This window comes from Ancylobacter sp. 3268, from assembly GCF_031456575.1.
In the GTDB taxonomy this organism is placed as follows: Bacteria; Pseudomonadota; Alphaproteobacteria; order Rhizobiales; family Xanthobacteraceae; genus Ancylobacter.
The window spans coordinates 272,527-327,530 of sequence record NZ_JAVDUX010000006.1 but is presented as its reverse complement, the minus strand read 5'-3'; the positions used below and the strand labels follow the sequence as shown (position 1 = coordinate 327,530).

Annotated in this window: 52 protein-coding genes and 1 riboswitch (1 of these 53 running past the window's edge); of the genes, 27 read left to right on the top strand and 25 right to left on the bottom strand. The window is 67.6% G+C overall.

Going from position 1 to position 55,004, the window contains the following annotated elements; translation table 11 throughout:
• The 10 genes from J2X65_RS11545 to J2X65_RS11500 all read left to right on the top strand — a co-directional run.
• Positions 1–255 (top strand): hypothetical protein (locus tag J2X65_RS11545; RefSeq protein ID WP_404977692.1); only part of this gene is annotated, 255 nt, incomplete at its 5' end.
• 190 nt (positions 256–445) lie between these two features.
• Positions 446–1,420, top strand: coding sequence for an SDR family oxidoreductase (locus tag J2X65_RS11540; RefSeq protein ID WP_310201056.1), 975 nt, complete (start codon positions 446–448; stop codon positions 1,418–1,420).
• Positions 1,421–1,441: 21 nt separating this feature from the next.
• A complete protein-coding gene (gene galE / locus J2X65_RS11535) occupies positions 1,442–2,485 on the top strand; it encodes a UDP-glucose 4-epimerase GalE (protein ID WP_404977691.1) in 1,044 nt (347 codons plus the stop codon).
• Positions 2,486–2,511: 26 nt separating this feature from the next.
• Positions 2,512–3,315 carry a hypothetical protein gene (locus tag J2X65_RS11530; protein ID WP_310201054.1) on the top strand — a complete coding sequence of 268 codons (804 nt, stop codon included), beginning with the start codon at positions 2,512–2,514 and terminating at the stop codon, positions 3,313–3,315.
• Between the two features lie 13 nt (positions 3,316–3,328).
• Positions 3,329–4,276: a hypothetical protein gene (locus tag J2X65_RS11525; RefSeq protein ID WP_310201053.1), complete on the top strand. Its 948-nt coding sequence runs from the start codon at positions 3,329–3,331 to the stop codon at positions 4,274–4,276.
• Positions 4,273–5,046, top strand: coding sequence for a glycosyltransferase family 2 protein (locus J2X65_RS11520; protein WP_310201052.1), 774 nt, complete (start codon positions 4,273–4,275; stop codon positions 5,044–5,046). Before J2X65_RS11525 ends, J2X65_RS11520 begins: the two co-directional genes overlap by 4 nt.
• Positions 5,047–5,133: 87 nt before the next feature.
• The gene (locus J2X65_RS11515) at positions 5,134–6,321 is read left to right on the top strand and encodes a PAS domain S-box protein (protein ID WP_310201051.1); all 1,188 of its coding nucleotides are present in this window, start codon (positions 5,134–5,136) and stop codon (positions 6,319–6,321) included.
• Positions 6,305–6,922, top strand: a complete 618-nt coding sequence (locus tag J2X65_RS11510; RefSeq protein ID WP_213364983.1) for a response regulator transcription factor — start codon at positions 6,305–6,307, stop codon at positions 6,920–6,922. Before J2X65_RS11515 ends, J2X65_RS11510 begins: the two co-directional genes overlap by 17 nt.
• Positions 6,923–7,079: 157 nt before the next feature.
• A complete protein-coding gene (locus tag J2X65_RS11505; protein ID WP_310201050.1) occupies positions 7,080–7,415 on the top strand; it encodes a response regulator in 336 nt (111 codons plus the stop codon).
• Positions 7,416–7,519: 104 nt separating this feature from the next.
• The gene (locus J2X65_RS11500) at positions 7,520–8,200 is read left to right on the top strand and encodes a helix-turn-helix domain-containing protein (RefSeq protein WP_310201049.1); all 681 of its coding nucleotides are present in this window, start codon (positions 7,520–7,522) and stop codon (positions 8,198–8,200) included.
• A gap of 169 nt (positions 8,201–8,369) precedes the next feature.
• On the opposite strand, the gene hemN is transcribed toward J2X65_RS11500, so the two are convergent.
• A complete protein-coding gene (gene hemN / locus J2X65_RS11495) occupies positions 8,370–9,689 on the bottom strand; it encodes an oxygen-independent coproporphyrinogen III oxidase (RefSeq protein WP_310201048.1) in 1,320 nt (439 codons plus the stop codon).
• A gap of 63 nt (positions 9,690–9,752) precedes the next feature.
• Here hemN and J2X65_RS11490 point away from each other — a divergent pair, with 63 nt between their 5' ends.
• Positions 9,753–10,868: an AbrB family transcriptional regulator gene (locus J2X65_RS11490; protein WP_310201047.1), complete on the top strand. Its 1,116-nt coding sequence runs from the start codon at positions 9,753–9,755 to the stop codon at positions 10,866–10,868.
• 27 nt (positions 10,869–10,895) lie between these two features.
• Here the strand turns inward: J2X65_RS11490 and hemA are convergent, their stop codons facing one another.
• From hemA to upp, 4 genes are all read right to left on the bottom strand, one after another.
• Positions 10,896–12,122: a 5-aminolevulinate synthase gene (gene hemA / locus J2X65_RS11485; RefSeq protein ID WP_310201046.1), complete on the bottom strand. Its 1,227-nt coding sequence runs from the start codon at positions 12,120–12,122 to the stop codon at positions 10,896–10,898.
• Between the two features lie 196 nt (positions 12,123–12,318).
• Positions 12,319–12,816: a hypothetical protein gene (locus tag J2X65_RS11480; protein WP_310201045.1), complete on the bottom strand. Its 498-nt coding sequence runs from the start codon at positions 12,814–12,816 to the stop codon at positions 12,319–12,321.
• A gap of 343 nt (positions 12,817–13,159) precedes the next feature.
• Positions 13,160–14,365: an agmatinase family protein gene (locus J2X65_RS11475; RefSeq protein WP_310201044.1), complete on the bottom strand. Its 1,206-nt coding sequence runs from the start codon at positions 14,363–14,365 to the stop codon at positions 13,160–13,162.
• Positions 14,366–14,459: 94 nt separating this feature from the next.
• Positions 14,460–14,594, bottom strand: a riboswitch (guanidine-I (ykkC/yxkD leader).
• A 149-nt stretch (positions 14,595–14,743) separates the two neighbouring features.
• Positions 14,744–15,406, bottom strand: a complete 663-nt coding sequence (gene upp, locus J2X65_RS11470; protein WP_310201043.1) for a uracil phosphoribosyltransferase — start codon at positions 15,404–15,406, stop codon at positions 14,744–14,746.
• Positions 15,407–15,623: 217 nt separating this feature from the next.
• Here upp and J2X65_RS11465 point away from each other — a divergent pair, with 217 nt between their 5' ends.
• The 3 genes from J2X65_RS11465 to J2X65_RS11455 all read left to right on the top strand — a co-directional run bounded on the left by J2X65_RS11465 (position 15,624) and on the right by J2X65_RS11455 (position 18,532).
• Positions 15,624–16,892, top strand: coding sequence for a GTP cyclohydrolase II (locus tag J2X65_RS11465; RefSeq protein ID WP_310201042.1), 1,269 nt, complete (start codon positions 15,624–15,626; stop codon positions 16,890–16,892).
• A gap of 64 nt (positions 16,893–16,956) precedes the next feature.
• Positions 16,957–17,259, top strand: a complete 303-nt coding sequence (locus J2X65_RS11460; RefSeq protein WP_310201041.1) for an alkylphosphonate utilization protein — start codon at positions 16,957–16,959, stop codon at positions 17,257–17,259.
• Between the two features lie 46 nt (positions 17,260–17,305).
• A complete protein-coding gene (locus J2X65_RS11455) occupies positions 17,306–18,532 on the top strand; it encodes a URC4/urg3 family protein (RefSeq protein WP_310201040.1) in 1,227 nt (408 codons plus the stop codon).
• A 187-nt stretch (positions 18,533–18,719) separates the two neighbouring features.
• On the opposite strand, the gene J2X65_RS11450 is transcribed toward J2X65_RS11455, so the two are convergent.
• Entirely contained in the window at positions 18,720–19,736 is a 1,017-nt protein-coding gene (locus J2X65_RS11450; RefSeq protein ID WP_310201039.1) for a tripartite tricarboxylate transporter substrate binding protein, read from the bottom strand.
• 330 nt (positions 19,737–20,066) lie between these two features.
• Here J2X65_RS11450 and J2X65_RS11445 point away from each other — a divergent pair, with 330 nt between their 5' ends.
• From J2X65_RS11445 to J2X65_RS11425, 5 genes are all read left to right on the top strand, one after another.
• A complete protein-coding gene (locus J2X65_RS11445) occupies positions 20,067–21,161 on the top strand; it encodes an ABC transporter ATP-binding protein (RefSeq protein WP_310201038.1) in 1,095 nt (364 codons plus the stop codon).
• Between the two features lie 65 nt (positions 21,162–21,226).
• Entirely contained in the window at positions 21,227–22,513 is a 1,287-nt protein-coding gene (locus J2X65_RS11440) for a PotD/PotF family extracellular solute-binding protein (RefSeq protein WP_310201037.1), read from the top strand.
• A 160-nt stretch (positions 22,514–22,673) separates the two neighbouring features.
• Positions 22,674–23,525 carry an ABC transporter permease gene (locus J2X65_RS11435; RefSeq protein WP_310201036.1) on the top strand — a complete coding sequence of 284 codons (852 nt, stop codon included), beginning with the start codon at positions 22,674–22,676 and terminating at the stop codon, positions 23,523–23,525.
• Positions 23,526–23,543: 18 nt separating this feature from the next.
• Positions 23,544–24,374: an ABC transporter permease gene (locus J2X65_RS11430; RefSeq protein WP_310201035.1), complete on the top strand. Its 831-nt coding sequence runs from the start codon at positions 23,544–23,546 to the stop codon at positions 24,372–24,374.
• 164 nt (positions 24,375–24,538) lie between these two features.
• Complete coding sequence (locus tag J2X65_RS11425) at positions 24,539–24,760, top strand: hypothetical protein (RefSeq protein ID WP_214011136.1); 222 nt, start codon at positions 24,539–24,541, stop codon at positions 24,758–24,760.
• A gap of 20 nt (positions 24,761–24,780) precedes the next feature.
• On the opposite strand, the gene J2X65_RS11420 is transcribed toward J2X65_RS11425, so the two are convergent.
• Positions 24,781–25,713, bottom strand: a complete 933-nt coding sequence (locus J2X65_RS11420) for an ornithine cyclodeaminase family protein (protein WP_310201034.1) — start codon at positions 25,711–25,713, stop codon at positions 24,781–24,783.
• 149 nt (positions 25,714–25,862) lie between these two features.
• Positions 25,863–26,534 (bottom strand): GntR family transcriptional regulator, encoded by a 672-nt coding sequence (locus tag J2X65_RS11415; protein WP_310201033.1) that lies wholly within the window; start codon positions 26,532–26,534, stop codon positions 25,863–25,865.
• 226 nt (positions 26,535–26,760) lie between these two features.
• Here J2X65_RS11415 and J2X65_RS11410 point away from each other — a divergent pair, with 226 nt between their 5' ends.
• The 6 genes from J2X65_RS11410 to J2X65_RS11385 all read left to right on the top strand — a co-directional run bounded on the left by J2X65_RS11410 (position 26,761) and on the right by J2X65_RS11385 (position 34,441).
• Positions 26,761–28,389: an ABC transporter substrate-binding protein gene (locus tag J2X65_RS11410; protein ID WP_310201032.1), complete on the top strand. Its 1,629-nt coding sequence runs from the start codon at positions 26,761–26,763 to the stop codon at positions 28,387–28,389.
• A gap of 331 nt (positions 28,390–28,720) precedes the next feature.
• On the top strand, positions 28,721–29,734 hold the full coding sequence (locus J2X65_RS11405) for an ABC transporter permease (RefSeq protein WP_310201031.1): 1,014 nt from the start codon (positions 28,721–28,723) through the stop codon (positions 29,732–29,734).
• A 31-nt stretch (positions 29,735–29,765) separates the two neighbouring features.
• Positions 29,766–30,623, top strand: coding sequence for an ABC transporter permease (locus J2X65_RS11400; RefSeq protein WP_404977695.1), 858 nt, complete (start codon positions 29,766–29,768; stop codon positions 30,621–30,623).
• Positions 30,624–30,633: 10 nt separating this feature from the next.
• The gene (locus tag J2X65_RS11395; RefSeq protein WP_310201029.1) at positions 30,634–32,367 is read left to right on the top strand and encodes an ABC transporter ATP-binding protein; all 1,734 of its coding nucleotides are present in this window, start codon (positions 30,634–30,636) and stop codon (positions 32,365–32,367) included.
• An 84-nt stretch (positions 32,368–32,451) separates the two neighbouring features.
• Positions 32,452–33,432 (top strand): HlyD family secretion protein, encoded by a 981-nt coding sequence (locus tag J2X65_RS11390; protein WP_310201028.1) that lies wholly within the window; start codon positions 32,452–32,454, stop codon positions 33,430–33,432.
• A 16-nt stretch (positions 33,433–33,448) separates the two neighbouring features.
• A complete protein-coding gene (locus J2X65_RS11385; RefSeq protein WP_310201027.1) occupies positions 33,449–34,441 on the top strand; it encodes an FUSC family protein in 993 nt (330 codons plus the stop codon).
• Between the two features lie 17 nt (positions 34,442–34,458).
• On the opposite strand, the gene J2X65_RS11380 is transcribed toward J2X65_RS11385, so the two are convergent.
• The 12 genes from J2X65_RS11380 to J2X65_RS11325 form a co-directional block, all read right to left on the bottom strand.
• Positions 34,459–34,791, bottom strand: coding sequence for a (2Fe-2S) ferredoxin domain-containing protein (locus J2X65_RS11380; RefSeq protein WP_310201026.1), 333 nt, complete (start codon positions 34,789–34,791; stop codon positions 34,459–34,461).
• A gap of 63 nt (positions 34,792–34,854) precedes the next feature.
• Positions 34,855–35,583, bottom strand: coding sequence for an amino acid ABC transporter ATP-binding protein (locus J2X65_RS11375; protein WP_310201025.1), 729 nt, complete (start codon positions 35,581–35,583; stop codon positions 34,855–34,857).
• Positions 35,561–36,220 (bottom strand): amino acid ABC transporter permease, encoded by a 660-nt coding sequence (locus J2X65_RS11370; RefSeq protein WP_310201024.1) that lies wholly within the window; start codon positions 36,218–36,220, stop codon positions 35,561–35,563. The genes J2X65_RS11375 and J2X65_RS11370 overlap by 23 nt, the downstream gene beginning before the upstream one ends.
• Before the next feature lie 10 nt (positions 36,221–36,230).
• Positions 36,231–36,902 carry an amino acid ABC transporter permease gene (locus J2X65_RS11365; RefSeq protein WP_310201023.1) on the bottom strand — a complete coding sequence of 224 codons (672 nt, stop codon included), beginning with the start codon at positions 36,900–36,902 and terminating at the stop codon, positions 36,231–36,233.
• A gap of 368 nt (positions 36,903–37,270) precedes the next feature.
• Positions 37,271–38,068 carry a transporter substrate-binding domain-containing protein gene (locus J2X65_RS11360; RefSeq protein WP_310201022.1) on the bottom strand — a complete coding sequence of 266 codons (798 nt, stop codon included), beginning with the start codon at positions 38,066–38,068 and terminating at the stop codon, positions 37,271–37,273.
• 3 nt (positions 38,069–38,071) lie between these two features.
• Positions 38,072–38,827, bottom strand: coding sequence for a GntR family transcriptional regulator (locus J2X65_RS11355; protein WP_310201021.1), 756 nt, complete (start codon positions 38,825–38,827; stop codon positions 38,072–38,074).
• Between the two features lie 362 nt (positions 38,828–39,189).
• Positions 39,190–39,729 carry an Hsp20/alpha crystallin family protein gene (locus J2X65_RS11350; protein WP_310201020.1) on the bottom strand — a complete coding sequence of 180 codons (540 nt, stop codon included), beginning with the start codon at positions 39,727–39,729 and terminating at the stop codon, positions 39,190–39,192.
• A 314-nt stretch (positions 39,730–40,043) separates the two neighbouring features.
• Entirely contained in the window at positions 40,044–42,215 is a 2,172-nt protein-coding gene (gene scpA, locus J2X65_RS11345; RefSeq protein ID WP_310201019.1) for a methylmalonyl-CoA mutase, read from the bottom strand.
• A 46-nt stretch (positions 42,216–42,261) separates the two neighbouring features.
• Entirely contained in the window at positions 42,262–42,645 is a 384-nt protein-coding gene (locus J2X65_RS11340; RefSeq protein WP_310201018.1) for a hypothetical protein, read from the bottom strand.
• 60 nt (positions 42,646–42,705) lie between these two features.
• Complete coding sequence (locus J2X65_RS11335) at positions 42,706–44,577, bottom strand: methylmalonyl-CoA mutase family protein (protein ID WP_310201017.1); 1,872 nt, start codon at positions 44,575–44,577, stop codon at positions 42,706–42,708.
• Between the two features lie 12 nt (positions 44,578–44,589).
• A complete protein-coding gene (locus tag J2X65_RS11330; protein WP_310201016.1) occupies positions 44,590–46,605 on the bottom strand; it encodes an acetyl/propionyl/methylcrotonyl-CoA carboxylase subunit alpha in 2,016 nt (671 codons plus the stop codon).
• A 10-nt stretch (positions 46,606–46,615) separates the two neighbouring features.
• Positions 46,616–48,148, bottom strand: coding sequence for an acyl-CoA carboxylase subunit beta (locus J2X65_RS11325; protein ID WP_310201015.1), 1,533 nt, complete (start codon positions 48,146–48,148; stop codon positions 46,616–46,618).
• Positions 48,149–48,456: 308 nt separating this feature from the next.
• Here J2X65_RS11325 and J2X65_RS11320 point away from each other — a divergent pair, with 308 nt between their 5' ends.
• Positions 48,457–49,908, top strand: a complete 1,452-nt coding sequence (locus tag J2X65_RS11320; RefSeq protein ID WP_310201014.1) for a short-chain fatty acyl-CoA regulator family protein — start codon at positions 48,457–48,459, stop codon at positions 49,906–49,908.
• A 9-nt stretch (positions 49,909–49,917) separates the two neighbouring features.
• Here the strand turns inward: J2X65_RS11320 and J2X65_RS11315 are convergent, their stop codons facing one another.
• Positions 49,918–50,169, bottom strand: a complete 252-nt coding sequence (locus J2X65_RS11315) for a helix-turn-helix domain-containing protein (protein WP_310201013.1) — start codon at positions 50,167–50,169, stop codon at positions 49,918–49,920.
• Here J2X65_RS11315 and J2X65_RS11310 point away from each other — a divergent pair.
• Positions 50,158–51,129, top strand: a complete 972-nt coding sequence (locus J2X65_RS11310; RefSeq protein ID WP_310201012.1) for a DUF1194 domain-containing protein — start codon at positions 50,158–50,160, stop codon at positions 51,127–51,129. The genes J2X65_RS11315 and J2X65_RS11310 overlap by 12 nt on opposite strands.
• A gap of 21 nt (positions 51,130–51,150) precedes the next feature.
• Here J2X65_RS11310 and glnT read toward each other — a convergent pair whose 3' ends face one another.
• The 4 genes from glnT to J2X65_RS11290 form a co-directional block, all read right to left on the bottom strand.
• Positions 51,151–52,452 carry a type III glutamate--ammonia ligase gene (gene glnT / locus J2X65_RS11305; protein ID WP_310201011.1) on the bottom strand — a complete coding sequence of 434 codons (1,302 nt, stop codon included), beginning with the start codon at positions 52,450–52,452 and terminating at the stop codon, positions 51,151–51,153.
• 94 nt (positions 52,453–52,546) lie between these two features.
• Positions 52,547–53,884 carry an FMN-binding glutamate synthase family protein gene (locus tag J2X65_RS11300; RefSeq protein ID WP_310201010.1) on the bottom strand — a complete coding sequence of 446 codons (1,338 nt, stop codon included), beginning with the start codon at positions 53,882–53,884 and terminating at the stop codon, positions 52,547–52,549.
• Positions 53,885–53,895: 11 nt separating this feature from the next.
• Positions 53,896–54,594, bottom strand: a complete 699-nt coding sequence (locus J2X65_RS11295) for a protein glxC (RefSeq protein WP_404977694.1) — start codon at positions 54,592–54,594, stop codon at positions 53,896–53,898.
• Between the two features lie 23 nt (positions 54,595–54,617).
• Positions 54,618–55,004: the 3' portion of a glutamine amidotransferase family protein gene (locus J2X65_RS11290; RefSeq protein WP_310201008.1), read on the bottom strand. 495 nt of this gene lie beyond the right edge of the window; only the last 387 of its 882 coding nucleotides appear in the window; its start codon lies off the right edge, out of view; it ends in the stop codon at positions 54,618–54,620.

Genomic DNA, 55,004 nt, shown 5'->3' with positions numbered 1-55,004 from the left:
GACGCCTATTATGGCGGGCTGGGCTACGACTACGCGATACTGGAGGAAGGCGGCGGGGTGGATTACTTCGTCGACTGGAACGTCACCCGCGACCGAGTGGTGTTCGACAGTGCCATCTTCTCCTCGATCGGCGCGGCAATGGACGCCGCGTTCCAGAACGGCACCGACGTGGTGATCTGGGACGGCAGCGACGGCATCGTCTTGCAGAACGCCAAGCTGGCCCAATTGACCACGAGCAATTTCCTGATCGTCTAGATCGATCCCGCGCCCGGCCGTGAGGCGCCATCGGCTTGCGGCCGGCCATGGCGCAACGGCGGACGATGTGCAGCCGGATGCCGCCATTCGGGGCGGGTGCCGGTATATTTCGTCGATTTTAGCGAAGCCTTCATTGCCCCTGCTGTAGGCGGGAACAGTGCCTCCGCGCCCTGGCAGCTGGAAGAGATTCATGCATCTGGAACGTCGCGTCCTCATCACCGGTGGAGCCGGATTCCTGGGGTCGCATCTGGCCGAACGCCTGTTGAAGCAGGGATGCCAGGTGCTGTGCGTCGACAACTTCTTCACCGGCACCCGCTACAACATCGAACATCTCATCGGCCATTCCGCCTTCGAGCTGCTGCGGCACGATATCGCCCATCCGCTCTATGTGGAGGTCGATGAAATCTACAACCTCGCCTGTCCGGCCTCGCCGATCCATTATCAGCGCGATCCGGTGCAGACGACCAAGACCAGCGTGCTCGGCGCCATCAACATGCTGGGCCTCGCCAAAAGGCTCAACGCCAAGATCCTGCAGGCCTCGACCAGCGAAATTTATGGCGATCCCCAGGTGCACCCTCAGGCGGAAGGCTATTGGGGAAACGTCAATCCCATTGGTCCGCGCTCCTGTTATGATGAAGGCAAGCGCTGCGCGGAGACCCTGTTCTTCGATTACTGGCGCCAGCACCGATTGCAGGTCAAGATCGCCCGCATTTTCAATACCTACGGGCCGCGAACCCACCCCAATGACGGACGGGTGGTATCGAGTTTCATCGTGCAGGCCCTGCTGAATCGGGATATTACAGTCCATGGCAGCGGGGAGCAGACGCGTTCTTTTTGTTATGTTGATGATATGATTGATGGTTTGGTCAAGCTTATGGAAAGTCCGGCGGAGGTGACGGGGCCGATCAATCTCGGCAATCCCACCGAGTTCACGATCCTGGAGCTCGCCCATCTCGTTGTCGATCTCGTCGGATCGCGGTCGAAGATCGTGTTCAAGCCCTTGCCGGAAGACGACCCGCGCCAGCGCCGGCCGCAGGTGGAGCGGGCGCGCGAATTGCTTGGCTGGCAGGCGTCGGTGTCATTGCGTGAAGGGGTGAAGCGGACGATTCCCTATTTCGAATCGCTCGTTTCGCAAGGATTGGTACAGCGTGTTATCGCTGTTTGAGCGAACGCAGGGATGGTCGCGGTGACGGCGGAACGAATCTTGGTGGTCGGTGGGGCCGGCTATATCGGTGCCCACACCTGCAAGGCGCTTGCGCAGGCAGGTTTCCTGCCGGTGACCTTCGATAATCTCTCCACCGGCCATCGTGACTTCGTGCGCTGGGGACCGCTGGTCGAGGGCGACATCCACGACACGGCGGCCGTCGCCGCGGCGGTGCGCGAGCATGGCATCGTGGCGGCCATCCATTTCGCCGGCTCGGCCTATGTCGGCGAGTCGATGGTCAACCCGGCGAAATACTACGAGAACAACGTCGCCGGCTCCCTGTCGCTGCTCAACGGGCTGCGCGAGGCCGGCTGCGACAAGCTGGTGTTCTCCTCGACCTGCGCGGTCTATGGCCAGCCCGCCCACATGCCGATCGACGAGAGCGTGCCCACCGTGCCGGTCAATCCTTACGGCCAGAGCAAGCGCATGGTCGAGCACATGCTGGCGGATTTCGGCATGGCCTATGGCCTCAAATCCGTGGTGCTGCGCTATTTCAATGCCTGCGGCGCCGATGCCGCCGGCGATCTCGGCGAACTGCGCGATCCCGAAACCCACATCATCCCGCGCGCCCTGATGACGCTGCAGGGCTATATCGACGATTTCACCGTGTTCGGTGCCGACTTCCCCACCCCGGACGGCACCGCGGTGCGCGACTACATCCATGTCGTCGACCTGGCGGACGCCCATGTGCTGGCGCTGCAGCGGCTGCTGCGCGGCGAGCCCGGCGGCACCTTCAATCTCGGCACCGGCGACGGCTACTCGATCAAGCAGGTGCTGAGCGTCATCGAGGACGTGACCGGGCTGAAGCTGCCGGAAGTCGTCGGCGGCCGGCGAGCCGGCGACCCGGCGATCCTGGTCGCCAATGCGGCGCGGGCCCGCGACGAGCTCGGCTTCGAGACCAGACATTCCGACCTGAGACAGATCATCGAGACCGCCTGGCGGTGGCATTTGCGTGCCCATCCCCGGCGCAACGCGCCCATCGATCCCCTGTCGGCCAATGCCGCGGGCCGGCGGGCGAGGCGGTGATCGCCTATCCCGCCAGAGGACCAGCCATGCGCAACCTCGCCGAACCCCGTCCGCAGGTATCGACGCCGCCGCAGCCGCTGCCGGCGCTGGCCAGCCAGCGCGAGCCGCGCCAGAGCTGGGTCGACCTGCTGGCGCTGCATCTCGACGCCCGCCGCAACTGGCGGGAACTGGCCGAGACCGCCGGCAGCGCCGGCGATGCCGATCTCAACGAGGTCGACGTGTTCCTCGTGGGGATCATCGCCCGCTTCGCCGGAGCCGCGCGCGTGCTGGTCGATTCCGCCGAGCTGGCGCGTCGGCTCGAACATTGCCGCGCCGATCCCGCCTTCAGCTTCGTCGCGGCACCCGGCGAATTGCCGGCGCCCGGCGACATGCTGCTCTACCCGCTGGCCGCCATCGAGCGGGCCGGCCGGGCCGCCGCCGGCGTCGCCGGGCCGGTGGTGCTGGTCCATGGCGGCGGGCGCGACTGGCAGGGCGGCGCGGCGGTGCATGTCGAGGGCGTCCGCCACCGGCCGCTGGCGGGCCTGTCGCCGGCATTGTGGAAGTCCTCGCTGCTCATGCTGGCGAGCGAGACCGCGTGCGGCGAGCGGGAGCGGCTGCTCGCGCAGGTGACGACGCTGCTGGCCGACCGCGCGCTCGATCCCTTCTTCCTGCTCGACCAGATCCAAGAACTGCGCGCCGCCGCGCGGCGGCCGGAAGCCGCACCCGACGAGGCCGAGGCGCTCAAGGCGCGCATCGCCGAACTGGAGCACGAGGTCGCCAGCCTTCGGCGCTATGCGGTGATCCAGCAGGAAAGCCTGACGCGCCTCGGCGGCGCGGCGGATCGGCCGTGATCGGGACCGGGTCATGATTCCCGTCATCGCTCCGTTCGGCATCAACTGGTTCTATGAGAGCCAGGCCGGCAATCTGGCGCAGGATCTGACGGCCTACGGCCTGCCGGCGGTAGCCGTGCCCTCCCGCGATGTCGCGGAGATCCGCGCTCATGCCGGCAGCCTGGCGCTGATCGTCAACCATTCCGAATGCCTGATCGCGGCGGAGCGGGAGAACCGGCGCGGCGAGCTGATCGCCGCTCTCGGCAGGTTCGAGCATCGCATCCTGATCAATTACGACAGCATCTACTCTCACTGGTTCGGCAACCAGTTCCCGGCGGATGCCAGCCCGATCACCGCGATCGTCGACCTCACCATGGCGCGGCAGGTGGATGTTCCGCTGGTGCGCGGCGTGCCCTATGTGTGGGCGCCGGAAGCGTTTTCCGCCCAAGAGCGGGCGAGCGTGCGTCGGTGGGAGGCCGGCCGGCCGCTGCCCTGGGCGGTTCTCGGCCATGCCACCGCCGACCGCGCCGCGTTCCTGTCCGCCGCGATGGAGACGTTGGGCAGCCATGGACTAGCATTCCTGCCGCCGCACCGGCCGTTCGAGCGGCGCTCCGGCTTCGAGGCGGCGGAGATCGCGCGCGTGCTCGGCCGCTCCGATCTCTATCTGTGGAGCAGCCATCACAGCTTTCCCTATCATGAGGGGTTCCGGGCGCTGCACGCCGTGGCGGCGGGGGCGGTGCCCGCCAAGGTGGACCCGCTCAACGCCGCCCATTTCGCCCATGTCCCCTGGGTCTATCCGCACCTGCAGGCGGTGCGGGAGGCGCGGGAAGAATTCGGGCTGGCGCGGCTGCATCAGGCGGCCTTCGACTTCATCGAGCGGCACGGCACGCTGGCCGGCAGCGTCGCCCGAGCGATCGCGCCCTGGTGTCCGGCGGCGCGGCCCATTGCCGAGCGGAACCGCGGACTGGAAGTCGTGCCATGAACGACGGGCGTAACCCCCACGGCGTGTCGATCTGTGTGCCCAACTGGAACCACCGCAACTATCTCGGCCGCTCCGTCGGCAGCGCGTTGCGGGCCGCCGAGAACCTGAACGCACGCGGGGTGGGCTGTCAGGTCATCGTGGCCGATGATTTTTCGCGCGACGGCTCGCAGCGCCTGCTGGCGTCGATGGCGCTGGCGGATCGCCTCGGGGTGATCGACCCGATTCTGGCGACCGGTAATGAGGGCCTCGCCGCGACCCGCAACCGGGCGATGCGGAATGCGCGCTACAAGCATGTCTGCTTCATGGACGCAGACAACGAACTGATCCCGGAAAATCTTTACCATTTTTGGCGCGCAGCGCGAGATACTGGCGCGGCAATCACTTATGGCAACCTGGTGATGCATAATGGAGAGCGTTCGATCGGGCTGCTGTCAAACGATTTCGTCGACGAACGCATCTATGACATGAACTATATCGACGCCTTCTCGCTGGTCGATGCGGATCAGGTGGAGGAGCTCGGGGGCTACTACGGCAAGCATGCCGCAGCACATGAAGATTGGGAGCTGCTGCTTCATCTCTGTGCCGAAGACAGGTTGCTGGTATTCGTTCCATTAGTCCTTGGTTATTACCATGTCGCTCCATTGTCGATGATACAGACGACACAGTTCGACCATTCGAAGATGCGGCGGGTCTATGCCCAGCGCAAAAGCGGTCTGCCCCTTGGCTTCGATGGGCGCCGTATCTATCATCCCGATATTGGCTGGCTGTAATCCGACACCCGCACGAGGGGATGGCAATTCGGGCGTGGTGGCCGCTCCAGCCTGTCGTGCGGCGTGGCCGCTGAGTAGATCGACATCATGCACGAAGCGACGGACCGGAGCGAGACGACAGAGCTGGGCACCGTGTCCGAGGCCCGCCTGCTTTCGGTGCTCGACACGGCGGCCGACGGTATCATCGTCATCGACGCGCGCGGCCGCATCATGGTGTTCAACAAGGCCTGCGAGAAGATGTTCGGCTTCCCCGCCGTGCAGGTGATCGGCGAGAACGTCAAGGTGGTGATGCCCACCGAATATGCCGTCGCCCATGACGAATATATCGGCAGCTATATCCGCACCGGCGAAAAGAAGATCATCGGCATAGGCCGCGAGGTGCATGGGCGCCATGCCGATGGCACGGTCTTTCCGCTGGAGCTTTCCGTCGGCGAGGCTCAGACCCGGGAAGGGCGGCAGTTCATCGGCATCCTGCGCGACCTGCGCCCGCGCAAGGAGAGCGAGCAGCGCCTCGCCGAGCTGCAGAGCGATCTGGTGCATCTCGCCCGCGTTTCGGCGATCGACGAGATGGGGGCGGCGATCGCCCATGAGCTGAACCAGCCGCTCACGGCGCTGATGCTCTATCTGCAGGCCATCCGCCGCGCCCATGCCAAGGGCATCGACCTGAAGGCCATGACCGGCGACATCCTCGACAAGGCGACGGGCGAAGCGGAACGCGCCGGCCACATCATCCAGCGCATGCGGCAATTCGTCGAGAAGCGCGACCCGGTGCGCCAGTTGCGCGTGCTCGACCCGCTGGTGGACGACGCCATCGAACTCACCCTGCTCGGCCAGCGCCACCGCATCGCCATCGGCCGCGAGCAGGAGGACGATTTGCCGCTGGTGATGGTCGATCCGGTGCAGATCCAGCAGATCATCGTCAATCTGGTGCGCAACGCCATCGAGGCGGCCGGGCAATCCAAGCACCCCGCGGTACGGGTCGCCACCCGCCGGACCGCCAGCCATGTGGTGCTGGAGGTTTCCGACAACGGGCCGGGCATCGCGCCCGAGGCGCTGCCGAAGCTGTTCCAGGCCTTCGCCAGCTCGAAGCATCGCGGCATGGGCCTCGGGCTTGCGATTTCACGGACGATCGCCCAGAACCACGGGGGTGATCTCGTCGTGGATCCCGGCGGGCAGGGACGTGGTGCGTGCTTCGCCCTGTCGCTGCCGATCCGGGACGACAAGAAGGCGATCGAGACCGATCAGGGAGGACAGGCGCATGGCGGGGCAGGGTGACATCTTTGTCGTCGACGACGATCCGGCGGTCCGTGACGCCCTCTCGCTGGTGATGAGCCTCGAGGGCTATCACGTCCGCAGCTTCTCCGACGGCGCCGCCTTCCTCGCCATTGCCCGGCAGAGCGTGCCGGCCTGCGTCATCCTCGACGTCCACATGCCCGGCCGTTCCGGCCTCGACATCCTGAAGGAGCTGGAAGCGGACCGCTATCCGGCGCCGATCTTCATCATTTCCGGCCAGGGCGACATCCCCATGGCGGTCGATGCCATCCGCCACGGCGCGCTCGACTTCATCGAGAAGCCCTTCGATGCCGACACGGTGGTGGAGCGGGTGCGCGAGGCGATCGCCGCGCAGACGCAGCGCGCCGGCAACGGGGCGGGCGACCTGCTCACGGCGCATTTTCCCGGCCACGACCTGCTGACCCCGCGCGAGCGCGAGGTGCTGGTGCAGATCGCCAACGGCGCCTCCAACAAGGAGGCCGGGCGCAAGCTGGGCATCTCGCCGCGCACCATCGAGGTGCACCGCGCCCGCATCATGGAGAAGCTCGGCGCCCGCAACGCCGCCGATCTGGTGCGGATCGTGCTGAAGGACATGCGCGCCTGAATCGCGCCGGCGGCCGCCCCCAGGGCGGCGCCAGCCTGCCGCGCCCAGCCTGCCGGCCCGGCCCCGCCACCGGGCTTCGCATTCCTACGAATTGCCGGCATCTGCCGCCTTCGCCACCCTCACGAAAAAAGCGGGAGGCGCTGCGTTGCGAATTCACGTGCTCGAGGACGACGGCGGTGTGAGCGATTCGCTCGGCCTTGCGTTGAACAACCTCGGCCATGACGTGGTCTTCCACAGGACGGCCGAGAGCTTCTTCTCCCAATCGCCCCCTGCTGCCAGCGATGTGGTGCTGGTCGATCTCAGCCTGCCCGGCATTCCCGGCGGACAGGCGGTGCGCTGGCTGCAGAGCCTCGCCGGGCCGCCCCGCGTGGTGGTGGTGACCGGCCAGTCGCAGACCGTGATCGACCATCAGCTGCGCGGGCTGGCGCCGCTGCAGGTGGTGCGCAAGCCGCTGGACCTGGCGGCGCTGGTCGCGGTGTTGCCGGACATGTGAGGCAGCACGTATGGGGGTTGCGCAGTTTTCCTTACGCAGCCGTCCCAACTATGCGCCGCAGCGTTCCCGCCTATGGTTCCAGCCACGTCAGAACGGAGGCTCCCATGCGGCAGGCAATCGAGGATCGGATCGGCACCAGCCACGGCACCTCCACCATGCGCGGTGCGATTCATGCGGGCGGCCCTGCCGAGCATCCGGCCCCGGGGTCGCGCGTTGCCGCCCACACCACGCTGCTGCATGAGGGCGATCCGGCCCGGCGCATCATGGAGGTGGTCGAAGGGGCGGTGATGCTGACCAAGCTGCTGCCCGACGGTCGCCGCCAGGTGGTGGAGCTGCTCGGCCCCGGTGACATGTTCGGCCTTGCCTGCGGCGATGTCTATGCCTGCTCCGCCGAGACGCTTACCGCCAGCCTGGTGGTTCCGCACGAGCGCGGGGCGCTGGAGCGCGATGGCGCGCTCGCCGCCCGGCTGCTGCGCCGCTTCGAGAGCCAGCTCTGCACCATGCACGCCCATGCGTTGGCGCTGGGCCGCATGTCGGCGCTGGAGCGCGTGGCCTTCTTCCTGCTGCGGCTGATGCCGGAACCGGCGGCCGGCGCGCCGCTCGACGGCTCGGTGCATATCGCCATGACCCGGCAGGAGATCGCCGACTTCCTCGGCCTGACCCTGGAGACGGTGAGCCGGGCGTTTTCCGAGCTGAAGCGCCGCGGCCTCGTCGCGCTGCTGCGCGCCGACGAGGTGCGCATCCGCGATCGCGGCAGCATGCAGCGTCTCGCTGGCGCCGCCTGAGACCCACGAGATACGCCGGAGGGGGGACAAACAAGAACAATTTCATCCGGTCGTGCGGTGCGAGGCGTTCATCCCCTTTACGCTCTCGATCCCGCTCCTTCACACGCCCCGCGGCTTGCCGCGGGGCGTTTTGTCTGCGCGGTCCGTGCCGGCAGCAGAGCTCGGGCGGTCACACCGCCACGGAGTGCCGGGCGGTGCCCTGTTGCAGCCGGGCATCGAGCGCGGCGGCGGCGAGGCGCACGAAGGGCCGTCCGCTCGGCGTCACCTCCACATGCCGGCCCTCGATGCGGATGAGCCCATCCGCCGCCAGCGGTGCCAGGCGCGGGGTGGCCTCGACGAGGGTCTCCTCGTCGAGATCCACCGCGAAATCGCACATCAGCCGTTCGATCAACGCGCCGCGGCGTAGATCGTCGCGGGTGAAGGCGACGCCGCGCACCGTCGCCAGGCCGCCGGCATCGATGGCGCGGATATAGGACGGCGTGTCGGCTGCGTTCTGGGTGAAGCCCTGCGGAAAGCGGCTGATCGCCGAGGTGCCGAAGCCGATCAGCGCCTCCGCCTGATCGACGGTGTAGCCCTGGAAATTGCGGTGCAGTCGTCCCTCGCGGGACGCCACCGCCATCGGGTCGTCCGGCCGGGCGAAATGGTCGAGGCCGATGGCGACATAGCCGAGTCCGACGAGGGTTTCCCGTGCCGCTTCCGCCTGCTCCAGCCGCTCGGCGGCACCGGGCAGGGCCGCCTGGTCGATCAACCGCTGATTCGGCCGCACCCACGGCACATGGGCATAGCCGAACAAGGCGAGGCGCTCGGGTTTCAGCAGCACCGCCATATGGGCGGTGCGGCGCACGTCGCGCGCGGTCTGGTACGGCAGGCCGTACATCAGATCGAGATTGATCGCGCCGACCCCGCTCTCGCGCATCAGCGTCACCGCCCGCTCGACGGTGCCGAAGGGCTGCACCCGGCCGATGGCGCTCTGCACATGGGCCGAGAAGTCCTGAACCCCGAAGCTGACCCGGTCGACACCGATGGCGGCGAGGGCATCGGCCAGCGCGGCGTCGGTCTCGCGCGGATCGAGCTCGATGGCGTGCTCGGCCAGTGGCTCGAGGTCGAAGCCGCCGGCGAGGCGGGCATAGAGCCGGCGCAACGCTTCCGGCCCGATCAGGCTTGGCGTGCCGCCGCCCCAGGCGATGTGCGTGACCGGCCGGCCGCCGGCCTGCGCCGCCACCCTCTCGATCTCGCGTTCCAGCCGGGCGACATAGGCGGCGACCGGACTGGCCCGCCGCGTCGCCTTGGTGGTGCAGCCGCAATAGAAGCAGATCGACGAGCAGAACGGCACGTGCAGATACAGCGAGAGGCTGGCCCGGGCCGGCAGCGCGGCGAGCCATTGCGCGTGCCGGGCGGCATCGATCTCCGCGCTGAAATGCGGCGCGGTGGGATAGGAGGTGTAGCGCGGCACGGCGCGCTCGGCGTGAAAAAGAGCGGAACTGGTCATGGGTCGAAATTGACCTTCGTGGTCGGGTGGCGCATTGATCCGCAGCAAACGAAATCGCCGTTGATGCCGAATCCGCAAAATTCCGAAACTCGCCGTGCCTGGGTACGTCGACAGGGCTGGGCGCTCGCCACACTGGCGCTGGCCTTCGCCGGCGGCGGGCTGTTCGCCTTTCTCGGCATGCCGGCCGGCTGGCTCTCGGGCGCACTGGTCGCCTGCGCCATCGCCGCGCTGGCGGGCGCGCCCGTCGAGGTCGGGCGGCGGCTGCGCGACGTCACCTTCGTGGTGCTCGGCACCTCCATCGGCGCGGCGGTGTCGCCGGAAACGCTGAAGGGCATCACCACCTGGCCGGTGACCATGGTGGTGCTGATGATCTCGCTGCCGGCGATGATGATCGTGGTCGGGCTGTATCTCGAGAAGGTCGCCAAGTGGGACCGACGCAGCGCCTTCTTCGCCGCCGCGCCCGGCGCGCTGTCCGCCGTGCTGATCATGGCGGAGACCTCCGGCGCCGATGTGCGCCGGGTGGTGTTCGGCCAGTCGCTGCGGCTGTTCGTGCTGGTGGCGCTGCTGCCGGCGGCGATGGGCGGGCTGGGCCACCAGCCGGCGGGGACGTTGCCGATCACCCCGGTGGTGCCGGACCTGTACAATCTGCTGCTGTCGCTGGGCGCGGGAGCGGTGGGCGCCTTCCTGTTCGAGCGGGTGCGGTTTCCCGGCGGCGCCATGGTGGGGGCCATGCTGACCAGCGGCGTGCTGCACGGCACCGGCATCGTACAGGGGCGGCTGCCGGACCTGCTGCTGATCGCCGGCTTCGTGATACTCGGCGCCAATTCCGGCGGCCGGTTCGCCGGCACCTCGCTGGCGACGCTGCGGCGCTTCTTCCTCGACGGGCTGGCGGCGCTGACGCTGGCGGTAAGCGTCGCCTTCCTCTTCGCGGTCGGGGCGGCGTGGCTGGCCGGAGAGCCGCTCTCCAAGGTGTTCCTCGCCTATGTGCCGGGCGCGCTGGAGGCGATGACCATCATGGCGTTCGTGCTGGGCGTCGACCCGGCCTTCGTCGCCGCGCACCATCTGGCGCGCTTCGTCGGGCTGTCGCTGGCCCTGCCGCTGGTGGTGCGCTTCGTGTTCGGGCCGTCGGCGGTGCCGAAGGCCGGTGCCGCCGATCCCGACGCCGAAACCAAGGACTGACGCGCGCCGCCCGGTTGCGCCGCCGCCCTATTCGGCGGCTTCCGCCCGGGCGACGAAATCGAGGCCGAGCCGGGTCCACACATCGACCATGGCGGCGGTGAGCTGGGCGACGAGAGCATCGTCATGCAGCGGGCCGGGGGTAATGCGCAGCCGCTCGGTGCCGCGCGGCACCGTCGGGTAGTTGATCGGCTGGATGTAGATGCCGTGATCGGCGAGCAGCATGTCGCTGGCCGCCTTGCAGGCTTCCGCGTCGCCGACCATCACCGGCACGATATGGGTATCGGTGAGCAGCTGCGGTAGGCCGGCGGCCTCGAAGGCGTTCTTCACCTTGGCCACCTGTTCCTGCTGCCGGTCGCGCTCGACGCTCGACGCCTTGAGGTGGCGGACCGAAGCGGCTGCCGCCGCGGCCACCGCCGGCGGCAGCGCGGTGGTGAAGATGAAGCCCGGCGCATAGGAGCGTACCGCGTCGATCACCGCCGTCTTGCCGGTAATATAGCCGCCGACCACGCCGAACGCCTTGCCGAGCGTGCCTTCGATGACGTCGACACGGTACATCACCCCGTCGCGCTCGGCGACACCGGCGCCGCGCGGGCCGTACATGCCCACCGCGTGCACCTCGTCGAGATAGGTCATGGCGCCGTATTTCTCGGCGAGGTCGCAGATGGCGCCGATGGGCGCGACATCGCCATCCATCGAATAGACGCTCTCGAACACGACGAGCTTGGGCCGGTCGCCGGCCGCCGCGAGCAGTTCTTCCAGATGCGCGAGGTCGTTGTGGCGGAACACCGCCTTGTCGCGCCCGGCATGGCGCACGCCTTCGATCATCGAATTGTGGTTGAGCGCGTCGGAGAGGATCAGGCAGTCCGGAATCAGCCGGGCGAGCGTGGAGATCCCGGTCTCGTTGGAGATGTAGCCGGAGGTGAAGACGAGGCCGGCCTCCTTGCCATGCAGGTCGGCGAGCTCGCGCTCCAATTCGACGATGGCGTGGCTGTTGCCGGAAATGTTGCGGGTGCCGCCGGCGCCGGCGCCGACCGCGCGCGCTGCCGTGCACATCGCTTCGACCACGCTGTCGTGGCAGCCCATGCCGAGATAATCATTGGAGCACCAGATGACGATCTCGCGTTCGCCGTGCGGCGAATGCCAGGTCGCCCGCGGGAAACGGGCGGCGTCGCGCTCGATCTCGGCGAAGGTGCGGTAGCGCCGCTCGCTCTTCAGCGTGTCGACGGCGGCCTGGAAAATCCCGGTATAATCCATCAGTGCATCCACTCTGCTTCGCCGTGAGATGGCGGCCGGGGTTTCCGGCTGCCGCCTGCCCGGCGGGCGTTGCTGGCACCATGAACTTTGGATCGGTCCCAATCAACCGGTCAAAATGCCTACGCGAGCGTCGAAGGCGTGGCATTGCGACACGCGCGGCTCACGACTACGCGAGCGTGCCGCCTTGTTGTCGGTCTCAAGCCTCGGTCAGCCGGCGTACTTCCGCCAGCGGCAGCGGCCGCAGGCCCTTGCCGTCGAAATAGACGAAGCGCAGCTGCTGGCGCCGCGACACCATGGCTTTCGGCAACGGATCGTAGCGGAAGCTGCCGCCGCCGAGATGCGGCATCACCGCGCCGATATCGGTGGTGGCGTTGCTCTCGACACGCAGCAGGCTGACGCGGGTGCCGTCCTCGGCGATCGCATCGAAGGGTACGCGCGCCAGACGCAGGAAGCTGGTCGGGTCGGACGCCGCCGAGAAGCCCTCGACGAAGGCCTGCTCGACCAGATCGAGGTCGGGCTCGTCGTGAAGGTGCTCGGCCGCCGGCGGCGGCTCGGGCAGATGCGGCGTCTGCCACTGCGCCACGCGCGAGGGGCCGTGGCCGTGATTGTGGCCGGCGTGGCTGTGCGGATGGGCTTGCGCATGGGAATGGCCGCCGCCGCCATGGTGGTGATCGTGGTCGTGTCCGCGATGCATGGCGATGTCCTATATCGAGTGAGTGCTCGGACCTGGGTATCTCGGGAGCCGGTATCGGATCGTCAGGGACGCGGATTGACCGCTGTCCGTCTCGTGGATGATTTCCGCACCACCCCTCGATAGTTCATCACGCATGACTGCGCAGCATGATGGCATGCTATGGGAACCTCCCTCCTTTGGAGGGTAGCCGCCAATCGTGCGATGTAATTCACCGGCGTTTACTTCGATGTGGGGGCGGCCCTGTTTGGCCGCCCGTTCGATCTGCGCATTCAACTCGTTACGAAATTCAGCCGTGTTTGGCATCGCGACCTCTCGGGCTTCGTCCTCTACAGGTTGGCGTATGCTAAAAACTCACCGGCTTGTCGATGATGTGCTTGTGCGAGCCGAGCTTGCCATGGGCGAGCATGGAGCCGAGCGCTTCGACCACCACCCGCGTGCCGAACAGGGCGGTGATGTCCGACGTGTCGTAGGGTGGCGAGACCTCCACCACCTCCAGCCCGCACAGTCCTTCGGCGGCGACGAGGCCGAGGATCTTGAGCGCCTCGCGCGGCAGGAAGCCGCCCGGCTCCGGCCAGCCGGTGCCCGGCACGAAGCCGCAATCGATGCTGTCGACGTCGAAGGAGATGTAGACCGCATCCGCGTCCTTCCACGCCAGCTCCAGCGCGATCTCGGCGGTCTTCTCCAGCCCGATCTTCTCGATGTCGTCGATCGTCAGGACGTTGGTGCCGCGCTTGCGCGCCTCCTGCACGCCGTAGCGCGGAACCTGCCAGCCGCCGATGCCGAGCTGCACGAGGTTCTTCGGCGAGACGTTGGGCAGGTTGGTCGCCCAGTACCAGGGCGTGGTGTGCATCCGCTCGTCGAGATCCTTCTCCTGGATGTCGATGTGGCGGTCGAAATGGATGATGCCGATGCGCTTCGAGGTGCATTCGGCGATGCCGCGCACGCAGGGGAAGCCGATGGAGTGGTCGCCGCCCAGCATCACCGGCAGCGCGCCGGAGGAGAAGACGTGGCTGACGCCCTTGGAGATCTGGTCGAAGCTCTTTTCGAGGTTGGCGGGGATGGTGAACACGTCGCCAACGTCGCACAACGTCATCTGCTCGCGCAGGTCGACGCCGAGCTCATAGTTGTAGGGCGTGTAGAGCGCCGAGATGCGGCGGATGCCCTGCGGCCCGAAGCGGGTGCCGGGCCGGTAGGTGGTGCCTGAATCGAAGGGAATGCCCAGCACGGCGGCGTCGTATTTGCCGACGTCGCGGACGTTCTCGACATAGGGCGCCTTCATGAAGGTGTTGATGCCGGCGAAATGCGGCAGCTCGCCACGCGCGAAGGTGGGGATCGACTTGTCATTGATCGAATCAGCGCCGGGCAGGCCCATGTCGAGCGCCCATTGCTGCTCCTTGCGCCAACCGGCCTCGGAGAGGCCTTCCTCGGCCTCCAGCGCCTTCCAGCCCTGCATCCCCCTGATCTCGAAATTGGGATGATGGCGGCGGCGGCGCGACGGCGCCGGAACCAGGCCGGCGAAACGGGTGGAACGGGTGGGATGGGAACGCATCAGGGTTCTCTCCTTGCGATCAGTCCTAGCGACCGGTCGCGGGGGCCACCCTCCGGGACGCACCGGAGGATCACGCCGCGAACCGCTCGCGCGAGCCTCCCGGGCTTTTATCCCGCCGTGGACCCGGCGAATGTTAAGGGGAATTCCCCGCCGCCGGGCTGTCCCTCTCGGCCCAGACGCACGCGGCAGATACGAGATCGCCGATGCCGGAACCCTAGGGACATTGATGAACGTAACCGGGCTTCCGACGGATCGGAAGCCCGGAAAATCGGCAGGTCCGGATTTCCACGCCGAAACTTTCGCCGCGCCGGCAGGCGCAGGGGCGGACGGCAAGCGCCGGGCGCGGCCTCATTGCGGCTCCCGGTCCGGCGGGTTTGCCTACTTGGTGCCGAAGATGCGGTCGCCGGCATCGCCGATGCCGGGCACGATATAGCCGTGGTCGTTGAGATGGCTGTCGACCGCCGCGGTGAACACCGGCACGTCCGGGTGCGCCTCGTGGAACACCTTCAGCCCCTCCGGCGCGGCGATGAGGCAGACGAACTTGACCGACTGGCAGCCGGCCGCCTTCACCTGGTCCACCGCGGCGGCCGCCGAATTGCCGGTGGCCAGCATCGGATCGAGCACGATGGCGGTGCGCTCGGAAATGTCGCGCGGCAGCTTGAGATAATATTCCACCGCCTGCAGCGACACCGGGTCGCGGTAGAGCCCGACATGCCCGACGCGGGCAGCGGGCAGGATCTCCAGCATGCCCTCCAATATGCCGCCGCCGGCGCGCAGCACCGAGACCAGGCACAGCTTCTTTCCCGAGAGGATCGGCGCCTGCATGGTGGTGAGCGGCGTCTCGATCTCGGTCAGCTCCAGCGGCATGTCGCGCGTGACCTCATAGGCCAGCAGCATGCTGATCTCGCGCAGCAGCAGCCGGAACTCGTTGGCCGGGGTGCGCGAGCGGCGCATGAGCGTCAATTTGTGCTGGATCAGCGGGTGATCGACCACGACGGTGGAAGGCGGGGCGGTAACGGGTGCGGTGTCGGCCGTGGTCATGAGGGACGCTCGCTGAAGGCGGGGTGGGGCGGTACAGAGTTCCACAAGCTAGCGGAAACGCGAAGGCGATACATTCCGGCAATACAATTTTCGGACCAGTTCGTCCGAAAATTTCGCCGTTCCGCGCGGCACCCTCTTGCGGAACGTCACAGAACGCGCTCACATTCAGTGCTTCCAGAGGACCGGCCAGCACGGCCGGGCGAGAAGCGAGCCCATCATGTCCGTCACTACCGGTTCCGGCGGTCGTTCCCGCAATCACATCGTCCTCACCTCCCACGGCACCCCGACCGGCGTTTCCGCCAGCGCGCCGGCGCTCGACTGGGGCGCGCCGACGCCGCTCCAGCGCGGTCCGGTGGTGGCGACCCTCACCGACCCCAAGCGGCGCAACGCCATCGGCACCCATGGCGGCGGCTATTCGGTGTATCGCGCGCTCGCCATCGCCGCCGGGGCGCTGCCGGCCGATTTCAAGGCCGACCTCACCAATACCGCGCCCTCCGACCTGATCGGCCCGCACCCGCAATGGGCGGACCCGGCCAAGATCGTCTCCATCGACCCCTATGGCCACATGATCGGCGAGGCGTTCGCCGATTTCCTGGCCGAGGGCGTCGACGTGCGCCCGACCATCGCCATCACCCGCGCCCATATCGACATGCCGGAGATCCGCGAGGCCATCCGCGCCGGGCGGCTGAAGATCGACGGCGACATCATCGGCCCCAAGGGCGACGTGCGCGTCACCAAGGCGGCGATCGATCCGGTGTGGTACCTGCCCGGCATCGCCGCCCGTTTCGGCATGGGCGAGGGGCAGTTGCGCCGGGCATTGTTCGAATATACCGGCGGCATGTTCCCCGAGCTGGTGACGCGTGGCGACCTCAAGGTGTTCCTGCCGCCGATCGGCGGCATGACGCTCTACATGTTCGGCGACCCGTCGAAGATCGGCGACGGCGTGACGCCGATCGCCTGCCGCGTGCACGACGAATGCAACGGCTCCGACGTGTTCTCCTCCGACATCTGCACCTGCCGGCCCTATCTCGCCCACGGCATCGAGATCTGCGTGGAGATGGCGCAGAAGGGCGGCACCGGCCTGGTGGTCTACAACCGCAAGGAGGGGCGGGCGCTCGGCGAGGTGACGAAGTTCCTCGTCTACAACGCCCGCAAGCGGCAGGAGGGCGGCGACCTGCCCGAGACCTATTTCAAGCGCACCGAATGCGTCGCCGGCGTGCAGGACATGCGCTTCCAGGAATTGATGCCCGACGTGTTCCACTGGCTGGGCATCACCAAGATCGACCGCTTCGCCTCGATGAGCGACATGAAGTTCAACGCGCTCGACCGCGCCGGCATCAAAGTGGTGGAGCGGGTGCCGATCCCCGATGAGCTGATCCCGCAGGATGCTCGCGTGGAGATGGAAGCCAAGGTGTCGGCCGGCTATTACGGTGTCGGCTTCAACAGCCAGTATGACGAGACGCAGGGGCGCGGGCTGAAGGAATAGGCCCGGCTTCATCGTCCGGCCCCTGTCCGAGCGGGGCGGCGATTTCACCACGACAGGGGCAGGCATGGCCGGCGACGACGACGAGTATGTGTATGACAAGGCGACCGGCGAGTGGCGCCCGGCCTCCGAGATGAAGGCGGCGGCAGCGGCGGCGGGCGTGGTGCGCGATGCGTCCGGCAATGTGCTGGCGGACGGCGACTCGGTGGTGCTGATCAAGGACCTGAAGGTGAAGGGCGCCGGCCAGACGCTGAAACAGGGCACGGTGATCCGCTCGATCCGCCTCACCGACACTCCGGACGAGATCGACTGCCGCCACGACAGCATCAAGGGTCTGGTCCTGCGCACGGAATTCGTGCGCAAGCGCTGACGCCGGCGGGCCGGACGGCCCGTCACTCCTCGAACAAGGACGCCGCATGATTCCGCTCGAACTTGCCGCCCTGCGCTCCTCCCACGCCGTGCGCGCCCGCAGCCATGCGGTGCTCGACCATGTGCGGGCGGGGAACTCGCCGCATTTCACCGTCGAGGAGGACCGCCTCGATGCGGTGGCCGGCTATGTCGCGGAGGTGACGCGCCGCGCCTATCCGACGCTCGACATCCCCTATCACAGCCGTTGGCGGCATTTCGACGCCGGCGGGGTGGCGCGCTGGGACGCGCTGGCCGGATCGCTCGAAACGGTCGATGCGCGGGAACGGGCGCGGATCATGGTCGACCTCGCGGTGGTGAGCGTGCTGCTCGACGCCGGCGCCGGGGATGCCTGGCGCTACCATGAGGAGGCCACCGGGCTGACGGTGACGCGCTCGGAAGGGCTGGCGGTGGCCAGCCTGCGCATGTTCGAGGCCGGGGCGTTCTCCTCCGACCCCGTGGTGCCGTGGCGCGCCGATGCCGTGGCGCTGATCGCCATCGACGCCGCGACGCTGGCGCGGCATTTCCAGGTCGGTCCCGATAATCCGCTGATCGGGCTGGAAGGGCGGGTGACGCTGCTCAACCGGCTGGGCGAGGCGCTGGCGGCGCGCACCGACCTGTTCGGCGACGGCGTGACGCGGCCGGGCGGGCTGATCGACGCGCTGCTGCCGCAGGCCCGGGTGGGCCGGCTGCCGGCGGCGCGCATTCTCGAAGCGCTGCTCGACGGCCTGTCGTCCATCTGGCCGGCGGGCATGGTGGTGGATGGCGTGGTGCTGGGCGATGTCGGCCGGCATCCGGCGATCACCGTGCCGGACCGCTCGGCCGGGTTGGTGCCGTTCCACAAATTATCGCAATGGCTGACCTATTCCCTGTTGGAGCCCTTCGAGGCGGCCGGCGTGGCGGTGACCGATCTCGACGAGCTGACCGCGCTGCCGGAATACCGCAATGGCGGGCTGCTGGTTGATCTCGGCCTGATCGTGCCGCGGAAGCCGATTGACCCGGCGCAGAAGCACCCGGTGTCCTCCGAGATGATCGTCGAATGGCGCGCGCTCACCGTGGCGCTGATGGACCGGCTGGCGGACGCCGTGCGCGAGCGGCTCGGGCTGGACGCGACACAGTTCCCGCTCGCCAAGCTGCTGCAGGGGGGCACCTGGACCGCCGGCCGGCAGATCGCGGCGCAGAAGCGCCACGGCGGGCCGCCGCCCATCGCCATCGATGCCGACGGCACGGTGTTCTGAAGCGGCGCGGGCGATCGACCGAGATGGGGCGGCACGTGGTCGGGGCGGATCCCTCTCCCCGTGGGGGAGAGGGGGCGAGTGCTCTTCTTGACCTACCGGCGTCGTCTGCCCCCACCGACCCGCTGCGCGGGCCACCTCTCCCCACGGGGAGAGGAAAGGAAGGAGGGTGCCGGAGGCGGATCGCCGCTCAGTCCAGCTGCGCGCCGGATTCCTTAACGATCGGCGCCCATTTGGCGATCTCGGCCTTCACGTGCGCTTCCAGCTCCGCCGGGGTCGAGCCGACCACGGTGGCGCTGAAATCGGCGAGGCGCTTCTGCACCTCGGGATCGGCGATCGCCTTGTTGGCGGCGGCGTTCAGCTTGGCCACCACCTCCGGCGGCGTGCCGGCCGGGGCGAACAGCGCGTTCCAGGTGTAGGTCTCGTAGCCCGGCAGGGTCTCGGCGATCGCCGGCACATCGGGGAAGGACGGTGCGCGCTTGGCGGTGGTGACGCCGAGCGCCCGCAGCTTGCCGCTCTTGATGTGCCCGGCCGAGGAGGGCAGGTTGTCGAACATGATCGGCACCTGGCCGGCCAGCACGTCGTTCAGTGCCGGGCCGGCGCCCTGATAGGGGATATGCTGCATCTCGACGCCGGCCAGGCTCTTGAACAACTCGCCGGAGAGGTGCAGCGGCGTGCCGTTGCCGGAGGAGGCGTAGCTGTACTTGTCCGGATTGGCCTTGAGCAGCGCGACCAGCTCGGCGACGGTCTTCGCCTCGAAATTCGGGTTCACCACCAGCACGTTCGGTACGATGACCAGCAGCGAGACCGGCGCGAAGCTGGTCACCGGGTCATAGGGCATCTTCTTGTAGAGCGCCGGATTGAGCGCATGCGTCGCCACCGTGCCCATGAGGATGGTGTATCCGTCCGGATTGGCCTTTGCGACCTGCGCGGCGCCGAGATTGCCGCCGGCGCCGCCCTTGTTCTCCACCACCACCGACTGGCCGAGCTCCTGGCTCATGCGCTGGGCGACGAGGCGCCCGACGAGATCGGTCGAGCCGCCGGCGGCGAAGGGGATGACGAGGGTGACGGGCCGCTCGGGGAAGCCCTGCGCGACGGAGGGGCCGGCGGCGAAGGCAAAGGCGGCGGCGCCGGCGGCGGTGAACAGGGCGCGGAACGTGGTACCGAGCGTGGTGCCGAAGATGGCGCGAGGCGTGACGCGGAACATGGCGTATCTCCCATTGGGGCGGTTGGGGGCATCTTGTCAGGGTGCCTTTTGGTCACGTTCCCCGATTTGCTGGCCGCGCTCAACGCCTTCGCCGCCAAGTTCGACCAATGGACCACGGATTTTCGACGATTGAATCCGATTGTTCAGAAAATTGTATCCGATTTGAACATGGCTCGCGCACGATGCCCAAAAGCTGGGCGTCCGATTGGCGGCTTTGCCGTCTCGCACCGTCGGGTCGACGCCGATTCCGGCATCCGACATCCCCCGCGACAATTGGCATAGGCTTTGCGAAGATCGTCGTCGAGCGGAGGAGCGAGGGTGACAGGCCAGATGAGCAAAGGCGCCGACATCGAGCTGATCCAGGTGACCAAGCGCTATGGGGCGGCGCTGGCGGTCGATGCGGTGTCGCTCAAGATCCCCAAGGGCACCTATTGCTGCCTGCTCGGCCCTTCCGGCTGCGGCAAGACCACGACGCTGCGCATGATCGCCGGGCATGAAAGCATCACCCAGGGCGATGTCCGTCTCGGCCCGACGGTGGTGACCGACCTGCCGCCGGCAAAGCGCGGCACGGCGATGATGTTCCAGAGCTACGCGCTGTTCCCCCATCTCGACATCGTCGACAATGTCGCCTTCAGCTTGAAGATGCGGGGAGTAGACAAGCCGACCCGCCGCGCCAGGGCGATGGAGATGCTGAAGCTGGTGCAGCTCGACCATCTGGCCGAGCGCCGGCCGGCGCAGCTCTCCGGCGGCCAGCAGCAGCGCGTGGCGCTGGCCCGCGCGCTGATCACCGACCCGCAGGCGCTGCTGCTCGACGAGCCGCTGTCGGCGCTCGATCCGTTCCTCAAGATCAAGGTGCGGCAGGAACTGAAGAAGCTGCAATTGCAGCTCGGCATCTCGTTCATCCACGTCACCCACAGCCAGGAGGAGGCGATGGCGCTCTCCGATCTGGTGGTGGTGATGAATGGCGGGCGTATCGAGCAGGCGGCCGAGCCGCGCGAAGTGTTCAACCGGCCGGCCACCGCCTTCGTCGCCCGCTTCATGGGCGATCACAACGTCCTCTCTGGCCGCGTCGCCGGCAAGGCGGGCGGCGCGGTGACCTTCGAGGTGCCGGGCGGGGTCTCCTTCGCGGCGCCGGACGAGGAGGGGCTGGAGCCCGGCGCGCCGGTGGAGATCGCCGTGCGCACCGACCGCATCCGCATCGCCGATGCCGTCATCCCCGGCTGCGGGCTGACCGGCCTCGTGCAGAACATCGAATATCACGGCCAGAAGGTGCAGGTGGCGCTCGCCGCGCCCGGGGTCGACGACTTCGCGGTGCAGGTGCCGGAATCCGCCTTTTTCGCCAAGCCCTTGTCCATTGGCGAGGCGGTGCCGCTCGCCTGGACGCCCGACGACATCCACCTGCTCAAGCCTTCGCCTTCCGCCTGACAACGACAGACAGACACGGCCGCGCGACGCGAAATCCCGGCCAAACGACAAATCGGGAGACAGACATGACGAAGAAGACCACCTCTAAGGGCGTCAGCCGCCGCCAGTTGCTCAAGGGGGTTGCCGCGGCGGGCGGCCTTGCCGCCGGCGCCGGCGTCGTCACCGGCTTCCCGACCATCTGGGCGCAGAACCCGATCACCCTGCGCCAGTTCGGCACCGGCGTGTCGAACCTCAACGCCATCGCCGAGAAGTGCAAGGCCGATCTCGGCATCACCCTGCAAATGACCGCGCTCGATTCCGACGCGGTCTCGCAGCGCGTGGTGACGCAGGCCAACTCCTTCGACATCGCCGACATCGAATACTGGATCTGCAAGAAGGTGTTCCCGGCCGGCACGCTGCAGCCGATGGATGTGAAGAAGATCAAGTATTACGACGACATCGTGCCGATCTTCACCACCGGCAAGCTGACGCCGGAGAGCAAGATCGCGCAGGGCACGGCGCCGAACACCGTCGGCTTCGTCGAAGGCCCGGACTCCAAGGTGTTCGCCAAGGCGCCCACCCAGTGGATGACGCTGATCCCGACCATCTACAACGCCGACACGCTCGGCATCCGTCCCGATCTCGTCGGCCGGCCGATCAAGAACTGGAAGGACATTCTCGATCCCGCCTTCAAGGGCAAGACCTCGATCCTGAACATCCCGTCCATCGGCATCATGGACGCGGCGATGATCTGCGAGAGCGCCGGCATCATGAAGTATGGCGACAAGGGCAACATGACCAAGGCGGAGATCGACGGCACCATCGATTTCCTGATCAAGACCAAGAAGGCCGGCCAGTTCCGCGCCTTCTGGAAGACCTTCGACGAGAGCGTCAACCTGATGGCCTCCGGCGAGGTGGTGATCCAGTCCATGTGGTCGCCGGCGGTGGCGGCGGTGCGCTCCAAGGGCATCCCCTGCGTCTACCAGCCGCTGGAGGAGGGCTATCGCGCCTGGGGCGGCGGCCTCGGCATCGCCAAGCACCTCAAGGGCGCGCAGCTCGACGCGGCCTATGAATACATCAACTGGTACCTCTCCGGCTGGGTCGGCGCCTATCTCAACCGGCAGGGCTATTACTCCGCCGTGCTTTCCACCGCCGAGAAGAACATGACGCCGGACGAATGGGCGTTCTGGATGCTTGGCCAGCCGGCCAAGGCGGACATCCTCTCGCCGGAGGGCAAGGTGATGTACACGGCGGGCGCGGTGCGCGACGGCGGCTCCTTCAAGGAGCGCATGGGCGCGGTCGCCTGCTGGAACTCGGTGATGGACGAGGACCGCTACATGGTCCGGCGCTGGAACGAGTTCATCGCCGCCTGAGGGCCGGGCGGGCCGGAGAGGGGAGCCTCCTTGCTCCCTCTCCCCATTGGGGAGAGGGCAGGGGTGAGGGGCCTTTCTTCCTGGGCGGCCCCCTCACCCAGCCCTCTCCCTGCCGGGGAGAGGGCTTCGAAGGTACCCCGCGCTCGCCGGAAAGCCCCGCATGACGCTCTCACGCCTCGCGCCCTATCTTCAGGCGACGCCGCTGACGCTGATCCTGGCGGCCTTTCTGGTGCTGCCCATCGCCACCATCGTGATGGTGAGCTTCTGGGATTATGATTCCATCCAGATCTTCCCGGCCTTCGTCTTCACCAATTACGAGGAGACGATCACCTCGCCGGTGACCTGGAACACCTACATCAACACCTTCAAATACACGGTGATCGTGTGGGCGGTGACGCTGTTCGTCGGCTTCTGGGTGGCCTATTACCTCGCCTTCCACATCCGCTCCACCACCATGCAGATGGTGCTGTTCCTCGTCTGCACCATCCCGTTCCTGACCTCGAACATCATCCGCATGATCTCGTGGATCCCGTTCCTCGGCCGCAACGGGCTGTTGAACCAGACGCTCATGGGCATGGGGATCATAAACCAGCCGCTGGAATTCCTGCTGTTCTCGGATTTCGCGGTGGTGCTGGCCATGGTGCACCTCTACACGCTGTTCATGGTCACCCCGATCTTCAACACGCTGATGCGCATCGACCGGGCGCTGATCGAGGCCGCGCGCGACGCCGGCGCCAATGGCTGGCAGATCCTTACCAACGTGATCATCCCGCTGGCCAAGCCGGGCATCGCCATCGGCTCGATCTTCGTGGTGACGCTGGTGATGGGCGACTTCATCACCGTGCGCTTCATGTCCGGCGGCCAGTCGGCCTCGGTCGGGCTGATGATGGCCAACCAGATCGCGCTGCTTCAGTACCCCGCCGCGGCGGCCAATGCGGTGATCCTCCTGATCATCGTGCTGCTGCTGGTCGGCGGCATATTGCGCATCGTCAATATCCGTAAAGAGCTGTGAGCCGGGGAGAGATTCGCGATGAATTCGGAAAAGCGCGGCCCCGGCTTCTACATCCTCACCGCCTTCTTCGCGCTGTTCGTGCTGTTCCTCTACGGCCCGCTGACGACGATCTTCATCCTGTCGTTCCAGGGGCCGAATGGCGGCCTCACCTTTCCGATGAACGGCGCCTCGGTGCACTGGTTCCGCAACCTCCTGTTCGAGCAGCAGGCGGTGGGCGATTTCGGCGGCGCCTTCTCCCGCTCGCTCATCCTAGGGCTGATGACCATGGTGGCGACGGTGGTGGTGTCGCTGCTCGCTGGCCTCGCCTTCCGCCGGCGCTTCCTCGGCTCGGGTCCTCTGTTCTACCTCACCATCGCCAGTCTGATCGTGCCCTCGATCCTGGTCTCGCTCGGCATCGGCCTCGCCTTCCAGGTATTCGGGCTGAGCCCGGCCTGGTATTCCTCGGCCTTCGGCGCGCACCTCACCTGGACGCTGCCTTTCGGCCTGCTGATCATGTTCGCGGTGTTCAACCGCTTCAACCCGGCCTATGAGGAAGCCGCGCGCGACCTCGGCGCCACTTCCTGGCAGACCTTCGCGCATGTGGTGCTGCCGATCATCCTGCCGAGCCTGGTCGGTGTCGGCCTGTTCGGCTTCACCCTCTCCTATGACGAGTTCGCCCGCACGCTGATGACGGCGGGTACCTTCAATACGCTGCCGCTGGAGATCTACGGCATGACCACCAACGTCACCACGCCGGTGCTCTACGCGCTGGGCACGGTGACGACGCTGTTCTCCATGGGCATCATCGTGGTGGCGCTCGTCGTCATCGCCACATTGCGCAAGCGCCGGGCCCGGAAGGTAGCCGGCTGACTCCTGACGCTGCGGAAATATTTGGCATCACAGAGGCTTGCGCAGAAACTTCTTGCCGGCGGCGGCAAGGAACCGGATAGTTCGTGGCGGGTTGATGTCCAGAATAAGTCGTGCGGCTGGAACCCACCGGGCCGAAGCGGCGTGGACGTTATGGGAGAAGCGCCATGAACATCTGCACCACGGACCGCAGCATCTGCGATCTGCTCAAGGAAGTGGCCAAGGACGACCGCAAGCACGCCTTGATCATCAAGCTGCGCAGCGGCGACACCGTAACCGCCTACGGGCCGATCGAGGTGGCGGACCGTTTCATGCTGTGCCGCCTGCACGACAATAATTACCAGGGCAACCAGCTGATCGCGCTCGACACCATCGAGTTCATCCGCTGAACGACTGCCGTTGAGGCGAATCAGTTCCCGACCACCAGACGCGCGGCGGCGAGATCCTCCAGCGCCGCGCCCACCGACTTGAACAGCGTGATCTCCTCCGCCGTGCGACGGCCGGGATGCCGGCCGCGTGCGAGGTCGTGCAGATCGGCCCGGAGCGCCTCGGCCGACCACAGGCCGGCCCGCAGCGGCTGAAGCAGGTCGCCTGCCTCGGCCAGCGCCCCGGCACGGGTGTCGACGAACACCTCGGCGCGCTGCACCAGGGCGTCGTCGCTCTCCCGCATTGCCGGATTGAAGGCGCCGACCAGATCGACATGGGTGCCGGGCCGCACATCCGCGCCCTTCACTAGCGGCGCTGTCGACGTGGTGGCGCAGCTGACGATGTCCGCCTCGGCCACCGCGGCGGCGAGGTCGCTTACCGCCCGCGCTTCCATGCCGCCGGCGCCGATCGCGGCGGCGAGCGCCTCGGCCTTGTCGCCGCGCCGTCCCCATACCAGCACGCGTTCGATCGGCCGCACCGCGCGGTGCGCCTGCGCGAGCTGCGCGGCGACATGGCCGGTGCCGACGAGCAGCAGCGTATGGCTGTCCGGGCGCGCCAGAAAGGAGGCGGCGAGCGCCGAGGCGGCGGCGGTGCGGCGGTTGGTCAGGGCATCGCCCTCCATGACCGCGCGCGGCTGGCCGGTGAGGCCGTCGAACAGCGCATAGAGCGAGCCCACAGCGCCGAGCCCATGGGCGGAATTGTTCGGGAATACGGTGACCAGCTTGGTGCCGATGGCCTCGCCGCGCTTCCAGGCCGGCATGGTCAGTAGATGGCCGGGAGCGTCCGGCGTGCCGACCTCGAAGGCGCCCCGCACCGGCATCGGCTCGTCATGGGTGGCGAAGGCCTCGCGCAGCGCCGCCACCAGGCGGGGATAGTCGAGGGCGGCCTCGATCTCCTCGGCGGCATAGAAGCGCATCGGCGGGTCTCCTGAGCAGATGGAAAAACGGCGCGAAACTAGAGCATGTTCCGCGCCGGCGGAATGGGCCTTAGGCCGTGGCGAGGTTCCAGCCTGTTGAAATCGGCAGCTTTTCCGGGATGGCTCGGCGAGGCGCCGGTCGCCGGCGGTCAGTTGGCCCGGCGGCGCGGAGAGGACGGCGCGGCGAGTTGCTCGAAGGCATCCTCGACCAGGCTGACATGGTGCAGCATGGCGGCGTGGGCACTTGCGGCATCGCCGGCCAGCACCGCCCGCATCACCGCGCCGTGCTCGGCATGTGAGAGCGCGAGCCGGCCGGGCGCGCGGAACTGCGCGTGGCGGAAAGGCGCCAGCCGCCGCCGCAGAGTGGCGGTCATGTCCGCCAGCACCGGGTTGTGCGAGCCGGCATAGAACAGGGTGTGGAAATGAGTATTGGCGGCGGCATAGGCCTCGACATCGTCGCGCGCCACCATGTCGGCCATGCCGTCATAGAGAGCGCCGAGCCGCCGGCGTTCGATCGGCGTCATGCTCAGCGCCGAAAGGCGGGCGCAGGTCGCCTCCAGCTCGCCCATGGCGACGAACAGCGTCTCCAGCTGCTGCGAGGTGACCTCGGCGACGATGGCGCCGCGCCGCGGGCGTAACTCGATCAGCCCGGTGGTGGCAAGCTTGCGCAGCGCCTCGCGAACCGGCGTGCGCGACGTGCCGTAGCGCGCGGCGAGCATGTGCTCGTCGAGGCGGGTGCCGGGCTCCAGGGAGCCGTCGATGATCGCGTCGGCGATTTCGCCGGCCAGCTTCTCGGTGCGCGTCTGCCGTTCATCGGCCATGCGGGAATGCGCCTGCTCGAAAGGGTTGCTCGCCTATCTCCCGATGTCATCGCATGAATCGCATTTCGCATACAGCACAGAATTTCAGCGCGCGTGACGGCAATTTAAGCACGCAAGATTACGAAATTGCATGCAAGATACTTCCCCGAGAGCCCAGCAGCCATTGTCCGTTTCCGCCGCCGGCTGGTCGTTGTCGCGCCCGGCGCCATCCTCGGAGCTTCGCCTGATGAACCGTCGCGAATTCCTGAAGTCCGCATCCGTTCTCTCCTCGATGGCCGCTGCCGGCGTCGCGGCGCCGGCCGTGTGGTCGTCGGCCCGCGCCCAGTCGGCGCGCGCCGAGACGCTGCTGCTGGTCAGCGAGGCCGGGCCGAACAATCTCGACATCCACGGGGTGGGTACCAACCGGCCGGGCTACGAGGTGGCGTGGAACTGCTACGACCGGCTGATGAGCTACGGCACCAAGACGCTGCCCGACGGCACGGTGAGCTACGACCAGAACAAGCTGGTGCCCGAGCTCGCCGAAAGCTGGGACCTCTCCGCCAATTCCGCCACCTTCAAGCTGCGCCGCAACGCCACCTTCCATGACGGCTCGCCGGTCACCGCGCAGGACGTGAAATGGTCGTTCGACCGCGCGGTGTCGGTCGGCGGCTTTCCGACCTTCCAGATGAAGGCCGGCTCGCTGGAGAAACCGGAACAGTTCGTGGTGGTCGACGACCACACCTTCCGCGTCGACTTCCTGCGCCCGGACCGGCTGACCATGCCGGATCTGGCGGTGATCGTGCCCTCGGTGTTCAACTCGAAGCTGGTGCAGTCCAAGGCCACCGAGCAGGACAAGTGGGGCCTGGAATTCACCAAGCAGAACACCGCCGGCGGCGGTGCCTACAAGGTGGTGAAGTGGACCTCCGGTACCGAGGTGATCTTCGAACGCAACGACGCCTGGGCGTGCGGCCCCATGCCCTCGATCAAGCGGGTAGTGTGGCGCATGGTGCCATCAGCCGGCAACCGGCGGGCGCTGATCGAGCGCGGCGACGCCGACATCTCCTTCGATTTGCCGGCCAAGGATTTCGTCGAGCTCGACAAGGCCGGCAAGGTGAAGGTGGTCTCCAATCCGATCAGCAATGGCGTGCAATATATCGGCATGAACGTGACCAAGCCGCCCTTTGACAAGCTGGAGGTGCGCCAAGCGGTGGCCTATGCCATTCCCTACCAGAAGATCATGGACGCGGTGATGTTCGGCCTCGGCAAGCCGCTCTACGGCGCTGCCTCGAACAAGGTCAGCCAGCAGGTATGGCCGCAGGCACATGGCTACACCACCGACATCGCCAAGGCAAAGGAACTGCTGGCCAAGGCGGGCTATCCCGAGGGCTTCGAGACCACGCTGTCCTTCGATCTCGGCGCGGCGGTGGTGAACGAGCCGCTCTGCACGCTGGTGCAGGAGAGCCTCGGCCAGATCGGCATCAAGGTGACGCTGAACAAGATCCCGGGCGCCAACTGGCGCGGCGAGATCACCAAGAAGGAGATGCCTCTGATCGCCAACTTCTTCTCCGGCTGGCTCGACTATCCCGAATACTTCTTCTTCTGGGCCTATCACGGCCAGAACGCGGTGTTCAACACCATGGGCTACAAGAGCGCGGAGATGGACAGGCTGATCGACGGTGCCCGCACCGCTGCGGCGGCTGCCGACTGGGTGGTCTACGACAAGGACGTCACCGGCTTCATCGACCTCGCCTTTGCCGAGATGCCGCGGGTGCCGCTGTTCCAGCCTTATCTCAACGTCGCCATGCAGAAGTCGATTGCCGGCTACCAGTACTGGTTCCATCGCCAGCTCGACTACCGCACGCTCAGGAAGGCGTGAGGGACGAGGCGAGGGGCGAGGGGCCGGGCAACCGGAGATGATTGCTCCCTTCTTTTTCCTCTCCCCGGTGGGGAGAGGTGGCCCGCGGAGCGGGTCGGTGAGGGGGGACGACATCGGGAAGCGCGGAGCCCCTCACCCCACCCCTCTCCCCCACGGGGAGAGGGGGCCGGTCGCGCCAGAACGTAATGTCGTCGCAGTCCGCGTTCGGCAATCGCTTATCCGGCGACCGCCGGTCCGGTTGACATACGGGTGGTTGGATTTTCTGTCCCCCCGGTCGTTCCCGTCCAGCCTTCGCATTGCCTACCCACCCATCCGTCCTCAGGAGGTGCGCGTGCTCAAGCAGATCGTCCGCCGGCTCGGCACAGCGGTGCCCAGCCTCGTCGGCGTCGTCATCGTCACCTTCCTGCTCACGCGGGTGCTGCCCGGCGATACCGCCGCCTATTTCGCCGGTCCCGCCGCCACGCCGCAGGCCATCGCCGAGATCCGCGCCACGCTCGGCCTCGACCAGCCGCTGCCGGTGCAGTTCCTCGCCTATGTGAAGGATCTCGCCACCGGTAATCTCGGCATGTCGCTCACCACCGGCCAGCCGGTGTTCGAGGATATCACCGCGCGGCTGCCGGCCTCGGCCGAGCTGACGCTGCTCGGCCTGCTCATCTCGGTCGCGGTGTCGGTGCCGCTGGGCATCCTCGCGGCAGTACGGCAGGGGTCCTGGGTCGATCATCTGTGCCGCATCGTCGCCACCGCCGGCGTCTCGCTGCCGGTGTTCTTCACCGGACTGCTGCTGGTCTATGTGTTCTACTACCGGCTCGGCTGGGCGCCGGCGCCGATGGGCCGGCTCGACTTCATCTATTCCGCGCCCGACACCGTGACCGGCTTCTACCTGATCGACAGCCTGATCGCCGGCGACCTCGAGCTGTTCCGCGCCGCCTGGTCGCAGATCTGGCTGCCGGCGGTGACGCTGGCCATCTTCTCGCTGGCGCCGATCGCCCGCATGACACGCGCCTCCATGCTCGCCGTGCTGGCCTCGGACTTCGTGCGCACCGCACGGGCCAGCGGGCTGAAGCCCTCCAAGGTCGTGATGGGCTATGCCTTCCGCAACGCGCTGCTGCCGGTGATCACCACGCTCGGCATGGTGTTCTCCTTCCTGCTCGGCGCCAATGTGCTGGTGGAGAAGGTGTTCGCCTGGCCGGGCATCGGCTCCTACGCCATCGAGGCGCTGATCACCTCCGACTTCGCGCCGGTGCAGGGCTTCGTGCTCGCCATGGCCATTCTCTACGTGCTGCTCAACCTCGCGATCGACATCCTCTACGGCCTCGTCGACCCGCGCGTGCGCATCGAAGCCTGAGGAGGGCACCATGAGCCTTGCCGCGACCGACATGCCCGCGCCGAAGGACAGCCTGTTCTCGCATGCCCGCCATATCGTGGCGGAAAACCCGGTGACCGGCATCGCCTTCGGCCTGTTCACGCTGTTCGCGCTGGCAGCGCTGATCGGCCCCTATGTGGTCCCGGTCGACCCGCTGGCGAGCGATACCGCGGCGGCGCTTCAACCACCCAGCGCCGCGCACTGGTTCGGCACCGACCAGCTCGGGCGCGACATCTTCTCGCGCGTGGTGGTGGCGGCGCGGCTCGACATGATCATCGCCATCGCCTCGGTGGCGCTGGTGTTCGTGGCGGGCGGCTTCGCCGGCATCGCCTCCGGCTATTTCGGCGGCTGGACCGACCGCATCGTCGGGCGCGTCTCCGACACCATCATGGCCTTCCCGCTTTTCGTGCTGGCCATGGGCATCGTGGCGGCGCTTGGTAACACGGTGACCAATATCGTCATCGCCACCGCCATCATCAATTTCCCGCTCTATGTACGCGTCGCCCGCGCCGAGGCGAACATCCGCCGCGAGGCCGGCTTCGTGCAGGCGGCGCGGCTCTCCGGCAATTCGGAGATGCGCATCCTGCTCGGCCACATCGCGCCGAACATATTGCCGATCATGATGGTGCAGGTGTCGCTCACCATGGGCTACGCCATCCTCAATGCCGCCGGCCTGTCCTTCATCGGGCTCGGCGTGCGCCCGCCCACCCCGGAATGGGGGATCATGGTGGCCGAAGGTGCCTCCTTCATCATCTCCGGCGAGTGGTGGATCGCCTTCTTCCCGGGCGTGACGCTGATGCTGGCGGTGTTCTGCTTCAACCTGCTCGGCGACGGCCTGCGCGACCTCGTCGATCCGCAGCGGCGCACCTGAGGAGATCCCGATGAACATGCATACCGGGACAAACCACATGCAGCCGCCGCTTCTGGAGGTGCGCGACCTCACCGTCGAATTCGCCACGCGGCGCGGCACGGTGCGGGCGGTGGAGAGGGTCGACCTCACCCTCGCCAAGGGCGAGACGCTCGGCATCGTCGGCGAATCCGGCTCGGGCAAGTCGGTCACCTCCTATGCGGTGATGCGCATCCTCGACCGCGCCGGGCGGATCGCCGAAGGGACGATCTCCTTCGGCGGCGTCGATATCGGGGCCGCCTCCGAGGGCACCGTCCGCGCCCTGCGCGGGCGGGAAATGTCGATGATCTTCCAGAACCCGCGCGCGGCGCTCAACCCGATCCGCAAGGTCGGCAAACAGATCGAGGACGTGCTGATCGAGCATGTGCAGGCGCAGCCTTCCGACGCCAAGGAGAAGGCGATCGAGGTGCTGAAGGCGGTGCGCATCGCCCGGCCGGAGGAGCGCTACCACGCCTATCCATTCGAGCTGTCCGGCGGCATGTGCCAGCGCATCGTCATCGCGCTGGCGCTGGCCTGCCGGCCGCAGCTGCTGATCGCCGACGAGCCCACCACCGGCCTCGACGTCACCACGCAGAAGGCGGTGATGGACCTCGTGGTCGAGCTCACCCGCGCGCGCAACATGTCCACCCTCCTCATCACCCACGATCTCGGCCTCGCGGCGGCCTATTGCGACCGGGTGATGGTGATGGAGAAGGGCAGGGTGGTGGAGACCGCCACTGCCGAGGCGATCTTCCGCGCTCCGCAGCACCCCTACACCCGCAAGCTGATGCGGGCGACGCCGCGCAAGGGCGTCACCCTGCGCGACCTGCTGCCGGAGGACGCGGCGCCGGCCGCTGCCGCGCCGGCCGCGCCGGTGGAAGGTGCCGGCACGCCGCTGTTGGTGGTGGAAAACCTCGTGAAGGAATATCCGCGCCAGACGCCCGCGACCGGCCTCGCCGGTGCGTTCGGCATCAAGGGGGCGGCGGCCGACCCGTTCCGCGCGGTGGACGGCATCAGCTTCTCGGTGGCCAAGGGCGAGAGCCTCGGCCTTGTCGGCGAGAGCGGTTGCGGCAAGTCCACCACCTCGATGATGCTGATGCGCCTGCTCGACCCTACCTCGGGACGCATCGTCTTCAAGGGCGAGGACCTCTCAGCGATCCCGGCGAAGCGCTTCGCCGGCTCGCCCTGGCGCTCGCGCATCCAGCTGGTGTTCCAGGACCCGACCGACAGCCTCAATCCGCGCTACACCGCCGCCCGCGCCATCGCCGATCCGCTGCTGCGCATGGGTTCAAGACTCTCCGGCTCCGGCCTTGCCGGCGCCGCGCTGCGGGCCAAGGTCGAGGATCTCGCCCGGCTGGTCGGCCTGCCGGCAAGCCTGCTCGACCGCTTCCCGCACCAGCTGTCCGGCGGCCAGAAGGCGCGCGTCGGCATCGCTCGCGCCATCGCGCCCGACCCGGAGCTGGTCATCCTCGACGAGCCGACGGCGGCGCTCGACGTCTCCGTGCAGGCAGTGGTGCTCAACCTGCTGCAGGAGCTGAAGCAGCGGCTCGGTATGAGCTACATCTTCGTCAGCCACGACCTCGAAGTGGTGCGCATGCTGTGCGACCGGGTGATCGTGATGCGCGCCGGGCGCATCGTCGAGGAGGGTGCAACCGAGGCGATCATGGCCGCTCCCGAGGCGGAGTACACCCGCGAATTGCTGGCCTCGATCCCGCACCCGCCGCTCTGAGCGCAGGCGGGTTGGCGGCGGATTGAGCTTCGCCGTCAAAGCCGCGATGATGCCGGCGCCCCGGCGCCGGAGATTCGTTCCCTGATGTTCACTGCCTTGCTGCGCCATCCGGTGAAGCTCATCATCGGCGTATTGCTGGCGCTGTTCGCCGCCTATGAGATCAGCGTCCGCTTCCTCGCCTATACCGCCGACGCCTATGTGATGAGCGACATCATCGTCATCTCATCGGAGGTCGAAGGCCCGGTCTCACGGCTGGCGGTGCAGAACAACCAGGCGGTCTCTGCCGGGCAGCTGCTGTTCGAGATCGAGAAGACGCCATATCAGCTCAAGGTGCAGCAGACACAGGCGGCGGTGCAGCAGGCGCAGGCCGATCTGGAGCTGGCGAAGGACGAGGTGAACTCGGCGAAGGCCGGCATCTCCTCGGCTCAGGCGGTGCTGACCAATGCGCAGGCCCAGCTCGGCCGGGTGAAGTCGCTGTCGACCGAGGGCTTCTCGCCCGAGGCGGCGCTCGACGTTGCCACCCGCGACGTCGCCACGGCCACCGCCAATGTGCTGACCGCTCAGGCGGCGCTCGACGTGTCGAACCGTCGCGTGGCGGTGGTCGGCGCGACGATCGTGGCGGCGCAGGCCGATCTCGCCAAGGCGCAGTACGATTTCTCCAAGACCACCGTGGCGGCCCCGGAAGCTGGCCGCATCGCGCCCTTCACCATCCGCCAGGGCGACTACCTCAAGACGGGCACCGAGGTGCTGGCGGTGGTGACGGACCGGCGGACACGGGTGGTCGCCAACCTCCCCGAGCGCCATCTCGCCCGCATTCGCAGCGGCCAGCGCGTGTGGCTCACCCTCGGCTCCGATCCCTGGGTGGTCCACTACGGCCGGGTAAGCGGCATCGCCGCCGGCGTGTCGCGCTCGCCGGACAACCCGCAGGTGGTGCCCTATGTCGAGCCGACCACCGACTGGGTGAGGCTGCCGCGGCGTTTTCCGATCGAGATCACCCTCGACGACTGGCCGGCGGGCCTCGGCCTGTTCAACGGCGCCGATGCGCGCGCCCTGATCTGGTTCTGAGCCGGGGAGCCGGGAGATGGACGACGTCACCCGGCAGGCCCTCGCCACCGCCACCGGCGTCCTCGCCGCCGTCTACATCTCGCTCGCCATGGGGCTGGCCGATCCCTATTGGGCGGCGCTGTCGGTGATGATCATCGCCAATGTCGATCGCGACGCGCTGTTCACCAAGGGGGTGCTGCGGATCGCCGGTACCTTCGCCGGCGTCGCGCTGGGCTACAATCTCGGCCAGTGGATGGAAGGGCTGCAGCTGCCGCAGGCGGCGCTGGTGATGATCGCCGCCGGTGTCGGCACCTATGGCCGGCAGCGCAGCGCCTATGGCTACGCCTGGTTCTACGGCGCGCTCACCTTCGCGCTGGTGATGCTCTACACTATGGTGCAGCCGCAGGATCTCTATTCCTTCGCCCGCTATCGCTGCTACGAGATCGTCATCGGCGTGGCGTGCGGGACGCTCGCCAACTGGGCGCTCGGCCCTCGGGCGGGAGGCCTCGGCCACATCGTGCCGGCGCCCACGCCCACTACGCCGGAAAGCGCGCTGAAGCAGTCCTATATCGCCGCGCTCGGCACGCTGGTGATCATCCTCGCCTGGACGATGTTCGACTTGCCGCAACTGCCTCAGGTGCTCATCTCCAGCCTGATCATCATCGACGCCGATCCGGCGGCGACGCGCCATCGCGGCTTCCAGCGCATCCTCGGCTGCATCCTCGGCGGCTCGGCGGGGCTCGTCGTCATCGGGATCGACGCCACCGAGCAATGGTGGTGGACGCTGACGCTCTTCCTCGGCGTCTTCGCCTTCGCCCGCATTCACCTGACGAAGTCGGCGCAGACCTATATCGGCACCCAGTCGGCGATCGCCTATCTCGTCACCATGGTGTCGACCGGTCCTCCCACCACGCTCGACCCGCCGGTCGAGCGGCTGGTGGGGATCGTCATCGGCGTGAGCATCATTACGGCATTGGTGTGGGCGCTGAACGCCCGGCAGATCGCCGCGGAGAAGGCGGCCGGGGGGTGAGCCTCAGGGGGTGAGCCTCAGGGCGTCCGCCGCGGGGCGAGCTCGTCGAGCAGCGTGGCGAGATCGTCGCCGTGCCGCACCAGCCGCCAGCGCTCCGGCGCGCCGGCGGGCACGACGACGGCGGCACCTTTCGGGCAGACACCGAGGCAATCGACCTCGACCACGGCGACACCGGTGCCCTTGCGCCGCGGCTTTTTCATCGGCTTGCCGCCGTCGCGACGGGCGACCGCCCCACGCAGCGCCGGGGCGAGGCGGTCGTCGCCGGCCTCTCCGAAGCCCTTCTTCAGCTTCTTCGCGCATTTGCGGCAGACCAGCACCACGTCGGTCCAATTGGAGGCAATGGGCTTCATCGGGCGGGTTTTCATCGCGCCCGATGTGCCATGGCGGGAGACGGATGGGAAGGGCGGCGCCCTTCAGTGCACCACGCCGAGGAACTGCTTGAGCTCCGGCGTCTTCGGGTTGGCGAACACCTCGCCGGGCGGCCCGATCTCGTGCACCCGGCCCTGATGCATGAACACCACGCGCGAGCAGACATCGCGGGCGAAACGCATTTCGTGAGTGACCATGAGCAGCGTCATGCCTTCCGAGGCCAGCTCCTTCACCACCGCCAGCACCTCATTGACCAACTCGGGGTCGAGGGCGGAGGTGATCTCGTCGCACAGCAAGGCGATGGGCTGCATGGCGAGCGCGCGGGCGATGGCGACGCGCTGCTGCTGGCCGCCGGAGAGCTGGTCCGGATAGGCGTCGAACTTGTGGCCGAGGCCGACCCGCTCCAGCATCTTCTTCGCCATCGCCTCGGCCTCCGCCTTCGGCGTCTTGCGCACCACCATCTGCGAGAGCATGACGTTACGGCCGGCAGTGAGGTGCGGGAACAGGTTGAACCCCTGGAAGATCATCCCGACCTTCAGGCGCAGCGCCTTGAGGTGCAACTCGTCCGGCAGCAGCTGGGCGCCGGCCACCGAGATGGAGCCCTCGTCGATGGTCTCCAGCCCGTTGATGCAGCGCAAAAGCGTCGACTTGCCGGAGCCGGACTTGCCGATGATGGCGATGACCTCGCCGGGCTCGACGTCGATATTGATGCCCTTGAGCACTTCGTTGTCGCCGAAGCGCTTCTTCACCTCAGTGATTTCGATGAGCGACATTGAGCTTCCTCTCGAGGATCTGGGAAGACTTGGACAAAGGCCAGCAGAGGCAGAAATAGATGAGGGCGACGAAGCCATAGACGGTGAACGGCTCGAAGGTGGCGTTGGTGACCATGGTCCCGGCCTTGGAGAGTTCCACGAAGCCGATGATCGAGGTGAGCGCCGTGCCCTTCACCACCTGCACCGAGAAGCCGACGGTCGGCGGCACCGCGACCCGCAGCGCCTGCGGCAGGATCACCCAGCGCATCTGCTGCAAATAGCCCATGCCGAGGCTGGAGGACGCCTCCCACTGGCCCTTGGCGACGGATTCGACGCAGCCGCGCCAGATCTCGGCGAGGAAGGCGGCGGTCCACAGGATCAGCGCCAGCCCGGCGGCGAGCCAGGCCGGCACGTCGATGCCGAACAGGCCGAGGCCGAAGAAGGCGAGGAAGAGCTGCATCAGCAGCGGCGTGCCCTGGAACAGCTCGATATAGGTCTTGGCGAAGGCCGGCCCGAGCCGCCCCTTGCCGATACGGGCGAACAACAGCGCCAGGCCGACAAGGCTGCCGCCGACGAAGGAGACGAGGGAAAGCAGCACGGTCCAGCGCGCGGCCATGAGCAGGTTGCGCAGTATGTCCCAGGTGGAGAAGTCGTTCATGGCACCTTCCTCACCGTGCCGCGCGCTTCGGGAAGATCGTCCAGCCGAGCCCGCGCAGCAGCTGCCGCAGCAGGACGGCCAGCGCGAGATAGATCAGCGTCGCGGCGAAATAGGTCTCGAAGGCGCGGAACGTGCGCGACTGGATGAAGTTCGCCGCGAAGGTGAGGTCCTCCGCCGCGATCTGCGACACCGCCGCCGAGCCGAGCATGACGATGACGATCTGCGACGACAGCGCCGGCCAGATGCGTTGCAGCGCCGGGATCAGCACCACATACCAGAAGGTCTGGATGCGGCTCATGCCTAGGCTGGCGCCGGCCTCGAACTGCCCGCGCGGCGTCGCCTGGATGCCGGCGCGGATGATCTCGCAGCCATAGGCGCCGAGATTGATCACCATGGCGAGGTTGGCGGCCTGGAGTTCGCCCATGCGCAGCCCGAGCGCCGGAAGGCCGAAAAAGACGAAGAACAGCTGGATGAGGAAGGGCGTGTTGCGGATCATCTCCACATAGGCCGCCACGACCGGCTTGATCCACACCGGTCCGAGCGCCCGCGCCCAGGCACAGGCGATGCCGAGGCTGACCCCGAGCACGCCACCCACCAACGTCAATTCGACGGTAATTCCGATGCCCTTGAGGAGGACCGGCCAGTAATCGGCCAGCCATCCGAAATCGAACGCGTAGTTCATGCGCTGAACTCCCGCTGATGGGGTGATGCCGGGAACTTCTCTCCCTCGCAGGGAGAGGATTCAGACGGCGAAAATAGCGGGTGGCGCCCTCTCCCCCGTGGAGGAGAGGGGCGGGGGAAACTTTGACGCTTCCCGATGTCGTCGCCCCTGACCGATCCGCCGCGCGGGCCACCTCTCCGTCGAAACCGGATGTTTCCGGTTTCGACCTTGCCGACACCGAACCCGCAACAGCCGGGTTCGAGCGGAGAGGGCAAGCGGAAGCCGCATCGGAAGGGGCGTCCTGTCCTCATCCGCGAGGGACGTGGTGCAGGAAGGCGCTTACCGTCGGCGAGCCTCGAAGGCGGAAAACCGCCGTCTCCGCCAGCCGCTCACAGATCGGCGGGCAGCTTGGTGCCCAGCCACTTCTCGGAAATGGCGTCCAGCGCGCCGTCCTTCTTCGCCTCGGTGATGATGGCGTCCACTTTTGCCAGCAGCGCCGGCTCGTTCTTGTTGAGGCCGATGAAGCAGGGCGAGTTCTTGATCAGGAACTTGATCTCCGGCTTCTTCGGCGGGTTGCGCGCGAGAATGGCGGCGGCGACCACGTTGCCGGTGGCGATGACGTCGACCTGACCGGAGAGGAAGGAGGAGATGGTGCCGTTATTGTCCTCGTAGCGCTTTATGGAGGCGTCCGCCGGAGCGATCTTCGTCAGTTCGAGGTCTTCCACCGCGCCGCGGGTGACGCCGATGGTCTTGCCGGAGAGGTCCTTGGCATCCTTCACCGCGACGTCGGCCGGGCCGAACACGCCGTTGAAGAACGGCGCATAGGCGATGGAGAAGTCGATCACCTTTTCCCGCTCGGGGTTCTTGCCGAGCGAGGAGATGACGAGATCGACCTTGTTGGTCTGTAGATAGGGGATGCGGTTGGCGCTGGTCACCGGCACGAGTTCCAGCTTCACGCCGAGCTTGTCGGCGATCAGCTTCGCCACGTCGACATCATAGCCCTTCGGCGCCATGTCGGCGCCGACGCTTCCGAACGGCGGGAAGTCCTGCGGCACCGCAATGCGGATGAGCTTGCCGGCCTCGATGGTGGCGAGGGCGTCGGCATGGGCGGGCCGGATGGCGGCGGGCAGCGTCTGCGCGGCGATCACGGCGCCGGTCAGTAGGGCGAGCAGGGTGCGGCGGTTCATCGGTCAGTCCTCTTTCGTCGATGGGTGATGAGGCGCATGCGGGGCCGCGGCTCCGTGGGGATGCGGCATGGAAGGGGCGACGTCGGTGAAGGTGGACGGCACGAGCAGTTCGCGCAGGCTGGCGAGCGGATCGGGCTTGGCCGAGAGATCGAGCCCGGCCTCCACCTTGCCGATATGCTCGTCCATCAGCCGGGCGGCGCCGGCGAGATCGCCCGCCGCCATTGCCGCGACGATGTCCTCATGGTCGTGGCTCGACTCTTCCGCCTTCTCGGTCGGCTGGTAGAGCATGGAGATCAGCGTCGTGCGGGCGGTGAGGTCGCGGACGATCTCGGTGAGCAGCCGGTTGCCGAGCGCGTCGGCCAGATGGATGTGGAAATCGCCGAGCAGGCAGGCGCGGGAAGAGACATCGCCGGTCTCGATCGCCTGCCGCTCGATGGCGACATGCTCCTTGAGGCTCGCCAGCACCGCTGGCGGAACCTCCCGCACCGTTTGCAACAGGCCGGTCTCGATGACCCGCCGGGTCTGGAACGCCTCGCGCGCCTCGTCGGCGGAGGGTTCGACCACGAACCAGCCGCGCCGGGCGCTCACCTGCACGATGCCGCGCGTCTCCAGCCGCATCATCGCCTCGCGCACGCGGGTGCGGGAGACGCCGAACAGGTCGGCGAGCTTCTGCTCGCCGAGCCGCGTGCCGGGCGGGATGCGGCCGGCAAGGATGGCCGAGAGGATGGCTTCCTCGATATTGGCGGTGGACGGGTTCATCACGCTGGGCTCGCAGACTTGTATACAAGACTGCCAAGCAAACGGTGTGCCAGATCCGGCCGATCCTCCTGCCCGCGCTGCAGAGGGAGGGTTTTCCACCCCAGGCAGGGCAGAGGCCACCAAGGATTCCCCGGAACAGTGGGCCCCCGTCGGGTCGTCGAGGCCAGCGCTCCGGCGTGGGAATGAACAAGATTGCCGATTTGGCGGTCAGTCTGGCGCTGCTCTGGGCAGCGTCAGCCGGACGGGGGATCGCCAAGAAACACGGCCCGGATCGCCATGATCAGGGCCGAGCGAGCTTCGCAGGCAGTCCGGATCGCGCGCGCCGGAGGGGAACGCCCGATATCGCGCGACCCGATAGGGGATCAGGCGGCCTTCACCTCGATCTTCTTCTCGTTCTGCCGGGCCGCGGCGCTCTTGGGCAACCTCACTGACAGCACGCCCTTGGCGAAATTCGCTTCGATCTTCTCCGCGTCGACCCCGTCAGGTACGGCAAAGGAGCGGTGGAAGGAGCCGAAGCGCCGTTCGGAATAGTAATAGTCCTTGTCGCGCTGCTCCTTTTCCTCGCGCTTCTCGCCCTTGATCGTGAGGATGCCGTTGGCGAACTTCACCTCGACATCCCCGGCGTCGAGACCGGGCAACTCGGCAGAGATCTCATAGCCGTTCGGTTGCTCGACGACATCGACCGCCGGCATGAGCGCCGGCATCAGCGCCGCGCCGCCGAAACCACGCCAGGGAAGGTCGGCATTCCGGCCGGTGAGCGAGGGAAGCCGCGTGCCGAAGCCGAAGCCTTCAAAAAGCCGGTCGATCTCGCGGCGCAGATGATCGAAGGCGGTCGGCAGTTCCGCCTGCGGCGTCGCGGCGGGTTTCGGTGTGATCTTCACGGGAATCTTGGCATCGGACATGATCGTCTCCATTCCAGCAAATATCTGTCGAATACGATGCGCTGGCGCTTCACCAGCTTGTGCGTGACCCTCACGCATGGAATGTCCCGGCTCCGTCATAGGGCCGGGAGGGCCGGCTTCGGCCGCTTGCACGGGGCGCATCCCTTACCGCGCGACGCGCGCCATGCCTGCGCCCGCGACGTCTCCGGAGGGCGCGCCGGATGGAAGCCATCCGCTTTTCGCCCTCGGACCTCCGAAATCTGGGATAGCCGGTGCGCGCCCGCCTTGACGAGGATCAAGTCCGAGAAAATGTGAGACCCGGCAAGGTGCGGTGCCTACTCCGCTGCCACCCGGCTATGACCCAGGCGCCGGCTGATGGCCTCGACAAGCTCTCCCGCCGCCTCGGCGATCACCGTGCCGGGCGGATAGATCGCCTCGGCGCCGGCGGCGCGCACCGCGTCATGATCCTGCGGCGGCACCACGCCGCCGACCACGATCATGATGTCGCCGCGGCCTTCCGCTGCCAGCGCCGCCTTCACCTGCGGCACCAGCGTGAGATGGCCGGCAGCCAGCGAGGAGATGCCGATCACGTGCACATCGTTCTCCACCGCCTGCCGCGCCGCCTCCTCCGGCGTCGCGAACAGCGGGCCGATATCGACATCGAAACCGAGATCGGCGAAGGCGGAGGCGATCACCTTCTGGCCGCGGTCGTGGCCGTCCTGCCCGAGTTTGGCCACCAGGATGCGTGGGCGCCGGCCCTCCTCGGTCTCGAAGGCTTCGACCCTTCTGCGCACGGCTGCGACCTTGTCGCCCATGGCGCGACCTCCGGTGTTTTCTGCCTCCCGCCGATAGATGCCCGACACCGCACGGATATCGGCCCGGTGCCGGCCGAAGACGGCCTCCAGCGTATCGGAAATCTCCCCCACCGTCGCCCGCGCCCGCGCCGCGTCGATGGCGAGTGCCAAGAGGTTGCCGCCGCCGGCGGCACCGTTGCGCAGGGCGGTAAGTGCCGTGTCGAGCGCCTGCGGGTCGCGCTCGGCCTTGAGGCGCGTCAGCTTTTCGAGCTGTGCCGCGCGCACCGCCGAATTGTCGACCTTGAGCACGTCGATGGGCGTCTCGCGATCGGGCCTGTATCTGTTGACGCCGACCACGATCTGCGCGCCGGCATCGATATGAGCCTGGGTGGTCGCCGCCGCTTCCTCGATGCGCAGCTTGGGGATGCCGGCCTCGATAGCCTTGGCCATGCCGCCAAGCGCCTCGACCTCGGCAATGTGCGCGCTCGCCCGCGCCGCGAGATCGGCGGTGAGCCGCTCGACATAGTAGGAGCCGCCCCACGGGTCGATGGCCCGCATGGTGCCGCTCTCCTGCTGCAGCAGGATCTGGGTGTTGCGGGCGATGCGGGCGGAGAAGTCGGTGGGCAGCGCCAGCGCCTCGTCGAGCGCGTTGGTGTGCAGCGACTGGGTGTGGCCCTGCGTCGCCGCCATCGCCTCGATCATGGTGCGGACGACGTTGTTGAAAACGTCCTGCGCGGTCAGGCTCCAGCCGGAGGTCTGCGAATGGGTGCGCAGCGGCAGCGATTTCGGGCTGGCGGCGCCGAGATCGGCCATCAGCTTCGCCCAGATCAGCCGGGCGGCGCGCAGCTTGGCGACCTCCATGAAGAAATTCATGCCGATCGCCCAGAAGAACGACAGCCGTGGCGCGAACGTGTCGATCGGCAGCCCCGCCCTTACCCCCGCCCGCGCATATTCGAGGCCGTCGGCCAGCGTATAGGCGAGCTCGAGATCCTGCGTCGCTCCCGCTTCCTGCATGTGATAGCCGGAGATCGAGATCGAGTTGAAGCGCGGCATCTCCCTGGACGTGAAGGCGAAGATGTCGGAGATGATCCGCATCGAGGGTCCGGGCGGGTAGATATAGGTGTTGCGGACCATGAACTCCTTGAGGATGTCGTTCTGGATGGTCCCCGAGAGCTGGGCCGGCTTCACGCCCTGCTCCTCGGCGGCGACGACATAAAGCGCCAGCACCGGGATCACCGCGCCGTTCATGGTCATCGATACGCTCATCCGGTCGAGCGGGATGCCCGAGAACAGCGTGCGCATGTCGAGGATGGAATCGATGGCCACGCCGGCCATGCCGACATCGCCGGCGACGCGCGGATGGTCGCTGTCATAGCCGCGATGGGTGGCGAGGTCGAAGGCGACCGAGAGGCCCTTCTGCCCGGCGGCGAGGTTGCGCCGGTAGAAGGCGTTGGAATCCTCTGCCGTCGAGAAGCCGGCATATTGCCGGATCGTCCATGGCTGCGTCGCATACATTGTCGGGTAGGGGCCGCGCAGGAACGGCGCCGTGCCGGGATAGCTGTCGACGAAGGCGAGCCCGTCGATGTCGGCCGGGCCGTAGGCGGCCTTCACCGCAATGCCTTCCGGCGTCGTCCACGGCTGCGCGCCCTCGCCGATGCGCGGCAGCTTGGGCGCACGCCAGCCGACGCCGGCGAAATTCGGGATCCGGCTCATCGAGCGCTCTCCTGAGCGGGACGCCCCGTCGCCACCGTCGCGGGGATCAGGCCTTGCGGGCGATCCAGGAGCCCGAGCAGTTCTTGGCCGGCGACACCCAGTCGCCGGAGGCGGTGTCGCCGCGCACCAGTCCCTTGGCGGAGACCGTCTCCTCGCCGCGCACCACGCGGATGGTGACCAGCCCCACAGGGTTGATCGTACCGCTGGCATCGACCGGCCAGACACCGGCATAGCTGATCTGGCCGTCCTCGACCGCGAGCTTGAATTCCATCCGCTTGGAGCAGGGGCCAGTGACCGGCTCGGTCGCCACCCGCCAGATGCCGTCGTGTATCGTCGTGTCCGGTGCGTTGCCGCTCTGCGCGGTGGCCGGCGGCACCGCGAACGCCATGCAGATCGCGGCGACGGCCGGGACGTGCCTCAACGTCCTCATGGCCTGTTCCCTTTGTTGCGACGGCTCGCTGGCCGCCGCTAGGGAAATGGATTGCGTGCCTCATGGTTCCTCCGCGCGTCGCGCGAGCCCGAGCGCCGCATGGGCCGAACGCAGCAGTTCGAGCGCATCGCCGCCGGTAAAGGCGAAGCCGTCGACCCCGGCGGCGCGTAGCGCGGCTTCCTGCTCGGGAAGGCGTCCGGCGAGATAAACCGCCGCCGCGCCCGCTTGCTTGAGCGCCCGTGCGGCGGTCTCGGCGCGCTCCAGATAGAGCGCATCGGATCCGCACAGGCAGGCGAGCCGGGCGCCGGAAGCGCGGAAGCCGGCGAGGAGAGCTGCCTCGTCGGCAAAGCCGTCATTGCCGGGCGCGGCGATGCCGCCGGCCTCGAACAGGTTTTGGGCGAAGCCGGCCCGGAGGGTGAAGTCGGCCGGCGTGCCGAGCGTGGCCAGGAACACCGCCGGGCGCGGTTCGGCGCGTTCGGCAGCCGCGCGCAGCGCTTCGAACGGCTCGGCGAGGCGGTGCGGGACGAGCGGCTCGACCAGCAGCGCTCCCTCGGTGGGGGCGGGGGCGCGCATGGGCGGCAGCGCCGCCGTGACCGGTGGCACGGCGGCGCCGAGCAACGGGAATTCGGAGGTGCCGGTGATGGGCATCCGGCGAGTGGCGATGTCCTTGGCGCGTGCGCTACGGGCCTCGCCGATCCGCCGCTGCCAACTGCCCGATTGCAGCGCCTCGACCAGGCCGCCTTCCTTCTCGATGTCGCGGACCAGCTCCCACGCCGCCGCGGCGAGCTGTTCGGTGCGTTCCTCGATGGCGCCGGCGCCGGCGCCGGGATCGGCGACGCGGTGGAGATTGGACTCCTCGATGAGGATCAACTGGGTGTTGCGCGCCAGCCGCCGCGCGAAGCCGTCCGGCAGGCCGAGAGCTTGCGTGAAGGGCAGCACGGTGAGGCTGTCCGCCCCCCCCACCCCGGCGGCGAAGGCGGCGAGCGTGCCGCGCAAAAGGTTGGTGTGCGGGTCGAGCCGGGTCAGGCTGCGCCACGCCGTCTCCATGTGGATCGCCAGCGGCGGCGGGTTCGCCATGCCGCAGGTCTCCAGCGCCGCCGCCCACAGGAGGCGCAGCGCCCGCGGCTTGGCGAGGGTGAGGAATTCATCGACATCGGCAGTCAGCGTCGCCTCGATCAGCGGCACCGCCTCTTCGAGCGCAAGACCGGAGGCTTCGAGCGCCCGGAGATAGGCGAGGGCGGTCGCCAGCACCGCCGCGAGCTCCTGCGCCTCGCTGGCGCCGGCGGCGTGGTGGAGGCGGCCATCGGCGCGCACCATTGGTGCGGAGAAGCCGCGCGAGCGCAGCGCCGCGACGGTCTGGCCGAGGCGGGCGCTCAGCGCCTCCCATTCGATGGGCGCGGCGCCGAGGGCGGCGAGATCGCCGATGGGATCCAGCCCGAAGCGGAGGTCGAGCGAAGGCGGCGCGCGGTCTTCCACAAGTCCGGCCAGTGCCAGCGCCACGTCGCGGCCCTGGAAACGCCCGGCCTCGACGCGCAGCGTGACCAGATCGGCCATCACGCCGTTCAGCGTCGCGGCGATGGCCTCGCGCGTCACCGGCAGGCCGAAGCCATAGGCGGCCGGCGCGCCGGCGAAGACGAGGGACAGTCCGTCAGCGCCGCCGGCGAGGTCGTCCAGCGCCTGGGCGTTGGCGGCGGCCGGATCGGTGTGGTCGATGCGGGTGAGCAGCTTCCACGGCGTGCCCGCCCGTGTGGCAATGAGCTGGGCGTCGGCCCTTCGCGGCGGCAGCGCATCGAGCGCGAGCCCGTCAGAGGTGTGGGTCACCATGCGCCGGTCGTAAGGCGTCCCCTTCAGCACGCTCTCGACCAGTTTCAGCCAGTCCTCGCGGGTGGCGGCCGGAAAAGAGGCGAGGTCGAGATCGAGGGCGCTCTCCACGGTGCCGGCTCCTCAGGCGAATTCGAGGATGACGGCATCGACGGCGAGGCTGTCGCCGGCCTTGGCGAGCACCTTCTTCACCGTGGCGTCGCGCTCGGCGCGCAGCACGTTCTCCATCTTCATCGCCTCGACGACGGCGAGCGCCTCGCCGGCCTTCACCTCCTGCCCCTCGGAGACGGCGATGGAAACCACCAGCCCCGGCATCGGGCAAAGCAGCTGCTTGCCGCTGCCCGTCTGTTCCTTCTCCGGCATGAGCCGGGCGAATTCCGCCTCCCGCTCGGTGTAGACGACGGCCGGAACCGAGACGCCGCGATGGCCGAGCACCAGGCCGTTGAGGCACGGGCGCAGTTGCACATGGATGTCCTCGTCGTCGAACACGCCGTGCCACACCGGCTCGCCCGGCTTCCAGCCCGAGCGCAGCTCATGGGTACCCAACGACCGGCCCTCGGCGTCGAGAAAGGTGACGATGAAGCCGCCGGCCGCCCGGTCCACCTCGCAGGCCAGGAAATCATCGCCGAGCTTCACTACCCGGCGATGCTCGAACGCCACCTGCCGGCCCGGCAACTGGTGCGAGATGGCGCGCTTGCGGGCATTGCCGATATTGTCGATCACCGCCGCCACCGCGGCGAGCCGGCGGGCAAGCCCCGGCGTCGGCGCGGCGCCGGCAAAGCCGCCCCTGTATTCCTCGGCGATGAAGCCGGTGGAGAGCCGCCCCTCGCGCCAGCGCGGATGGTCCATCAGGGCGGAGAGGAAGGGGATGTTGTGCTGGATGCCGTCGATGGCGAAGGCATCGAGCGCGTCGGCCTGCGCCTCGATCGCCTGCGTCCGCGTTGGTGCGTGGGTGATCAGCTTGGCGATCATCGGGTCGTAATAGAGCGAGATCTCGCCGCCCTCATAGACGCCGGTGTCGTTGCGCACGGTGACGCCGTCCTTCACCCCTTCCGCCGGCGGACGGTAGCGGGTGAGCCGGCCGGTGGAGGGCAGGAAATTGCGGTAGGGGTCCTCGGCATAGACGCGGGCTTCCACCGCCCAGCCGGTCAGCTTGACGTCGTCCTGCGTGAAGGCGAGGGGCTCGCCGGCGGCCACCCGGATCATCTGCTCGACGAGATCGATGCCGGTGACGAGTTCGGTGACCGGATGCTCGACCTGCAGGCGGGTGTTCATCTCGAGGAAGTAGAAGCTCCTGTCCTGTCCGGCGACGAACTCCACCGTGCCGGCGCTGTCGTAGTTCACCGCCTTGGCGAGGGCGACCGCCTGCTCGCCCATCTTCCGGCGCGTCGCCTCGTCGAGCAGCGGCGAGGGCGCTTCCTCGATGACCTTCTGGTTGCGGCGCTGGATCGAGCATTCGCGCTCGCCGAGATAGACGACGTTGCCGTGCTTGTCGCCGAGCACCTGGATCTCGATGTGGCGGGGATCGACGATGAACTTCTCGACGAACACCCGGTCGTCGCCGAAGGAGGACTTCGCCTCCGAGCGGGCGCGGTCGAAGCCGTCCTGCACTTCGTCGCGCGAATGGGCGATGCGCATGCCCTTGCCGCCGCCGCCGGCCGAGGCCTTGATCATCACGGGATAGCCGATCTCATCGGCGATGACAGCCGCCTGCGCGGCATCCTCGATCACGCCGAGATAGCCCGGCACGGTGGAGACCCTGGCCGCCGCCGCCGCCTTCTTGGATTCGATCTTGTCGCCCATCGCCTCGATGGCGCCGGGGTTGGGGCCGATGAAGACGATGCCGGCCTTTGCGAGCGCTTCCGGGAAGGCGGCGCGCTCGGAGAGGAAGCCGTAGCCGGGATGCACCGCCTCGGCGCCGGTCTGCCTGCACGCGTCGATGATCTTGTCGATCAGCAGATAGGACTGCGCGGCCGGCGCCGCGCCGATATGCACCGCCTCGTCGGCCATGGCGACGTGCAGGGCGTCCTTGTCAGCGTCGGAATAGACCGCGACGGTCCTGATGCCCATGCGGCGGGCGGTCTTGATGACGCGGCAGGCGATCTCGCCACGGTTCGCGATGAGGATCTTGGAGAACATCAGTTGAGCCTCACAGCGGCAGGTTGTCGTGCTTCTTGGCCGGCGCCTCGACATGCTTGGAACGCAGCATGGCGAGCGCGCGGGCGATGCGCTTGCGGGTGGAGCGGGGGGTGATCACCTCGTCAATATAGCCGCGCTCGGCCGCCACGAAGGGTGAGAGGAAGCGCCGCTCATATTCCTTGGTGCGCGCCGCGATCTTGGCGGGATCGTCGATGTCGGCGCGGAAGATGATCTCCACCGCCCCCTTGGCACCCATCACCGCGATCTGCGCCGTCGGCCAGGCATAGTTGACGTCGCCGCCGACATGCTTGGAGGCCATCACGTCATAGGCGCCGCCGAACGCCTTGCGGGTGATGACGGTGACGAGCGGCACGGTGGCCTGCGAATAGGCGAACAAGAGCTTGGCGCCGTGCTTGATCAGCCCGCCATATTCCTGCGCCGTGCCGGGCAGGAAGCCGGGCACGTCGACGAAGGTGACGATCGGGATCTCGAAGGCGTCGCAGAAGCGCACGAACCTTGCGGCTTTCCTCGATGCATCCGCATCGAGCACCCCGGCGAGCACCATCGGCTGGTTGGCGACGATGCCGACCGTGCGGCCCTCGACGCGCCCGAAGCCGGTGACGATGTTGCCGGCGAAGGTGGCCTGGATCTCGAAGAAGTCGCCCTCGTCGACCACCTTGGAGATCAGCTCCTTGATGTCGTAGGGCTTGTTCGGATTGTCCGGCACCAGCGTGTCGAGCGAGGGGTCGAGCCGCTCGCCATCGTCGAAGCTCGGCCATTGCGGCACGCCGGAGCGGTTGTTGGCGGGCAGGAAGTCGATCAGCCGGCGCATCTGCAACAGGCATTCGACGTCGTTGTCGAAGGCGCCGTCCGCCACGGAGGACTTCGTGGTGTGCACCTTGGCGCCGCCCAGCTCCTCGGCGGTCACCGTCTCGTTGGTGACGGTCTTCACCACGTCCGGGCCGGTGACGAACATGTAGCTGGTGTCGCGCACCATGAAGATGAAGTCGGTCATCGCCGGCGAATAGACATCGCCGCCGGCGCAGGGGCCCATGATCACCGAGATCTGCGGGATGACGCCGGAGGCGAGGACATTGCGCTTGAACACCTCGCCATAGCCGCCGAGCGCCGCCACCCCTTCCTGGATGCGCGCGCCGCCGGCGTCGAACAGGCCGATGATCGGCGAGCGGGTCTTCAGCGCCATGTCCTGGATCTTGGTGATCTTGGCGGCATGCGCCTCGGACAGCGAGCCGCCGAACACCGTGAAATCCTTGGCGAACAGGAACACCTGCCGGCCATTCACCGTGCCCCAGCCGGTGACGACGCCGTCGCCGGGGATCTTGTTGGCCTCCATGCCGAAATCGGCGCAGCGATGCTCGACGAAGGTGTCGAACTCCTCGAAGGAGCCGCTGTCGAGCAGGAGCTCGATGCGCTCGCGGGCGGTGAGCTTGCCGCGCTTGTGCTGGGCGGCGATGCGCTTCTCGCCGCCCCCCAGGCGGGCATCGGCGCGGCGCTGGTCGAGTTCATCGAGGATATGCTTCATGGCACGCACCTTTCGGGGGCGCTTGGGGCGCCGGGTCGCATCGTCTCTTCTAAGCCCTTGTGAGCGGCACGATAAGCTGTGAAAATGTGGATCGTGAAACTGTAAAAATTTCACAAGATCGATGCGCGGACGCTGGAGCCGGCCGGCTCCCTCTCCCCGCTGGGGAGAGGGGTGGGGTGAGGGGTCTTCTTCGCTTTCCGATGGCGTCTCCCCTCACCCGGCCATTCGGGCCGACCTCTCCCCAATGGGGCGAGGTTATTCAGTCAGATAACGGCGTTCCATCGTCAGCGCTTGCCGAGAGGGTCTCCATGTCCAAGAAGGTATTCGCCGGCCATGCGGTGCGCAATCTGCGCGAAAGGCTCGGCCTTACCCAGATGGATTTCGCGCGCCGCCTTTCGCTGTCGCCGAGCTACATCAATCAGATCGAGAGCAACCAGCGCCCGCTCACCGCCGCGGTGCTGCTCGCCATCGGCCGCATCTTCGATCTCGACATCACCCGCTTCGGCGCCGACGACCTCGACCGCATCGTCGCCGATCTGCGCGAGGCGCTGGCCGATCCGGTGTTCCGCGGGCTGGAGCCGAGCCTGCAGGACCTGAAGAACGCCACCACCCACGCCCCCGCCTTCGCCCACGCCTTCCTGCGCCTGCACGGCGCGATGCGGCGGCTGGTGGAACGGCGTGCCGCGCTCGACGATGCCGCCACCTTGGTCGCCGCCGGCGGCGAGCCGGAGGGTGAGGGGCGCAACCTCGCGCCCTATGAGGAGGTGCGCGACCACTTCCACTACATCGACAACTATGTCGACGGCCTCGACCGGGCGGCGGAGGAGATGAGCGCGGCGCTCGATCTGTTCGCGCGTCCCGATGCGGGCGCGGTGCTGGAGCGGCATCTGCGCGAGCGCCACGATATCGGCGTCGAGACGGCGCCGCCGGATGCGGTCGACGCGCCGCTCCTGCGCGTCGACCGTCACCGCCGGGTGGTGACGCTGGCGCGCGGGCTCGACCCCGCCAGCCGAGTATTCCGGCTCGCCACCCTGATCGCCCGCTTCGAGCAGGGCGGGCTGATCGATGCTCATGTGGCGGAGGCGGGCTTCCGCAGCACGGCTGCCCGCGAGGTCTGCCGCCTGTCCTTGCAGAACTACTACGCCGGGGCGCTGATCCTGCCTTACCGCCGCTTCGCCCGTCTCGCGCGCGAGAAGCGGCACGATCTCGATCTCATCGCCGCCATCACCGGCGCCAGCCTCGAGCAGGTCTGCCATCGACTCTCGACCCTGCAACGGCCGGGCGAGAAAGGGGTACCGTTCTATTTCCTCAAGGTCGACCGCGCTGGCAACGTCATCAAGCGGCACAGCGCCACCCGCTTCCAGTTCGCCCGCTATGGCGGCGCCTGCCCGGTGTGGAACGTGCACGAGGCGTTCGAGCAGCCCTCGAAGCTGCTGGCGCAGCTGGGCGAGATGCCGGACGGGGTGCGCTATCTGTGCCTTGCGCGCGGGACGGCCAAGCCGGCCCAGCGCTTCGGCCAGCGCGAGCGGCGTTACGCGCTCGGCATCGGCTGCGAGCTCTCCTATGCCGGGGAGATCGTCTATGCCGACGGGATCGACCTGAAGGCGGCCAGCATCGCGCCGCTGGGCGTCAATTGCCGCATCTGCCCGCGCACGGGGTGCCCGGACCGCGCCTTCCCGCCGCTCGACCGCGAGATCGTGCTCGACCCGGACCGGCGCGGCGTGGTGCCGTTCGAGGTCAAGGACGAGTTGCGCTTTTGAGCCCATCATTCACCCCAATGTTGGGCCGGCGATCCAGACGTATCCTTCGCCGTATCGGGTGGCGATAAAGCTCGGCGCCCGCGCCTGGTCACCCAGCTTGGCACGGAGCCGGTTGATCACGAAGTCGATGCTGCGGTCGGTGGAGTCCGAACCGGGTCCCGCTATGGCGTCGAGCAGCTGGCTGCGGCTCATTACCCGTCGGGCATTGCCCACCAGCGCGCCCAACACCGCGCGCTCGGAGTGCGTGAAGTGGATTTTCACTTCCGGCTCACAGAATGCGCAGGAAAAGTCCTCGTCGAAGGTAATGCCATTGAAGCAGCGCGGGGGCATCGTTTCCTCGCCTCGCAATCCCGCCCGTCGTCCAATCAAACAATACTGCAACAATTGGCGCGCAGCCTCCCGGCCCCGTGGGATGAAAACGTGGCAAAAAAGGTGAGGGGCGCCATGGGAGGGTGGCATGTGGTCGCGCACGGGCCGGCCATTGCCCTCGTGCTGGGGATGACCGTCCCGGGAGCCTGGCAGGGGACGCGCGCGCAGCAGGGCGCAACGATCGAGGTCGACCTGGAACTGGTGCTCGCCACCGATGTCTCCACCTCGATGGACCGCGGGGAAAAGCAGCTCCAGCTCGCCGGCTTTGTCGCAGCCTTTCGCGATGAGGCCGTCATCGCCGCCATCCGTCAGGGCCGTCGCGGGCGGATCGCTGTCACCTATGTCGAGTGGGGCGGGGAGGGGCGCGAGCAGGTCGTGCTGCCCTGGACATCGATTGACGGAGCGGCGACCTCGCGCGCCTTTGCCGAGCGTCTCGCGCGGGTCTCACCCGGGCGCCTCGCCTATGGAACCGCTCTGGGCGAGGCGCTGCTGTTCTGTACCGATCTGTTCGGCGTCGCCGATTATGCCGGCGACCGGCGGGTGATCGACCTATCCGGCGATGGGTTCAGCAATCGCGGGCGCCCGCTCGGCCAGGTTCGCAGGGAGATACTGGCGCGCGGGATCACCATCAACGGCCTGCCGCTGGTCTATAAAGACCCCGGAGACGACGAGACGGCCTTTCCTCCCGATCAGCTGGTCCGCTATTTCGTCGAAGAGGTCATTGGCGGGCCGGGCGCGTTCGTCCAGCCGGTGCATTCGGTCGACGCCTTCCCCAGCGCCATCCGGCACAAGCTCATCCGAGAGATCGCGGGTGCGCCGGTGCCGGATCGGGTGGCGGAGCATCGACCATAAGGCCGACCCATCTTCGGAGGTTCAGATATCCAGCGTGTTGTCGCGCTCCCACTGGGTGAGGTGGCGCGAATAGGCGTTCCATTCCTCGTGCTTGAGCTTGAGGAAGCCGTCGACCACCGGCGCGCCGAGCGCGTTGCGCAGCACGTTCGACTTCTCCAGCGCCCGGAGCGCGTCGAGCAGGTTCAGCGGCAGCTTCTTGGCGCCGCGCACCTTGTGGCCGTCGGTGTACATGTTGATGTCCAGCCGCTTGCCCGGATCGCGCTGGTTCTGGATGCCGTCGAGGCCGGCGGCGAGCATGGCGGCGGGGGCGAGATAGGGATTGGCCGCGCCGTCCGGCAGGCGCAGCTCCAGCCGTCCCGCATCGGGAATGCGGATCATGTGGGTGCGGTTGTTGCCGGTATAGGTCACGGTGTTGGGCGCCCAGGTGGCGCCGGAGACGGTGCGCGGGGCGTTGATGCGCTTGTAGGAGTTCACCGTCGGGTTGGTGAAGGCGCACAGGGCGTCGGCGGAGTGGATCAGGCCGCCGATGAAATTGTAGCAGAGGTCGGAGACGCCGAGCTCGCCGTCCTCGTCCTCGAACAGGTTGGTGTCGCCCGACCACAGCGAGGTATGCATGTGGCAGCCAGAGCCGGTGAGGTCGATGAACGGCTTGGGCATGAAGGTCGCGCGCAGCCCGTGCTTCTCGGCGATGGAGCGGGCCATGTATTTGAAGAAGACGTGGCGGTCGGCGGTGACGAGGGCGTCGTCGAAGTCCCAGTTCATCTCGAACTGGCCGTTGGCGTCCTCATGGTCGTTCTGGTACGGTCCCCAGCCCAGCGCCAGCATGCCGTCGCAGATTTCCTTGATCACCTCGTAGCGGCGCATCAGGGCGGACTGGTCGTAGCAGGGCTTGGTGGCGTTGTCGGCGGCGTCGGAGATCTTCGCGCCGTCCGGCGTCGTCAGGAAGAACTCGCACTCGACGCCGGTCTTCATCTGGTAGCCGATGGATTCGGCGCCCAGCATGGTGTTCTTCAGCACGTTGCGCGGCGCCTGCGCTACCAGCTCGTCGTTCATGACGAGGTCGGAGGCGAGCCAGCCGACTTCCGGCTTCCACGGCAGCTGGATCAGGCTCGACGCGTCCGGCACCGCGAACAGGTCGGCATCGGCCGGGCTCATATCGAGCCAGGTGGCGAAGCCGGCAAAGCCCGCGCCGGCCTTCTGCATGCCGCCGATCGCCTGCGCCGGCACCAGCTTGGCGCGCAGACCGCCGAACAGGTCGACATAGGAGATCAGGAAATATTTGATGCCGAGCTCTTTGGCGGCATGGGTAAGATCATTGGCCATCTAATGCGGTCCTGCCTGGAAAGCTGTTCCCCGGCCCGTTGGGGCTCGTTGGTGCGATGAACGTGCAAATGCCGCGCCGAAGCGCGGCATCCGGTCAGAAAGTCCCGTTGCTGCCGGGGATCCAGTTGGTGCCTGCCAGCGGCACGTTCGCCATCGCTGCCGCCTCGATGGTCAGCGCGACGAGGTCCTCCGGCTCCAGGTTGTGCACATGGCTCTTGCCGCAGGCGCGGGCGATGGTCTGGCACTCCAGCGTCAGCACCGCGAGATAGTTGGCGAGCCGGCGGCCGGCGGCGATGGGATCGAGCCGCTTCATCAGCTCGGGATCCTGGGTGGTGATGCCGGCCGGGTCGCGGCCCTCGTGCCAGTCGTCATAGGCGCCGGCCCTGGTGCCGAGCGCCTCATATTCGGCGGCGTAGTGCGGATCGTTGTCGCCCAGCGCGACCAGCGCCGCCGTGCCGATCGCCACCGCGTCGGCGCCGAGCGCCAGCGCCTTGGCCACGTCGGCGCCGTTGCGGATGCCGCCGGAGACGACGAGCTGCACCTTGCGGTGCATGCCGAGGTCCTGCAGCGCCTTCACCGCCTGCCGCACCGCCGCGAGGGTGGGGATGCCGACATGCTCGATGAAGATCTCCTGCGTCGCCGCCGTGCCGCCCTGCATGCCGTCGACGACCACCACGTCGGCCCCCGACTTCACCGCCAGCGCGGTGTCGTAATAGGGACGCGCCGCGCCGACTTTCACATAGATCGGCTTCTCCCAGTCGGTGATCTCGCGCAGTTCCTCGATCTTGATCTCGAGGTCGTCCGGGCCGGTCCAGTCCGGGTGGCGGCAGGCCGAGCGCTGGTCGATGCCGACGGGCAGCGTGCGCATGCCGGCGACGCGCTCGGTGATCTTCTGGCCGAGCAGCATGCCGCCACCGCCGGGCTTGGCGCCCTGGCCGACCACGACCTCGATGGCGTCGGCGCGCTTGAGGTCGTCCGGGTTCATGCCGTAGCGCGAGGGCAGGTACTGGTAGACGAGCTGGGTGGAGTGCCCGCGCTCCTCATTGGTCATGCCGCCATCGCCGGTGGTGGTGGAGGTGCCCATCGCCGAGGCGCCGCGTCCCAGCGCTTCCTTGGCGTTGGCCGAGAGCGAGCCGAAGCTCATGCCGGCGATGGTGATCGGGATCTTCAGCTCGATCGGCTTCCTGGCGAAGCGGGTGCCGAGCACCACCTCGGTCGAGCACTTCTCGCGATAGCCCTCCAGCGGGTAGCGCGACATGGATGCGCCGAGGAACAGCAGATCGTCGAAATGCGGCAGCTTGCGCTTCGCGCCGGCGCCGCGAATGTCGTAGATGCCGGTCGCCGCCGCGCGGCGGATCTCCGACAGCGTGTACTCGTCGAAGGTCGCCGAGGTGCGGGGCGTGGTGCGCGGGGTGTTGGTGAGATCGTTCATGGTCCCGCCCCTCAGTAGCTCGACACGTTGTCGACGTGGAAATGATAGAGCGTGCGCGCCGAGCCGTAGCGGCGGAACTCGCCGATATCGACCTCGCCGAGGATGCCGGCCGCCTTCAGCTTCTCGGCCAGCAGCGCCTTGTGTTTGTCCTTCATCGTCTTCTCGACGCAGTCGGCGCCGAGGCCTGCGACGGTGCCGCGCACGAACAGCTTGGCCTCGTAGAGGCTGTCGCCGAGCGCCTCGCCGGCATCGCCGAGGACGGTCAGCGTGCCGGCCTGGCCCATGAAGGCCGAGAGATGGCCGACCGAGCCCTTTACCACGATGTCGATGCCCTTCATCGAGATGCCGCAGCGGGCCGAGGCGTTGCCGTCGATGACCAGGAGCCCGCCATGGGCGGTGGCACCGGCCGACTGGCTGGCGTCGCCCTTCACATGGATGAAGCCCGACATCATGTTCTCGCCGACGCCGACGCCGGCATTGCCGTTGATCACCACGCGGCCGCGCTTGTTCATGCCGGCGCAGTAATAGCCGACCGGCCCGTCGATCTCGAGGTCGATGGCGGCGTCGAGCCCGGCGGCGATGGCATGGCGGCCATTGGGATGGGCGACCTTCCAGGCGGTCTCGTTGGTGTCGGGCGCGAGAGCGTGCAGCGCGGCGTTCAGCTCGCGCACGCTCGACGTCGCGAGGTCGATATATTTGGAGGCGTCCATGGCGGCCTGCTTCGCGGAGAGGGTCATGCTGCGCGGTCCCAGAAATAAACGCGTGCCGGCTCCGGCTCCCAGACGCGGGCGTTTTCGATGCCCGGCAGGCCGGCAAGCGCGCGATATTCCGAGCCGAAGGCGACATATTCGTCGGTTTCGGCCATGACGGCCGGTTTGCAGGCGATCGGGTCGCGCAGCACGCCGAAGCCGCTCTCGGTGCCGACCACGAAGGTGTAGAAGCCATCGAGGTCGCCGAGCGAATGCTCCAGCGCCTCGCCGAGCGTGTCGCCCTGCTTCATGCGGTAGGTGAGATAGGCGGCGGCGACCTCGCTGTCGTTCTCGGTCGTCAGCGTCAGGCCCTCGCGCTCCAGCCGGCGGCGCAGGCCGGCATGGTTCGACAGCGAGCCATTGTGCACCAG

Excerpts from the sequence above, each read along its gene's own strand:
- J2X65_RS11540 (WP_310201056.1), top strand. The coding sequence starts at position 446 with ATGCATCTGGAACGTCGCGTCCTCATCACCGGTGGAGCCGGATTCCTG.
- J2X65_RS11530 (WP_310201054.1), top strand. The coding sequence starts at position 2,512 with ATGCGCAACCTCGCCGAACCCCGTCCGCAGGTATCGACGCCGCCGCAG.
- J2X65_RS11525 (WP_310201053.1), top strand. The coding sequence starts at position 3,329 with ATGATTCCCGTCATCGCTCCGTTCGGCATCAACTGGTTCTATGAGAGC.
- J2X65_RS11520 (WP_310201052.1), top strand. The coding sequence starts at position 4,273 with ATGAACGACGGGCGTAACCCCCACGGCGTGTCGATCTGTGTGCCCAAC.
- J2X65_RS11515 (WP_310201051.1), top strand. The coding sequence starts at position 5,134 with ATGCACGAAGCGACGGACCGGAGCGAGACGACAGAGCTGGGCACCGTG.
- J2X65_RS11510 (WP_213364983.1), top strand. The coding sequence starts at position 6,305 with ATGGCGGGGCAGGGTGACATCTTTGTCGTCGACGACGATCCGGCGGTC.
- J2X65_RS11500 (WP_310201049.1), top strand. The coding sequence starts at position 7,520 with ATGCGGCAGGCAATCGAGGATCGGATCGGCACCAGCCACGGCACCTCC.
- hemN (WP_310201048.1), bottom strand. The coding sequence starts at position 9,689 with ATGACCAGTTCCGCTCTTTTTCACGCCGAGCGCGCCGTGCCGCGCTAC.
- J2X65_RS11490 (WP_310201047.1), top strand. The coding sequence starts at position 9,753 with ATGCCGAATCCGCAAAATTCCGAAACTCGCCGTGCCTGGGTACGTCGA.
- hemA (WP_310201046.1), bottom strand. The coding sequence starts at position 12,122 with ATGGATTATACCGGGATTTTCCAGGCCGCCGTCGACACGCTGAAGAGC.
- J2X65_RS11480 (WP_310201045.1), bottom strand. The coding sequence starts at position 12,816 with ATGCATCGCGGACACGACCACGATCACCACCATGGCGGCGGCGGCCAT.
- J2X65_RS11475 (WP_310201044.1), bottom strand. The coding sequence starts at position 14,365 with ATGCGTTCCCATCCCACCCGTTCCACCCGTTTCGCCGGCCTGGTTCCG.
- upp (WP_310201043.1), bottom strand. The coding sequence starts at position 15,406 with ATGACCACGGCCGACACCGCACCCGTTACCGCCCCGCCTTCCACCGTC.
- J2X65_RS11465 (WP_310201042.1), top strand. The coding sequence starts at position 15,624 with ATGTCCGTCACTACCGGTTCCGGCGGTCGTTCCCGCAATCACATCGTC.
- J2X65_RS11460 (WP_310201041.1), top strand. The coding sequence starts at position 16,957 with ATGGCCGGCGACGACGACGAGTATGTGTATGACAAGGCGACCGGCGAG.
- J2X65_RS11455 (WP_310201040.1), top strand. The coding sequence starts at position 17,306 with ATGATTCCGCTCGAACTTGCCGCCCTGCGCTCCTCCCACGCCGTGCGC.
- J2X65_RS11450 (WP_310201039.1), bottom strand. The coding sequence starts at position 19,736 with ATGTTCCGCGTCACGCCTCGCGCCATCTTCGGCACCACGCTCGGTACC.
- J2X65_RS11445 (WP_310201038.1), top strand. The coding sequence starts at position 20,067 with ATGAGCAAAGGCGCCGACATCGAGCTGATCCAGGTGACCAAGCGCTAT.
- J2X65_RS11440 (WP_310201037.1), top strand. The coding sequence starts at position 21,227 with ATGACGAAGAAGACCACCTCTAAGGGCGTCAGCCGCCGCCAGTTGCTC.
- J2X65_RS11435 (WP_310201036.1), top strand. The coding sequence starts at position 22,674 with ATGACGCTCTCACGCCTCGCGCCCTATCTTCAGGCGACGCCGCTGACG.
- J2X65_RS11430 (WP_310201035.1), top strand. The coding sequence starts at position 23,544 with ATGAATTCGGAAAAGCGCGGCCCCGGCTTCTACATCCTCACCGCCTTC.
- J2X65_RS11425 (WP_214011136.1), top strand. The coding sequence starts at position 24,539 with ATGAACATCTGCACCACGGACCGCAGCATCTGCGATCTGCTCAAGGAA.
- J2X65_RS11420 (WP_310201034.1), bottom strand. The coding sequence starts at position 25,713 with ATGCGCTTCTATGCCGCCGAGGAGATCGAGGCCGCCCTCGACTATCCC.
- J2X65_RS11415 (WP_310201033.1), bottom strand. The coding sequence starts at position 26,534 with ATGGCCGATGAACGGCAGACGCGCACCGAGAAGCTGGCCGGCGAAATC.
- J2X65_RS11410 (WP_310201032.1), top strand. The coding sequence starts at position 26,761 with ATGAACCGTCGCGAATTCCTGAAGTCCGCATCCGTTCTCTCCTCGATG.
- J2X65_RS11400 (WP_404977695.1), top strand. The coding sequence starts at position 29,766 with ATGCCCGCGCCGAAGGACAGCCTGTTCTCGCATGCCCGCCATATCGTG.
- J2X65_RS11395 (WP_310201029.1), top strand. The coding sequence starts at position 30,634 with ATGAACATGCATACCGGGACAAACCACATGCAGCCGCCGCTTCTGGAG.
- J2X65_RS11390 (WP_310201028.1), top strand. The coding sequence starts at position 32,452 with ATGTTCACTGCCTTGCTGCGCCATCCGGTGAAGCTCATCATCGGCGTA.
- J2X65_RS11385 (WP_310201027.1), top strand. The coding sequence starts at position 33,449 with ATGGACGACGTCACCCGGCAGGCCCTCGCCACCGCCACCGGCGTCCTC.
- J2X65_RS11380 (WP_310201026.1), bottom strand. The coding sequence starts at position 34,791 with ATGAAGCCCATTGCCTCCAATTGGACCGACGTGGTGCTGGTCTGCCGC.
- J2X65_RS11375 (WP_310201025.1), bottom strand. The coding sequence starts at position 35,583 with ATGTCGCTCATCGAAATCACTGAGGTGAAGAAGCGCTTCGGCGACAAC.
- J2X65_RS11370 (WP_310201024.1), bottom strand. The coding sequence starts at position 36,220 with ATGAACGACTTCTCCACCTGGGACATACTGCGCAACCTGCTCATGGCC.
- J2X65_RS11365 (WP_310201023.1), bottom strand. The coding sequence starts at position 36,902 with ATGAACTACGCGTTCGATTTCGGATGGCTGGCCGATTACTGGCCGGTC.
- J2X65_RS11360 (WP_310201022.1), bottom strand. The coding sequence starts at position 38,068 with ATGAACCGCCGCACCCTGCTCGCCCTACTGACCGGCGCCGTGATCGCC.
- J2X65_RS11355 (WP_310201021.1), bottom strand. The coding sequence starts at position 38,827 with ATGAACCCGTCCACCGCCAATATCGAGGAAGCCATCCTCTCGGCCATC.
- J2X65_RS11350 (WP_310201020.1), bottom strand. The coding sequence starts at position 39,729 with ATGTCCGATGCCAAGATTCCCGTGAAGATCACACCGAAACCCGCCGCG.
- scpA (WP_310201019.1), bottom strand. The coding sequence starts at position 42,215 with ATGAGCCGGATCCCGAATTTCGCCGGCGTCGGCTGGCGTGCGCCCAAG.
- J2X65_RS11340 (WP_310201018.1), bottom strand. The coding sequence starts at position 42,645 with ATGAGGACGTTGAGGCACGTCCCGGCCGTCGCCGCGATCTGCATGGCG.
- J2X65_RS11330 (WP_310201016.1), bottom strand. The coding sequence starts at position 46,605 with ATGTTCTCCAAGATCCTCATCGCGAACCGTGGCGAGATCGCCTGCCGC.
- J2X65_RS11325 (WP_310201015.1), bottom strand. The coding sequence starts at position 48,148 with ATGAAGCATATCCTCGATGAACTCGACCAGCGCCGCGCCGATGCCCGC.
- J2X65_RS11320 (WP_310201014.1), top strand. The coding sequence starts at position 48,457 with ATGTCCAAGAAGGTATTCGCCGGCCATGCGGTGCGCAATCTGCGCGAA.
- glnT (WP_310201011.1), bottom strand. The coding sequence starts at position 52,452 with ATGGCCAATGATCTTACCCATGCCGCCAAAGAGCTCGGCATCAAATAT.
- J2X65_RS11300 (WP_310201010.1), bottom strand. The coding sequence starts at position 53,884 with ATGAACGATCTCACCAACACCCCGCGCACCACGCCCCGCACCTCGGCG.
- J2X65_RS11295 (WP_404977694.1), bottom strand. The coding sequence starts at position 54,594 with ATGGACGCCTCCAAATATATCGACCTCGCGACGTCGAGCGTGCGCGAG.